General features: G+C 60.5%; 41 protein-coding genes, 2 tRNA genes, 4 pseudogenes and 1 riboswitch. Of the genes and pseudogenes, 21 read left to right on the top strand and 26 right to left on the bottom strand.

The features are described 5' to 3' along the window. The first annotated feature begins 222 nt into the window (after window positions 1–222). Window positions 223–495 (top strand): heavy-metal-associated domain-containing protein, encoded by a 273-nt coding sequence (locus HYI44_RS28225; RefSeq protein ID WP_225571100.1) that lies wholly within the window; start codon window positions 223–225, stop codon window positions 493–495. A gap of 249 nt (window positions 496–744) precedes the next feature. Here HYI44_RS28225 and HYI44_RS28220 read toward each other — a convergent pair. Further along, window positions 745–1,894: pseudogene (locus HYI44_RS28220) on the bottom strand (IS3 family transposase). 286 nt (window positions 1,895–2,180) lie between these two features. Between HYI44_RS28220 and HYI44_RS28215 the strand changes: the two are divergent. Beyond that, the gene (locus HYI44_RS28215) at window positions 2,181–2,429 is read left to right on the top strand and encodes a hypothetical protein (protein WP_225571099.1); all 249 of its coding nucleotides are present in this window, start codon (window positions 2,181–2,183) and stop codon (window positions 2,427–2,429) included. Between the two features lie 523 nt (window positions 2,430–2,952). On the opposite strand, the gene HYI44_RS28210 is transcribed toward HYI44_RS28215, so the two are convergent. From HYI44_RS28210 to HYI44_RS28155, 12 genes are all read right to left on the bottom strand, one after another. After that, a tRNA-Gly gene (locus HYI44_RS28210) sits at window positions 2,953–3,026 on the bottom strand. 261 nt (window positions 3,027–3,287) lie between these two features. Beyond that, window positions 3,288–4,172 carry an alpha/beta fold hydrolase gene (locus tag HYI44_RS28205; RefSeq protein ID WP_045058799.1) on the bottom strand — a complete coding sequence of 295 codons (885 nt, stop codon included), beginning with the start codon at window positions 4,170–4,172 and terminating at the stop codon, window positions 3,288–3,290. A gap of 314 nt (window positions 4,173–4,486) precedes the next feature. Continuing rightward, a complete protein-coding gene (locus tag HYI44_RS28200) occupies window positions 4,487–5,179 on the bottom strand; it encodes a pseudouridine synthase (protein ID WP_225571098.1) in 693 nt (230 codons plus the stop codon). Window positions 5,180–5,210: 31 nt separating this feature from the next. Continuing rightward, window positions 5,211–5,429 carry a cysteine-rich CWC family protein gene (locus HYI44_RS28195; protein ID WP_122837797.1) on the bottom strand — a complete coding sequence of 73 codons (219 nt, stop codon included), beginning with the start codon at window positions 5,427–5,429 and terminating at the stop codon, window positions 5,211–5,213. Further along, entirely contained in the window at window positions 5,422–6,921 is a 1,500-nt protein-coding gene (locus HYI44_RS28190) for a sensor domain-containing diguanylate cyclase (protein ID WP_201149736.1), read from the bottom strand. The genes HYI44_RS28195 and HYI44_RS28190 overlap by 8 nt, the downstream gene beginning before the upstream one ends. Before the next feature lie 172 nt (window positions 6,922–7,093). Then, complete coding sequence (atzF, locus tag HYI44_RS28185) at window positions 7,094–8,866, bottom strand: allophanate hydrolase (RefSeq protein WP_225571097.1); 1,773 nt, start codon at window positions 8,864–8,866, stop codon at window positions 7,094–7,096. A 26-nt stretch (window positions 8,867–8,892) separates the two neighbouring features. Beyond that, complete coding sequence (gene uca / locus HYI44_RS28180) at window positions 8,893–12,525, bottom strand: urea carboxylase (RefSeq protein WP_225571096.1); 3,633 nt, start codon at window positions 12,523–12,525, stop codon at window positions 8,893–8,895. A gap of 278 nt (window positions 12,526–12,803) precedes the next feature. Beyond that, complete coding sequence (locus HYI44_RS28175; protein ID WP_225571095.1) at window positions 12,804–13,445, bottom strand: urea amidolyase associated protein UAAP2; 642 nt, start codon at window positions 13,443–13,445, stop codon at window positions 12,804–12,806. 11 nt (window positions 13,446–13,456) lie between these two features. Next, window positions 13,457–14,182 (bottom strand): urea amidolyase associated protein UAAP1, encoded by a 726-nt coding sequence (locus tag HYI44_RS28170; protein ID WP_225571094.1) that lies wholly within the window; start codon window positions 14,180–14,182, stop codon window positions 13,457–13,459. 12 nt (window positions 14,183–14,194) lie between these two features. Then, entirely contained in the window at window positions 14,195–14,983 is a 789-nt protein-coding gene (locus HYI44_RS28165) for an ABC transporter ATP-binding protein (RefSeq protein ID WP_225571093.1), read from the bottom strand. Further along, window positions 14,980–15,795 (bottom strand): ABC transporter permease, encoded by an 816-nt coding sequence (locus tag HYI44_RS28160; RefSeq protein ID WP_122837804.1) that lies wholly within the window; start codon window positions 15,793–15,795, stop codon window positions 14,980–14,982. The genes HYI44_RS28165 and HYI44_RS28160 overlap by 4 nt, the downstream gene beginning before the upstream one ends. Window positions 15,796–15,810: 15 nt before the next feature. Continuing rightward, window positions 15,811–16,878, bottom strand: a complete 1,068-nt coding sequence (locus HYI44_RS28155; protein ID WP_122837805.1) for a putative urea ABC transporter substrate-binding protein — start codon at window positions 16,876–16,878, stop codon at window positions 15,811–15,813. A 61-nt stretch (window positions 16,879–16,939) separates the two neighbouring features. Next, window positions 16,940–17,040, bottom strand: a riboswitch (guanidine-I (ykkC/yxkD leader). A 348-nt stretch (window positions 17,041–17,388) separates the two neighbouring features. On the opposite strand from HYI44_RS28155, the gene HYI44_RS28150 reads away from it, so the two are divergent. Beyond that, complete coding sequence (locus tag HYI44_RS28150) at window positions 17,389–17,832, top strand: hypothetical protein (protein WP_201149744.1); 444 nt, start codon at window positions 17,389–17,391, stop codon at window positions 17,830–17,832. A gap of 142 nt (window positions 17,833–17,974) precedes the next feature. Here HYI44_RS28150 and HYI44_RS28145 read toward each other — a convergent pair. After that, window positions 17,975–19,087: pseudogene (locus tag HYI44_RS28145) on the bottom strand (enoyl-CoA hydratase/isomerase family protein). Window positions 19,088–19,219: 132 nt separating this feature from the next. Between HYI44_RS28145 and ung the strand changes: the two are divergent. Beyond that, complete coding sequence (gene ung / locus HYI44_RS28140; RefSeq protein WP_045058786.1) at window positions 19,220–19,912, top strand: uracil-DNA glycosylase; 693 nt, start codon at window positions 19,220–19,222, stop codon at window positions 19,910–19,912. Here the strand turns inward: ung and HYI44_RS28135 are convergent. The 4 genes from HYI44_RS28135 to HYI44_RS28120 are packed head-to-tail and all read right to left on the bottom strand — an operon-like array spanning window position 19,909 to window position 23,944. Beyond that, window positions 19,909–20,943 (bottom strand): AbrB family transcriptional regulator, encoded by a 1,035-nt coding sequence (locus tag HYI44_RS28135; RefSeq protein ID WP_225571092.1) that lies wholly within the window; start codon window positions 20,941–20,943, stop codon window positions 19,909–19,911. The genes ung and HYI44_RS28135 overlap by 4 nt on opposite strands. Then, window positions 20,936–22,450 carry a tripartite tricarboxylate transporter permease gene (locus HYI44_RS28130; RefSeq protein WP_122837809.1) on the bottom strand — a complete coding sequence of 505 codons (1,515 nt, stop codon included), beginning with the start codon at window positions 22,448–22,450 and terminating at the stop codon, window positions 20,936–20,938. Before HYI44_RS28130 ends, HYI44_RS28135 begins: the two co-directional genes overlap by 8 nt. Before the next feature lies 1 nt (window position 22,451). Beyond that, window positions 22,452–22,910: a tripartite tricarboxylate transporter TctB family protein gene (locus tag HYI44_RS28125; RefSeq protein ID WP_122837810.1), complete on the bottom strand. Its 459-nt coding sequence runs from the start codon at window positions 22,908–22,910 to the stop codon at window positions 22,452–22,454. Between the two features lie 56 nt (window positions 22,911–22,966). Further along, window positions 22,967–23,944, bottom strand: a complete 978-nt coding sequence (locus HYI44_RS28120; protein ID WP_122837811.1) for a Bug family tripartite tricarboxylate transporter substrate binding protein — start codon at window positions 23,942–23,944, stop codon at window positions 22,967–22,969. 377 nt (window positions 23,945–24,321) lie between these two features. On the opposite strand from HYI44_RS28120, the gene HYI44_RS28115 reads away from it, so the two are divergent. Further along, window positions 24,322–24,993, top strand: a complete 672-nt coding sequence (locus HYI44_RS28115) for a response regulator (RefSeq protein WP_045058781.1) — start codon at window positions 24,322–24,324, stop codon at window positions 24,991–24,993. Then, a complete protein-coding gene (locus HYI44_RS28110) occupies window positions 24,986–26,371 on the top strand; it encodes a sensor histidine kinase (RefSeq protein WP_205891853.1) in 1,386 nt (461 codons plus the stop codon). The genes HYI44_RS28115 and HYI44_RS28110 overlap by 8 nt, the downstream gene beginning before the upstream one ends. A 38-nt stretch (window positions 26,372–26,409) precedes the next feature. Here HYI44_RS28110 and HYI44_RS28105 read toward each other — a convergent pair whose 3' ends face one another. After that, window positions 26,410–27,231, bottom strand: coding sequence for an HDOD domain-containing protein (locus tag HYI44_RS28105; RefSeq protein ID WP_122837814.1), 822 nt, complete (start codon window positions 27,229–27,231; stop codon window positions 26,410–26,412). 38 nt (window positions 27,232–27,269) lie between these two features. Continuing rightward, complete coding sequence (locus HYI44_RS28100; RefSeq protein ID WP_225571091.1) at window positions 27,270–28,211, bottom strand: YgfZ/GcvT domain-containing protein; 942 nt, start codon at window positions 28,209–28,211, stop codon at window positions 27,270–27,272. Window positions 28,212–28,360: 149 nt separating this feature from the next. On the opposite strand from HYI44_RS28100, the gene HYI44_RS28095 reads away from it, so the two are divergent. Further along, window positions 28,361–28,615: a succinate dehydrogenase assembly factor 2 gene (locus tag HYI44_RS28095; protein ID WP_045058777.1), complete on the top strand. Its 255-nt coding sequence runs from the start codon at window positions 28,361–28,363 to the stop codon at window positions 28,613–28,615. Then, window positions 28,599–29,051, top strand: a complete 453-nt coding sequence (locus HYI44_RS28090) for a protein YgfX (RefSeq protein ID WP_122837816.1) — start codon at window positions 28,599–28,601, stop codon at window positions 29,049–29,051. Before HYI44_RS28095 ends, HYI44_RS28090 begins: the two co-directional genes overlap by 17 nt. Here the strand turns inward: HYI44_RS28090 and nadB are convergent. Further along, a complete protein-coding gene (gene nadB, locus HYI44_RS28085) occupies window positions 29,020–30,636 on the bottom strand; it encodes an L-aspartate oxidase (RefSeq protein ID WP_122837817.1) in 1,617 nt (538 codons plus the stop codon). The two genes, HYI44_RS28090 and nadB, sit on opposite strands and share 32 nt — an antisense overlap. Window positions 30,637–31,195: 559 nt before the next feature. Between nadB and rpoE the strand changes: the two genes are divergently transcribed. The 4 genes from rpoE to HYI44_RS28065 all read left to right on the top strand — a co-directional run bounded on the left by rpoE (window position 31,196) and on the right by HYI44_RS28065 (window position 34,976). Then, on the top strand, window positions 31,196–31,777 hold the full coding sequence (gene rpoE, locus HYI44_RS28080; protein ID WP_007944079.1) for an RNA polymerase sigma factor RpoE: 582 nt from the start codon (window positions 31,196–31,198) through the stop codon (window positions 31,775–31,777). A gap of 31 nt (window positions 31,778–31,808) precedes the next feature. Beyond that, the gene (locus HYI44_RS28075) at window positions 31,809–32,396 is read left to right on the top strand and encodes a sigma-E factor negative regulatory protein (RefSeq protein WP_122837818.1); all 588 of its coding nucleotides are present in this window, start codon (window positions 31,809–31,811) and stop codon (window positions 32,394–32,396) included. An 8-nt stretch (window positions 32,397–32,404) separates the two neighbouring features. Further along, window positions 32,405–33,361 carry a MucB/RseB C-terminal domain-containing protein gene (locus HYI44_RS28070; RefSeq protein WP_225571090.1) on the top strand — a complete coding sequence of 319 codons (957 nt, stop codon included), beginning with the start codon at window positions 32,405–32,407 and terminating at the stop codon, window positions 33,359–33,361. Window positions 33,362–33,542: 181 nt separating this feature from the next. Continuing rightward, complete coding sequence (locus HYI44_RS28065) at window positions 33,543–34,976, top strand: DegQ family serine endoprotease (protein ID WP_122837820.1); 1,434 nt, start codon at window positions 33,543–33,545, stop codon at window positions 34,974–34,976. A 77-nt stretch (window positions 34,977–35,053) separates the two neighbouring features. Here the strand turns inward: HYI44_RS28065 and HYI44_RS28060 are convergent, their stop codons facing one another. Next, window positions 35,054–36,487: a M48 family metalloprotease gene (locus HYI44_RS28060; protein ID WP_225571089.1), complete on the bottom strand. Its 1,434-nt coding sequence runs from the start codon at window positions 36,485–36,487 to the stop codon at window positions 35,054–35,056. 98 nt (window positions 36,488–36,585) lie between these two features. Between HYI44_RS28060 and HYI44_RS28055 the strand changes: the two genes are divergently transcribed. Together HYI44_RS28055 and HYI44_RS28050 are read left to right on the top strand one after the other, a co-directional pair. Further along, complete coding sequence (locus tag HYI44_RS28055) at window positions 36,586–36,825, top strand: sulfurtransferase TusA family protein (RefSeq protein WP_122837822.1); 240 nt, start codon at window positions 36,586–36,588, stop codon at window positions 36,823–36,825. Window positions 36,826–36,857: 32 nt separating this feature from the next. Next, window positions 36,858–37,928 (top strand): AI-2E family transporter, encoded by a 1,071-nt coding sequence (locus HYI44_RS28050; RefSeq protein ID WP_225571088.1) that lies wholly within the window; start codon window positions 36,858–36,860, stop codon window positions 37,926–37,928. Window positions 37,929–38,016: 88 nt separating this feature from the next. Here the strand turns inward: HYI44_RS28050 and HYI44_RS28045 are convergent, their stop codons facing one another. Then, a complete protein-coding gene (locus tag HYI44_RS28045; RefSeq protein WP_045058769.1) occupies window positions 38,017–38,490 on the bottom strand; it encodes a peroxiredoxin in 474 nt (157 codons plus the stop codon). 11 nt (window positions 38,491–38,501) lie between these two features. After that, window positions 38,502–39,062 carry a glycine cleavage system protein R gene (locus HYI44_RS28040; RefSeq protein ID WP_045058768.1) on the bottom strand — a complete coding sequence of 187 codons (561 nt, stop codon included), beginning with the start codon at window positions 39,060–39,062 and terminating at the stop codon, window positions 38,502–38,504. A 327-nt stretch (window positions 39,063–39,389) separates the two neighbouring features. Here HYI44_RS28040 and dapA point away from each other — a divergent pair, with 327 nt between their 5' ends. The 5 genes from dapA (at window position 39,390) to HYI44_RS28015 (ending at window position 43,079) form a co-directional block, all read left to right on the top strand. Beyond that, window positions 39,390–40,268, top strand: a complete 879-nt coding sequence (gene dapA, locus HYI44_RS28035) for a 4-hydroxy-tetrahydrodipicolinate synthase (protein WP_045058767.1) — start codon at window positions 39,390–39,392, stop codon at window positions 40,266–40,268. Window positions 40,269–40,285: 17 nt separating this feature from the next. Next, window positions 40,286–41,401: an outer membrane protein assembly factor BamC gene (gene bamC / locus HYI44_RS28030; protein WP_045058766.1), complete on the top strand. Its 1,116-nt coding sequence runs from the start codon at window positions 40,286–40,288 to the stop codon at window positions 41,399–41,401. A gap of 4 nt (window positions 41,402–41,405) precedes the next feature. Beyond that, window positions 41,406–42,164 (top strand): MBL fold metallo-hydrolase, encoded by a 759-nt coding sequence (locus HYI44_RS28025; protein WP_045058765.1) that lies wholly within the window; start codon window positions 41,406–41,408, stop codon window positions 42,162–42,164. Between the two features lie 28 nt (window positions 42,165–42,192). Then, entirely contained in the window at window positions 42,193–42,906 is a 714-nt protein-coding gene (gene purC, locus HYI44_RS28020; RefSeq protein ID WP_008034929.1) for a phosphoribosylaminoimidazolesuccinocarboxamide synthase, read from the top strand. A gap of 83 nt (window positions 42,907–42,989) precedes the next feature. Next, a tRNA-Ser gene (locus HYI44_RS28015) sits at window positions 42,990–43,079 on the top strand. Between the two features lie 95 nt (window positions 43,080–43,174). Here HYI44_RS28015 and HYI44_RS28010 read toward each other — a convergent pair. Further along, window positions 43,175–43,459 (bottom strand): DUF3077 domain-containing protein, encoded by a 285-nt coding sequence (locus tag HYI44_RS28010; protein ID WP_225571087.1) that lies wholly within the window; start codon window positions 43,457–43,459, stop codon window positions 43,175–43,177. Between the two features lie 322 nt (window positions 43,460–43,781). Here HYI44_RS28010 and HYI44_RS28005 point away from each other — a divergent pair, with 322 nt between their 5' ends. Beyond that, window positions 43,782–44,006: a type II toxin-antitoxin system HicA family toxin gene (locus HYI44_RS28005; protein WP_225571086.1), complete on the top strand. Its 225-nt coding sequence runs from the start codon at window positions 43,782–43,784 to the stop codon at window positions 44,004–44,006. Next, window positions 44,003–44,334: pseudogene (locus HYI44_RS28000) on the top strand (type II toxin-antitoxin system HicB family antitoxin). The gene HYI44_RS28005 and the pseudogene HYI44_RS28000 overlap by 4 nt, the downstream one beginning before the upstream one ends. A gap of 104 nt (window positions 44,335–44,438) precedes the next feature. Here the strand turns inward: HYI44_RS28000 and HYI44_RS27995 are convergent. Beyond that, window positions 44,439–44,803 (bottom strand): annotated as a pseudogene (locus HYI44_RS27995) (hypothetical protein); the annotation flags it as partial.

Genomic DNA, 44,803 nt, shown 5'->3' with positions numbered 1-44,803 from the left:
CTTACCGGTCACCTTCTGTCACCGCTCATTGCCGCACTGGCTATGAGCGTGAGCTCGGCGTCGGTAGTATTCAACGCCTTGCGTCTGCGCCAGGCTTCCATTGATTGAGTGAAAACGACCGCTTGACCTTGCCATGGCAGCAAGGTTGAGGATAAGCCAACGCCGCAGAAAAGCCTCATGCGTCAGTCTTTCCATGATCAATTTTGTTGTGAGGAGTCACCAATGAAAACTATTGAACTGCAAGTCCAAGGCATGAGCTGTGGTTCATGCGTCAAACATGTCACCGAAGCGCTGCGCCCAGTTGAAGGCGTGAGTGACGTAGCGGTGGATTTACAAGCCGGACGGGTGAAGGTCAGCGGCGATTCGGACAGCCATGCGCTGCTTGCAGCCCTGGAGAACGCGGGCTATCCAGCACAGCTGGCGACAGTGGAAAGCGTAGCGAGTAAGAAAACCTCAGGTTGTGGCAGGAACGGCGGCGGTTGCTGCTGCCGGTAAGCATTATTTTTAAACTGGAGAACTCCCATGAAAACCAGTCTGCGTATCGCTGCGTTCACGAACTACTCATGACCGGAGCGGCACAAGCAGCTGAAGTCATCGACGTTTACCGCGATCCTAACTACGGCTGTTGCAGGATGCAGCCATCAATTTCAACATACATGAGGCCATGATAGATCTCTCTTTGACTGCCAGTAGGCCTGCGCTATGGTGTATGCCAAGCGCGACTTCTGAATCGCCCCGGATTTTCTAGACACCTTGCAAGCTCATTGCGTAACGCTTTTCAAACTCTACCGGTGACAGCTGATTGTTGAAACCATGGCGGCGTTTACGTTGTAGAACATCTCGATGTAATCGAACACATCACTCCGAGCATCTTCCCGCGTGGTGTAGATTTTTCGCTTGATCCGTTCCCGTTTCAGAAGCTGGAAAAAACTCTCGGCCACGGCGTTGTCATGACAGTTGCCTCGGCGACTCATGCTGGCAACCAAATTGTTTGCCTTCAAAAAGCTGCGCCAATCGGAGCTGCTGTACTGGCTGCCTTGATCGGAATGAACCATCACCTCTTGCTTCGGTTTACGCCTCCAAACCGCCATCAACAACGCATCAATAGCCAAATCACTGGTCATCTGCGACTTCATTGACCAGCCAACGACCTGCCGAGAAAACAGATCCAGTACCACCGCCAAATACAACCAGCCTTCATACGTACGAATGTACGTGATGTCGGTTACCCAAACCTTGTTGGGTTCCACGACATCGAACTGGCGCTTCAGCAAATTGGGTGAGACGACCGCCGGCTTACCGCCGTACTTTCCAGGGCGGCGTCGATAACCTGTCTGAGAACGCAGACCTTCAAGACGCATCAGCCTCGCCACACGATGACGACCACAATCCTCACCGACCTCACGCAGATCGTCGTGGATTTTGCGATAGCCATAAACGCCGCCGCTCTCCAGCCAGGAATGCTTGATCAAACCCAGCAGTCGCTGGTCGTCTTTGGCGCGTACAGATTGCGGCTCAGACAGCCAGGCGTAATAACCGCTGGGATGGACTTTCAGCGTCAGGCAAAGCCGTCGAATCGAATAGTCGCCCGCGCGCTGCTTGATAAAGGCGTACTTCAGCCGCACTCCTTGGCAAAGTACGCGGCGGCCTTTTTTAAGATGTCTCGCTCTTCAGTGACGCGCTTGAGTTCCGCTCGCAGACGACGCAGCTCAGCGGGCTGATCATCATCCTGTTGCCGTTCTTCTTGAGGTTTGCTGTAGCGCTTTATCCAGGCATAGAGGCTATGCGTCGACACGCCGAGACGGGCCGCTACCTCAGCGACAGGCAGCTTCTTTTCGGTCACTTGATTGACTGCTTGGATTTTGAATTCTTCGGGGTAACGCGGGTTGCTCATGGCACCTCCTAATTGGCCTCAGTTTAAGGCAAAGAGGTGTCTACGAAACCCGGGGCGATTCAGTCAAGGGCATACGATCATCTCGGACGATTTCGATATCATCGCGCAGATCAATTCAAGCCAAAAAGTCTCCGGCCCGCCAAAGCTTGTCACTCCAGATGGTACCTACCACAAGCATCAACCAGTTCTATTCGAACCTGCCGGCCCGCGAGATTTCGACTCGTTCATCGGAGTCATCATTTCAACAACAGACAAAGGTTTGTTGGTGAGCGCTAAAGGAGTGGTCATGCACTTCACCAACGACTTTGTCCGCAACTGCAGGACATCAGCGGCTTATGCAATCGACGTCGCGCAGGCGGCCAAGATCGGTTTGAGTCGCGGCGTTCTGGTCACCATTCGTGATCATGAGGTGGAGAAGTATTTGCGCGATGTCGGCGTTGAGATTCTCCAGCAATATGCTTTGCCGGAGTCTTCCGTACCGGCCAATAGCCCAACGGGGCAGCGCATAACACCATCAGTCGAAGGACACGGATGAGGTTGTCGTGTGGCCCAGTTGGCGTATGTATCTCAATGTCTTCGAATACGCTGCAGGAGCATCCCTTAGCCAGAGTCAGAAAATTGCGGGCTCGATGCAACACCATGACTCAATTAGAAGGCCTTGGATGGAGTCTTACTGGGCGTCAGCTGATCCGGAATCTGACGATGGCCCCGGTACTGAATCGTTTAGCGATCATGTCGGCAGAGCAAAGTCAGAGCTGCGGAAGCTTTACGGTAGGACTCGAACCATGATGGTCTTTGGTCGCGGGCAATTCATGCAGGTCATTCGCTGGGGCGGCTTTACTGGATTGTCGAGGAGGGGAGCATGGTGTTTGTATGGGGGGCTGCTTCACGCTGCCGTTCTCGCTCCTTTACTCACCATGGTGGTCGGTGGCTGGATGGAGATGTTCAGCTGTCATGGTTTGAGGAGGGCTGGTGCGTAGAAGGCGGAGTCGGAGGGGATCTAATTGTTGGAATTGCCCTGTAGGGCGCGGAATACTAGGGGTTGAGGCTGGGAGGGGTGGAGCGGGTAGAGGGAATCGAACCCTCAACTAAAGCTTGGGAAGCTTTCGTTTTGCCACTAAACTATACCCGCATTACGATACTTCTTTACTCACCAAAGCGGGCAGTCCAATAAGAACCCTCGTTATCAGCTTGGGAAGCTGGAGTAATGCCATTATACGACACCCGCTCAGAGCGGCTGACTTTGTACCAGATGTGCGCGCGGAAATGAAGTTTTTCTTTAAGTGCAAAGCTTTAGTACAGGTGAAACGGTTCAAAAAAACCATACGGCGGTCAATCGCGGGCAAGCCTTGCTCCTGCACAGCGGGAGGGGCTTGCTCGCGATGACTCTGTTTCAGATTGCCAGTGCATGGTGATCCTGGACGTAGTGGTAACGGGTTCGGCTTTCATGTTGCGCGGGTTTGAGGAAGCCGAGCAGGGCGTTGCGGCTGTCGCGGCAGGCAGCCTTGTGTTCCATGTCGAGGAAGTGGCCGGTCGCCTCCAGCGTGGTAAAGGTGCTGTGCTGCACGTGGTTGGCGAACAGTTGCGCGCCGTCGGCGGCGGTGTATTCGTCCCATTCGCCATTCATGAACAGCACCGGCACCTTGATCTTCTCTGACGCTTTGAGGAAGCACTGGCGGTCGCTGTTGAGCAGGTCGCTGATGTGGAAGTGCATTTGCCCGTACTCGTGCTCGGCCAGGCTGCTGACGTGGCGGTAGTTGAAGCGCTTGAACAGCGTTGGCAGGTGCTTGCCGATGGTGCTGTTGACCAGGTTGCCGACGCGGTCGCCGTCACGGCTGCCGAGGTAGTCGATGCCGCGCTCGAGGTAGTCGAGCATGTGCGCATTGATCTCCGGGGAGAACGAACTGATCACGGCTTTTTCGATGCGCCGTGGCTGCTGCGCGAGCGCCACCAGGGTGGCGGCGCCGCCCCAGGAGAACGACAGCACGTGTTCGGCGGCGAAGTGATCGATCAGCTCCAGCAGGATCTGCCCTTCGACTTCCTTGGTCAGCAATTTCTCGTGCAGGTTGTGGGCCTTCGACTTGCCCGCGTAGGGCTGGTCATAGCAGACCACGTTGAACTGCGGATGCAGGTTTTTCACGGTTTGTGCAAACGACGCAGTCGTGGCCATCGAGCCGTTGACCAAGATGATGGTCTTCTCTGCGGCGTCTGCGCGATAGAACTCCGTGTAAACCCGATACTGACCTTGTATATCCAGCACAGCGATTTCTGGCCTCATGTCATAAGACTCCTGGCAAGCGGGTATGCGCGCAAATGAGATTGCACGAGCTTTGTGACAGGTAGGCATATGCCTGGAATTTTGCGAGGCCCATGTCGATCCGGTAAGGCAGGTCGACGGGTATTATTATTGGCGGGCAGTTTGCTGGTCTGAGGCGGAACCTGAGGGTTCACTAACCGGCAAAAAGTTTCTTAGAAGTATGTTGTGACTCGTCAGTCACATTTCGGCTGACGACCTGATTCAAGCAGGGGCGAAGGCATCGCGCAAGTGCCTTTGGTAAATTGTTCGACAACTTCTGCTCAGCGGTAGCCCGCTTAGATCATTTCGATCTCTTGGGCGGTCAGCGGGCGGTATTCCCCCGGGTTCAACGAGCTGTCGAGCACCAGCGGACCCATGCGCTCGCGGTGCAGGCGCAGCACTTTGTTGTCGAAGTGGCCGAACATGCGCTTCACCTGGTGATAACGACCTTCGACAATGCTCAGGCGTGCCGACCTGGGGCCAAGCACCTCCAGGTTGGCGGGCAGGGTGGTCAGGTCTTCGAACGCGAAGTACAGGCCCTCGGCAAACTTGCGCGCATATTCGGGGCCGATCAGTTGCTCGGTTTCGACGTAATAGACCTTGGGCAGTTTGGTCTGGGGCTGTGTCAGGCGCCGCGACCAGCTGCCGTCGTTGGTGATGAGCATCAGGCCGGTGGTGTTGAAGTCCAGGCGACCGGCGATGTGCAGGTCCTCCTTGTCCGGCTCGTGGATCAGGTCGAGGACGGTCGGGTGCCCCGGGTCGCGGGTGGCGCTGACGCAGCCAGGGGGTTTGTGCAGCATGTAGTGACGCACGGGCTTGCCAGGCTGCAACACCTCGCCATCGACTTCGACCCGGCTGAACTCGCGGACTTCGGCGTGCGGGTCGCTGACGATACTGCCATCGATGCGCACGCGTTTTTCCACCAGCAACAGGCGCACCTGCTTGCGGTTGAAGCACGGCAGATTGCTGAGAAAACGGTCTACACGCATGAGGGGCGTCGGCAGGAAAAGGCCGCGTATCTTACGTGATCGGCCGGGCGCCCGCTTGCAGTTGCGCCTCGACGCCGGCGCAGCGTGGGCACAGGCAGGTGGCGTTGCGCAGTTCGGCGGGCAAGGCTTCAAGCACTGCCGGGTCGATGCTGACGCCGTAGCACCAGCAGGCCCGAGCGGCGGTGAGCGGGTCGGCCAGGGTGCAGTCGTTGGGCGCACCGCAGGCCGGGCAGGTATCTGGTTTATTCATGAACGGTGTGTGGACTGCTTGAGTGGGACAGCATGCAGGTGCGGTTGCGGCCGGTTTGCTTGGCCCGATACATCGCATGATCCGCCCGGGACAGCAATGTGTGCAAGGTGTCGTCAGGTTGCAGGGTGGTAAGGCCGATGCTCACGGTCAGCTTCAGCGAATGACCGTTATAGGCATAGTCCTGCTGCTCGACGTGCCGGCGGATTTTCTCGGCGATCATCTGGCCAGTCTCGCCATCGGTGTCTTTGAGCAACACAATGAACTCTTCGCCGCCCCAGCGGCAGACGATGTCGGAATGGCGCAGGCAGCTTTCCAGGTCCCGGGCAAAGCCGATCAGCACCTGGTCGCCGGCGAGGTGGCCATAGGTGTCGTTCAATGCCTTGAAGTGGTCCAGGTCGAGCAGTAACGCGGTCAGGGGTTTCGGCTCGCGCTGCGCTTCATGCATGGCTTGCGCGGCCAGCAGATCGAAGCCGCGGCGGTTGGGCAGGTCGGTCAGGCTGTCGAGGGTGGCCTGGGCGTGGATGCGGCTCTGGTAGCGCTTGATCACACGGTTCAGCAGGGCCAGCACGATGAGGGTGACGAGCAGGCAGATCAGCAAATTGAGGTACAGCGAATGGCGAATTTCGCTCAGTGCGCCGTCTTCGCGCTTGTCGACGAACAGGTACCAGTTGAGCTCCGGAATAAACCGCACGTTGAGGAAATGGCCCTCGCCCTGGACCGAGTACTCGTAGCTGCCGCTGTTGGGTTTGGGCAGTTGGCTGACGAGACTCTTCATGCTGTCGAGTTCGCTCAGGGTCTGCCCAATGTGCGCGCCTTGGGGCCCGCCTTCTGCGCCGGTCAGCACCAGGCGGCCAAAGGTGTCGACGAAGTACACGCTGCGTTGATAGCGCTGCTGGTAGCGGTCGATCAGCTTGATCACCGCATCGACGGTCAGGCCGACGCCTGCCGCGCCGATGAACCGGTTGTTGTAGTCATAGACCTTGTAGTTGATGAAGAAGGTCAGATTGTCCTTGTTGGCCAGGTCCGGATCGACGTTGATCTCGTAGGGCTCGGCCATGTCGCGCACGCGAAAGTACCAGGCATCGCGGGGCTCGGTGACCTTGATCTGCTTGAGCACGCCCTTGGCATGGTAGTAGGTGAGGCTGGCGTTGGAGACGAAAAACGCGGTGTAGGCACCGTAGTGCGTCATCACTTCATTGAGGTAGCGGGTCATCTGCTCGGGGTTCTGCTCGCCGTCCACCACCCAGTCTCGCATGAAGGTGTCGCGGGACATCATCGAGGAAATCAGGATCGGCCGGACCAGGTCTTTCTGGATTTCCGAATAGACGGTGTCCGATGTCAGCGGCAGCTCGGTGTTGACGATGCTGTCGCGGATCGACGCGCGCGAGGCGTAATAGCTGAGCAAGGACGTGGCCAGGAAGCCGGCGCCGAGCAAGGCGATCAGGGTGAGCACCAATGAACGTTGCGAATACAGCGGCGAGCGAAGCGGCATGACAATTCCGTTGGCAATGATCCGGTGCAAAACATTCTAAAGGCACTGCGGAGAAATAACTGTGGGATTTGCAGGGTGAATTGGTAAGGATCAGGACGGGTGGTGGCAGGGAGGGTGTCATCGCGGGCAAGCCTGGCTCCTGCAAGAGCGGGCTTGCTCGCGAAGCGTGAGGTCACTGCCGATCGGTCAGATACGCACGCCATCCGCCAAAATGGCTGATGTCGACTGCGCCTTCCAGGCCATAATTTTCACAGATAAATCCGCTCTCCCAACGGCCATCTGCCAACTGCACTTTACCCAGGCCCAAAGGGGCCGGGATGCCGGTGAGGAACGAGCCCAGTTCGCTGCTCGGCAACTCCCAGACCTCCACTGCGATGGCCGCGCCGCCGTCCTTTACCCGCACCATGCCCGGGCGAAACGGTGGGCCACCGGCCAATGCGTACAGGCGATAGTCCGCTGAACTGAAAGTGGTCTCGACCAGCGTCGCTCCCCGGCGCTTGAGCTGCCAGTTGAGCGCCAGCCCGTCCAGGTGGGCACCGCACACCACCAGCCTGGCGCGATCATTGCGGGCGACCGGGGCGGGCGTGGAGGCCTCGTCGGGATGCTGGAAACCCTCGGCCACGCTTAGCAGGTATTGATCGGTAAACGCCCGGCCAAACAGCGTCACGCCCCACGGCAGGCCATTGCCCATGAAGGCGCTGGGCACGGCCACGGCGGCGTAGTCGAGCAGGTTCATGAAGTTGGTGTAGTACCCCAGCTCCGAATTGCGCTGTACCGGTTCGGCATGCAGTTCGGCCAACGTCACAGGACGGCCGATGGTCGGGGTAAGAACGCAGTCGAGGTTTTCCAGCGCCTTGTCGCAAAGTGCTTTCAAGGCTTGCAGGCGGTACTGCGCGCGGAAGGTTTGCACGCCATCTACCGCAGGCGCCTTGGCCAACACCGCGCGGATGACCGGCAGCACCGCCTCTGGATTGCGCTCCATCAATTCCCCGGCCACGCTGTAGCGCTCGGCGACCCAGGGGCCTTCATAGAGCAGGCGCGCCGCTTCGAGAAAGGGCGACAGATCCAGCTCGACCGCCTCGCCACCCAGCGCCTTGAGGCGGTCGATGGCATCACCGAACAGCAGCGGCCCTTCAGGACAACCGAACAACTGCAGATCCTGCGCTCGCGGCACGCCGAAGCGGAACGGGCCCGCAGTACCGAATGCCGAGCCGTCATTCCACAGCGGATTGCTGCGGCTGTACGCGTCCAGTGGGTCCAGCTGCGCGGTCAGCGCCAAAAGCTGGCTGGCTTCCCGGGCGGTAGCAGTGAAAGTGGTGACGCAATCGAGGGTGCGACAGGCCGGGACTACGCCTGCGGTGGAGATCAAGCCTTTGGTGGCTTTCATCCCCACCAGATTGTTCAGTGCGGCCGGCACGCGTCCGGAGCCCGCCGTGTCGGTACCCAACGCGAAACTCGCCACACCCAGGGCGACCGCCAGCGAAGACCCGGCACTGGAACCGCCCGATGGATACTCCGGCAACACGCTGTTGGGGCAGGCGCCGTAGGGCGAGCGACTGCCATTGAGGCCGGTGGCGAACTGATCGAGATTGGTCTTGCCCAGGGGAATCGCGCCCAGCGCCAGCAACTGTTCGACAATGGTCGCCGAGCGCTCCGGCACATAGGCAAACGCCGGGCACGCAGCGGTGGTCGGGATGCCTGCCAGGTCGATGTTGTCTTTGATCGCGAACGGCACGCCGTACAGCGGCAGGCTCTCGACGTCGCGACCGTCGAGTGCGGCAAGGTAAGGTTCGAGCTCGTCGGCGCTTAGCAAATGGATGAACAGGTGATAATCCGGGTTCAGCGCTGCGGCCTTGTCGCGCAGACCCGCAAGCAGTTGACGAGGGGTGAGGCTGCCGTCGCGGTAGGCCGTGCGCAGGGCGTCGAGTTGCAGGTTAATGTTCATGCTGTCAGTCCTTTTGCAAAATGGATTCAGTCGAGTTCCAGTACCACCACGCGTTGTCCGGCGCGCACCGGCGAACCCGGTTGCACGCGGACCTCGCGGACGATGCCGGCCATCGGCGCGAGCAGCGGGATTTCCATCTTCATCGACTCCAGGATCACCAGCACATCACCGGCCTGAACCCGGCTGCCGGCCTCGACCTGAACCTGCCAGAGGTTGCCGGCGATATGGCTGTCGACGCTCATTTCGCCGCTGGCCAGCGCCGCGTCCTCGGTCACTGGCGGGGCCGGCTCGTCGCTGTCGAAATGCGCCTGGCCGCTGGCTATCCAGCGTTCGCGCTCGGCGCTGAATGCGCCTTGCTGCTGAGCGCGAAACGCCGCGATGGTCTGTGCTTCCTTCGCGAGGAAATCCTGATAATCAGCAAGGTTCAACTGGCTGTGCTCGATGTTCAGCTCGAAGCGACCCAAGGGAAAATCCCGCCGGATGCCCAGCAGTTCTTCGGCGCTGACCGGGTAGAAGCGGATCTGGTCGAAGAAGCGCAGCAACCAGGGTTTGCCATCGAATGCGGCGACTTCGCGATAGCGGTTCCACATCTGCAACGTGCGGCCGACGAACTGGTAGCCGCCAGGGCCCTCCATGCCGTAGACACACATGTAGGCGCCGCCGATACCGACGGAATTTTCCGCGGTCCAGGTGCGCGCAGGGTTGTACTTGGTGGTCACCAGGCGATGGCGGGGGTCCAGCGGGGTGGCCACGGGAGCGCCCAGGTACACGTCGCCCAGGCCCATCACCAGGTAGCTGGCGTCGAACACCGTGCGCTGCACTTCGTCGAGGTTTGGCAGGTCGTTGATGCGGCGGATGAACTCCAGGTTGCTCGGGCACCATGGGGCATCCTTGCGCACGGTGGTCATGTATTTCTCGATCGCCAACTGGCACGCTGGATCGTCCCAGGACAAGGGCAGGTGGACAATGCGCGAGGGCACTTGCAGGTCCTTGGCGGCGCACACGGCGTCCCATTCGCCGGCAACGATGCCCAGCAGATCGGCGAGGGGCAATTGCTCGGGTTGGTAGTGCACTTGCAGCGAGCGGATGCCGGGCGTCAGGTCGATCACGCCATGCAGGTGTTTGCTTTCCAGGGCTTGCATGAGGGCGTGGCCGCGGAAGCGCAGCACCAGGTCGAGCTCGGGCGCGCCGATTTCCAGTAGCAGATGCGTATCCCCCGACAACCTTGCAACCAACCGCGTATCCCCCTGGCCCAACTCCAACACCACAGGCGACATAAGGCCCTGTGGGAGCTGGCTTGCCAGCGATGAAGTTGATGCGGTGTCTGGTCGGGCCCCATCGCGGGCGAGCCAGCTCCCACAGGTATCCCATTTGCAGGCAAGATAGCGGGCGGTCTGGACATCGACGGGGTGGAACTGCACTTTGTCTCCGGCCTTGAGCTGCCCAAGCTGCCACAGGTCTGCCTCGATCACGGTCACCGGGCAAACGAAGCCGCCCAGACTCGGCCCGTCCGGCCCGAGGATGACCGGCATGTCGCCGGTGAAATCCACCGCGCCAATGGCGTACGGATTGTCATGGATGTTCGAGGGGTGCAGGCCCGCCTCGCCACCGTCGGCACGTACCCATTCAGGCTTGGGCCCGATCAGGCGCACACCGGTGCGGCTGGAGTTGAAGTGCACTTCCCACTGAGTCGCGAAGAACGTGCCGATGTATTGCTCGGTGAAATATTCCGGGGCGCCGTGGGGCCCGTAGATCACCCGAATTTGCCGCACGGCGGGCAACTCGCCGAGCTGTGCTTCGGGCAGCGTAATGCCAGTGCTGCGCTCCTGCAGCGTCGGTACGTGCAGCACATCGCCTGCGCGTAATGCGCGACCGCCGTGGCCGCCAAACTGGCCGAGGGTGAAGGTGCTTTTGCTGCCCAGGTAGTCCGGAACCTGCAGCCCGCCCCGCAGGCACAGATAGCTGCGAGCACCTGCGCCGGCTATTGTGCCGAGGCTCAGGGTGGATCCGGCCGGGATCAGCAGCGTGGTGTTCATCGCCACCGCTTCTGCGTTCAAGGTCATTGGAATTGCCGCCCCGGTGACCGCCACCACGGCATCGCAATTAAAGCGCAGCAGCGGCCCGCTCATGGTGATTTCCAGGGCCGCGGCACCTTCGTCGTTACCCAGCAAGCAGTTGCCCAGGCGCAGTGCGCGACTGTCCATCGGCCCTGAAGGCGGCACGCCCACCGCCCAGTAGCCAAGACGTCCGGGATAGTCCTGCACGCTGGTTTGGGTCCCGGCGTTAAGCACCTCGAAGGTGTCGGCCTGATACACCAGGTTTTCAAGGCAACGGGTCCACGGCTGACCGCTGGCGAACGGCGCGTCGAGCAGGATCTGGCGCAGGTAATCGCGGTTGGTTTCCACGCCGTAGAGCTGGCTGTCGCCCAGGACTCGATGCAGATCGCCGGCCGCTTCTTCGCGGCTCGGCGCCCAGCAGATGACCTTGGCGATCATCGGGTCGAAGTAGGGTGGAATCTCGCAACCGGCTTCGACCCAAGTGTCGATACGCAGGTGTTTGCCGTCGGCGACCGGGAAGTTCACGGTGGTGAGCAAGCCAGGGCTCGGTTGAAAGTCCCGGCCGGGATCTTCGGCATACAGCCGCGCCTGAATCGCGTGACCCTGAGGCTGCAAGCTGCGGCTCAACTCGCTCAGCGGCGGCAGATCACCGGCCGCCAGTTCGATCATCCAGCGCACCAGATCGACGCCCCACACCTGTTCGGTGACGCCATGTTCCACCTGGAGGCGGGTGTTCACTTCGAGAAAATAGAAGCGCTGGTCTGCGCTGTCGAAGACGAACTCCACCGTGCCGGCACTGCGATAGTTGACCGCCTTCGCCAGCTTGATAGCCGCTGCGCAGAGCTCGTCAGCCATGCCTTCAGGCAGGTTGGGTGCAGGGGTTTCTTCGAGGACTTTCTGGTTGCGGCGCTGCACCGAGCAGTCGCGTACACCCAGTGCCAGCACTTCACCGCGACCATCGCCAAACACCTGGACTTCGAGATGTCGGGCGCGCTGGATGTACTTCTCGATGAAGACCCCGGCGTCGCTGAAGTTGTTCTGGCCCAGGCGTTTGACCGCTTCAAAGGATTCGCTCAACTCGGCGGCGCTGCGGCAGACACGCATGCCGATGCCACCGCCACCGGCCGTGCTTTTGAGCATTACCGGGTAGCCTACCTGTTCGCCGGCAAGCAGGGCATCGTCGAGGCTGTCGAGCAACTCGGTGCCTTCGAGCATCGGCACACCTTGCTTGCGGGCCAGTGCCCGCGCCGTGTGCTTGAGGCCGAACACCCGCAGTTGCTCGGGCGTGGGGCCGATGAATGCGATGTGCGCGGCTTCACAGGCCTCGGCGAATGCGGCGTTTTCCGAAAGGAAGCCGTATCCGGGATGGATTGCCGTGGCGCCGCTGGCCTTGGCGATGGCGAGGATTTTCTCGACGACGAGGTAGGTGCCGGCGGCAGCGCCTTCACCCAGGCTGTACGCTTCGTCGGCCTGCAGGATGTGCAGGCTGGCGGCATCGGCTTCGGAGTAAACGGCCGCGCCCTTGACCTTCAGCTCGCGCAGGGTGCGCAGGATTCGGCAGGCAATGGCGCCACGGTTGGCAATCAGGACTTTTTCGAACATGGCAAACCCCTGGAGGGGATGCGGGCCGTCCCGCAGTTTTTCGACAGGCGCCGGGGTCGTCCCCGACTGCAGATTCAATTTTCTTCAGAACACCATCGTTCACTGTGGGAGCGGGCTTGCCCGCGATGAGGCCGGCACTCCAACATCGATGCCGACTGACCCACCGCTATCGCGGGCAAGCCCGCTCCCTCAGGGGCTATGGCGTTCTCACTTTTTCAGGCACTGGCCTGAACGGGCCTGGCACAGGGCGAACAGCCATTTGCGCAACTGCTTCATTTTCAGTTCCATACCAGCACCTGCGCCGCAGTCGGGTTGTAGGCATTGCACGGGTTGTTCAGTTGCGGGCAGTTGGAGATCAGCATGATCACGTCCATCTCTGCGCGCAGTTCAACGTACTTGCCCGGCGCTGAAATGCCGTCCTCAAACGTCAAGCCGCCGTCCGCCGTCACCGGCACATTCATGAAAAAATTGATGTTTGGCCCGATATCACCCTTGCTCAAGCGGCCGTCGTGAGCGCAGGCCCGCAGGTAGTTATCGCGGCAGCTGTGCATGTAGCGTTTCTCCAGGGCGTAGCGCACGGTGTTGCTCTCTTGCGCGCAGGCGCCGCCGAGGGTGTCGTGACGGCCGCAGGTGTCGGCGACTATGGTCAGCATCGGCCTGCCGAGGTTGGAATACAGCACGCTCCCGGTGCCCAGGTAGACGCTGTTCTGCCGGCGCAGAGTGCGCTGTACGTCGTATCGCTCCCTGGGGTTGGCGAGGCTGTAGAACAAGGTGTCGACCGCCTGGTTACCCTCAAGGTCAAGGATGCGCAGGGTCTGGCCGGCCTTGACCTCCAGCAGGAAAGGTTCGCCTGCCGGGATGGTGGCGCGGTAGACCGCCGTTTCAGGGAGCTGTTGCGGGGTGGCGATAGCGAGTGACATGGCAGCGATCCTCAGGCGAACAGGCGGTCGGTGTTGATGAAGCCGCGCTCGTTTTCCGGGCGCGAAGTGCGGCAGTGTTCGGCGACGCTGGCGTCGGCGTTCATCCAGCTGAGCTTCAGGGGTTGGGGCGCATAATCGGGTGCCGGGTCCATCGGATGTTGCAGGGCGGTCAGCACCACCAGCGTGTCCATCGGCGCATACAGCTCGATGTAGTCCCCCGCTTTGGAGTTGCCGGCCACGAAGTGAAAAGCCCCGGCCTCGTCAACGTTCACCCGGCTGAACAGGTTGAGGGTCATCAGCAGGTCGGACAGGCCCAGCCCCCATTTGCCCAGCTCCACCAGCAGGTTGTCGGTGCCGTTGCGGAAGAAACCATTGCGCAGTTCCTGGTAGCGGCCTGCACCGTATTTTTGCGCGACTTCTTCAGCGCACAGCACGCCGCCGAGGCTGTCGCTCCAGCCACAGGTGTCGGCCGTGATGGCCGCGAGTACGCGGCCCATGTCCGAGTACAGGCAATGGCCCTTGGTGAGCTTGGCGGTGTGCTGGCATTTGAGGCTGTCGGGCAGGCTCAGGCGTTCGCTTTTCTCGTTGGCGTTGAGCAGCGTCAGGCTGACGTTGGCGCCGCCGCGCAGGTCGGTCAGGCGAAGCAGTTGGCCGCGCTTGAGGATGAACGAACGGTGGCCGCCGCCTGGCAGGGTTTCTTCGGCGAATATGGGGAACAGTTGAGTCGAGTCAGTCATGTGCTAATTCCTCTAAGCGATTCCAAGCGTGCCTGCCAGCGATGCCGGCAAAGCGTCGACGGCGGCGCGATGGACGCGGCGGTCGCTGTTCAAAGGGATGTCGTAGGTAATGCGTGCGCCATAGGCGCCGGGGGCGTGCGGGTCGACGCGAACCTTGTCGAATACCAGCAGGCGGGTGCCCAGGCTGAAACCTTCGGACAGGTCGTGGGTGACCATGAACACCGTCAGTTGCGTCTCGCGCCACAGTTCCAGCAGCAAGGCGTGCATGTCCTTGCGGATGCCCGGGTCGAGGGCGCCGAACGGTTCGTCGAGCAGCAACACGCGGGGTTTCATGATCAGCGCCTGGGCGATGGCCAGCCGTTGTTGCATGCCGCCGGACAGCTGCGCCGGGTACTTGTCCAGCGAATGCCCGAGGCCCACCTTGTGCAGGAGCACCGAGGCGTGTTCGCGGGCTTCTTTTTTTGCGCTGCCGAACAATCGCCCGAACAACGGCGAATGCGGCAGTTCAAGGCCGAGTGCGACGTTGTCCAGCACCGTCAGGTGGGGGAATACCGAGTACCGCTGGAATACCACTCCACGACTCGAATCCGGTTCGCCGGCCAGGGCCTGGCCATCGAGCAGGATTTCGCCGCGACTGGCGCGTTCCTGGCCCAGCAGCAGGCGCAGGAAGGTCGACTTGCCGCAGCCTGAAGCGCCTACCAGGGTGCAGAATTCACCTTCGTTGACCCTGAGGTTCAGGCCTTCGAGCACCACCTGGTCGGCGTATTGCTGCCAGACGTTTTTTACGCTGATAAAGCTCATGCCCGTGCCCCTTCATACCAGGGGAATGCGCGCCGGGTCAGGTGCTTGAGACCCCAGTCCATCAACCAGGCGAGCAGGGTGATCCACACCACATACGGCAGGATCACGTCCATCGCCAGGTAGCGGCGTACCAGGAAGATGCGGTAACCGAGGCCATCGGTCGAGGCGATGGCTTCGGCGGCGATCAGGAACAACCAGGCTGAGCCAAGCATCAGTCGCAAGGAAATCAGCAGGCGCGGCAGCAATTGCGGCAGCACCACCCGCAGCATCAGGGTCCAGGTTGAAGCGCCGAGAGTCTGGGCCTTGATCAGCAGCTCCTGCGGAATTTCCCGGGCGCGCTGTTCCAGGTCACGGGCCAGGCAGGGGGTGATGCCGATGACGATCAGCATCACCTTGGACAGTTCTCCGAGCCCGAACACGATGAACAGAATGGGCAGTATCGCCAGCGGTGGCACCATCGACAGCACCGTCAGCAGTGGGGATAACGGCGCGCCGAACAGCGGCAGGGTCCCGGCTGCAATTCCCAGGCACAGGCCGGCCAGCGCGCTGATGCCAAGGCCGATGGCCAGGCGGCGCAGGCTCGATGCAGTGTCCTGCCACAGCAGGTAGTCCCCGGTGCGGGCGTCGGCGTTGAACGCCAGGCGTTTTACCGCGTCGGTCATCTGCACGGCGCTGGGCAGCAGCTTGTCGTTGGGGTTTTCCGCCAGTCGCTCGGCCGAGCCCATGAAGTAGGCAAACAGCACCAGGGCGAACGGCAGGATCACCAGCAAAAGGCGACTCGGGCGGTCCGGGTGACGATTGATCAGGCGCATGGCCAGTCCTCCTGGTTACAGCTTGGCGTCGGCGGCCAGCTGTACATAGGTCGGGTCGAAACGCAGCTTGAGGTTGGCCTTGTCACCGCTGGTCACGCCATTGGCGAAGGCCATGCCGACGGCGCTGGTGTCCTTGGCGCCTTCGCCGAGCAAGCCGTGCTGGAAGGAAAACTCAGCGACCTTGCGCATGGTTTCCGGCAGTTGTTTGCTGGTGGCAAAGTCGAGTGCTTCCCGGGGTGTGGCGAACAGTTTGGTGGTGTCCAGTTGCGCCTGGAAACCGGCCAGGTCAGTGCCGGACGATTTGGCCATATGTTCGAGCGCGGTTTTGCCTGCGGCGTTTTTCTGGTTCATCAACTCGACGACTTCGAACCAGGCGCCGGTCAGGGCCTTGCCCAGGGCCGGGTTGTCTTTGAGGGTGGCGCTGTTGACGACCATCATGTCCATGATTTCGCCGGGGATCTGGCTGGAGTTGAAGACCTCGCTCACGCCGGGTTTTGCCTTGATGTCCGAGAGCATCGGGTTCCAGGTGGTCACTGCATTGACTTGATCGGTGTTGAATGCGGCCGAGATGTCGGCGTCGGAGGTGTTGACCACTTTCAGGTCCTTCTCGGTGAGGTCCACCGAGTCCAGCGCGCGGGCCAGCAGGTAGTGGGATACCGACAGCTCTACCAGGTTGACGTCCATGCCCTTGAGGTCGGAGACTTTCTTGCCATCGCCCTTGAGCACGATGCCGTCGTTGCCGTTGGAGAAGTCGCTGACGATCAGCGCGGTGCTGTCGACGCCGCCGGCTGCCGGGATGGTCAGCGCGTCCATGTTGGTCATGGTGCAGCCGTCGAACTGGCCGGCGGTGTATTGGTTGATGGATTCGACGTAGTCGTTGAGCTGTACCACATCGATCTTGATGCCGTACTTTTTCGCCCATTTATCGACGATGCCCTGGCTGCCTGCGTATTCCCAGGGCATCCAGCCGGCGTAGATGGTCCAGCAGACGCTGAAGTGGTCTTTTTGCGCGGCCTGGGAAGAGAAACTCACGATGGCTGCGAAGGCAGCGGCGAACAGAACGGGTAAACGAGGCTGGGACATGGTGGTTCTCCAGTTGATCATGGGCGGACAGGAGGCAACGCGGCACCGCGAACGGTGGCTTGTCTCCCGGGCTTTTGTCCCGCCGTGTAACCTCAACTGGAGGTCGCCAACTCTCGGACCAGCCACTCGCCTTAGCGAGCCGGAACCCTAGTCAGCCATTGCAAATTGTGGTGCCGCGAACCTGTGATGACTCCTGCACGAGGTTGTTAAAGCGAGAGCCGTGCCAAGTCGGCCCGACCGCTCTGGGCCGGGGTTCTGCCGGATTTCATGCAGGGGAGGGGATAGGTGTGCGCATTGTGATGGTGCGGCGGTGCACTGCAATGGATCGTGGTGGTGCCGGTTAAAGGGCAGGAGATAGATGAAGAACCTTTCATCGGCGAGATGTTTCAACGTATTGCAAGACCGCACCAGATTCCGGAATCGATGTCTGATCTATCGACAGTCACCGAATAATTGACTGTCGCCTGCCAGCGTCGCTGGTGTGGCTCACTCGCGGTCCAGGAGGCCGCCATGCTCTCTCGAATAAAACTGCGAATTCTTCTGATTGCTGCGTTGGGATTATCAGTGGGCGCCTGCGTGCCCTATTCCGATGGAGGAGGCAGCTACTACAGTTCCGAGGTCTATACCTCGCCCGCGCCTGCCTACTATTCCGGCGGCACTTACTACTCGGGAGGCGGCGGTTATTACACCCAGCCGCGCCGCTACTACGCACCGCCTGCGCGGTATTACCAGCCGACTCCGCGGCATTATTACCAGCCACGGGTCTACCAGCCGGCACCGCGTTATTACCACTCATCACCAAGGGCCGATTATCGGGCTCAGCAGCGGCACGGCTGGGATGGATCTAATCGTGGCGGCGGCAACAATGACTATCGCGGCGGCGGACGCCACGGTGGGCGTGGCGACCATAATGGTCGCGGTGATCACGATGGCCGGGGTGGCCGCAACCGCTGAAGCCGCTGAAACCGTGTAGGAGCGAATTGCCGGCGACGGATTGCCGGCCATCTACGATGTATCTGATACATCGCGCCCTACGGGTTAAACAGGCATGCCAGCGTCGCTGGCATCGCCAGCAAGCCGGCTCCTGCAAATGTTTTCAGTACGCCGAGAGATCCGCCAGCGGATGGCGCCCTTCCCAAACCTTCTGGAAATGCGCATCGACTACCGCCTCCGGCACATGATTGATATCAGGCCAGTGCCAATGCGGCTTCTGGTCCTTGTCGATCAATCGCGCCCGCACCCCCTCACTGAATTCCGGATGACGGCAGCAGTTCAGGCTCAGGGTGTATTCCATCTGGAATACCTCCGCCAGCGACATGTGCCGTGCGCGGGCAATCTGCTCCCACACCAGGTGCGCAGTCAGTGGTGAGCCTTCGCTCATGGTCTTGGCGGCCCGGCTGAGCAGCGGGTCGCTGTGGTCGCTCTGTTGGCTGATGGCTTTCCAGGCACAGCGCACGTCACTGACATCCAGCAGCTCATCGATCTGCTGTCGGCGCGGTAACCATTGCGCCTCGGGCATCTGCGCCAGGGCTTGCTGTTGCAAGGCCTAGAGCAGGCTGTTGAGCTGCATGGCGGTCTGTTCCTGCCAGTTGATCTGCAACAGGCCTTCCAGTAACGCTTCCTGTTGCTCATCGAGCAGGAAGCGGTCAGCCAGGTCGAGGTCGATCGCATCGCGAGCATTCATGTGCGCGCCTGTCAGCCCGAGAAACAGGCCGAGCTTGCCCGGCAGGCGCGACAGGAACCAGCTGGCGCCAACGTCCGGATACAGGCCGATGCTGATTTCCGGCATTGCCAGGCGGCTGCTCGGCGTAACAATGCGCAGGCTTGCGCCTTGCAACAGGCCCATGCCACCACCGAGCACGTAACCATGGCCCCAGCAGATCAGTGGCTTGGGATAAGTATGCAGGTTGAAATCGAGGCGATATTCCGCCGCGAAAAAATGCGCGGCCAGGGGCGGTACTTCGCCTGGGTGTTCACGACAGGCTTGCACCAGGCTGCGCACCTCGCCACCGGCACAGAACGCCTTCGCACCGTTGCCGCGCAACAGTACGCAGACGATTTGCGGTTCCTTGGCCCAGGCGTCCAGTTGATCACTCAGTGCGCTGATCATTGGCAGGGACAGGGCATTCAGGGATTTCTCGGCATCCAGGGTGGCCACGCCGATGCGTGCGCCGTCGGTGCCGGTGAGTTCTTCGAAGTGCAGATTCATCGTGACCTCGATCAGGAATTTGAGCGTTCAGTATGATCGCTGTGCAGGAAAGTGCCGGATCTGCGTCAGATCAATTGACAAGTGTGAGCGGCCTTCTTAGGGTTCCCCCCATTGTTTTTGCCGGGTGTAACCATGACTGCTGACGACCGTATCAAACTCGAACCGAGCTGGAAGGAGGCACTGCGTGCTGAGTTCGACCAGCCTTACATGGCAGAGTTGCGCAATTTCCTGCAGCAGGAGCGGGCGGCGGGCAAGGAAATCTATCCGCCTGGCCCGATGATTTTCAATGCGCTCAATTCGACGCCCCTGGATAAAGTCAAAGTCGTGATCCTCGGGCAGGATCCATACCACGGCCCGGGTCAGGCCCATGGCCTGTGTTTCTCGGTGCAACCAGGCGTGCCCGCGCCGCCATCGCTGGTCAACATCTACAAAGAGCTCAAGCGCGACCTGAATATTGATATCCCCAACCACGGCTACTTGCAGAGCTGGGCCGATCAAGGCGTGCTGATGCTCAACACCACCATGACGGTTGAGCGCGCCAACGCCAATGCGCACAAGGACAAGGGCTGGCAGTTTTTCACCGACCGGATCATTGAACTGGTCAGTCTCCACCAGCCGCACCTGGTGTTCATGCTCTGGGGCGCCCATGCCCAGAGCAAGCAGAAGCTTATTGATGCCACCAAGCACCTGGTGCTGACGTCGGTGCACCCGTCGCCTTTGTCGGCCTATCGCGGGTTTCTCGGTTGCGGGCACTTCAGCCGCACCAACAAGTTTCTGGAGCAGAACGGCGAAGCGCCCATCGAGTGGCGGTTGCCGCCGGTCTAATCCGGAGTGCGATTCCAGTACTTGAACAATGGCTCTGCCAGAAACAGCACAAACAACAACCGCATCACCTGCATCGCCGTCACCAGTGGCACCGACAGCTGCAGGGTCTCGGCAGTCAGGCTCATCTCGGCGATCCCGCCGGGCATCATCCCGAGGGTCAGCGAACGCAAGTCCAGATGGGTCACGGCACTTAACCCCAGTGCTGCCAGTGTCGCGATCAGCATGGTCAGCACAGTGGCTATCAAGGTGCGGCCCATGAACGAAGGTGCCCGGCGGAAAAACTGCCGGTTGAAGTGGCAGCCCAATCCGCTGCCGATCAGCCATTGGCCGATCTGACTGCCACCATCGGGCAAACCGATGTGCAGGTCCCAGCCGATGCTCACTGCCGTAGTGACCAGCAATGGGCCGAACAGCCATGGGTTGGGTTGGCGCAGAAACTCCCAGACCCAGGCGGCCAAGGCGCCTGCCGGAAAGAGCAGGGCCAGCCACCACCAGCTGACAGCCGCCGGATGGAAAACCGGTGCGCCGTCACCCAGCAGGTACTTGAACGCCGCGGGCACACACAGCACCACCACCAGCACGCGTAGACTCTGCCCTGCAGCGACACGGCTCAACACTGCGCCATTGCGCGCACCGAGGTTGACCATTTCGCCGGAGCCGCCGGGCATGCTGGAAAAGAACGCGGTGGCGCGATCTTCGCCCGTCCGGCGCATCAGCCAGACGCCGACCACGGCGGACAGACTGGTGACCAGTGCGCCAAAAAAAATCAGGCCGAAGTGGCTCAGCACCTGCTCCATCACCACCGGGGTGAAGTGCAGGCCGATACCGATGCCGATGATCCACTGGCCGCATTTACGCCCGCCAGGGATCTCTGCCAACTGCCACGGCGTCAGGCAGCGCACCAGGATGATCGCCAGCAGCGAGCCGACCATCCACGGCAGCGGCCAGCCCACCAGACTGGCGAGGTAACCGCCCAGCGCGCCGACCAGCGGCGTACCCCACCAGGCGTTGAAGGGTGCTCGATCAGACATCGGCGACTGCGCGACGAGCGACCGAACGTTTGCGCCAGATCCGCAGCAACGGCATCAACAGCATCAGCGCCGTCAGTATCCACACCCCGAAGGTGATCGGGCTGGACCAGAGGATTTCCAGCGCTCCGTTGGAGATCGACAGGGCGCGACGCAGGTTCTGCTCCATCAAACCGCCGAGGATGAACCCCAGCAGTACCGGTGACAGCGGGAAGTCCAGCTTGCGCAGGATGTAGCCGAAGATACCGATGCCGATCATCAGGAACAGGTCGAAGGTGGTGGCGTGCACCGCGTAGACGCCGATCCCGGTGATGATGGCGATCACCGGCACCAGTGCCCAGTTCGGCACGGCAAGGATGCGGGTGAATATGCGGATCATCGGGATGTTGAGGATCACCAGCATGATGTTGGCGACGAACAGTGACGCGATCAGCCCCCAGACGATGTCTGGCTGTTGCTGGAACAGCAGCGGACCTGGGGTGATGTTGTACAGCGACAGGGCGCCGATCATCACGGCCGTGGTGCCTGATCCGGGAACACCCAGGGTCAGCATCGGCACCAGCGCGCCGCAGGCCGAAGCACCGATGGCCGTTTCCGGTGCCGCCAGGCCGCGCATGTCGCCCTGGCCGAAGGTACCTTTGGCCCCGGCGATGCGTTTTTCGGTCATGTAGGCCACGGCGCTGGCGAGGGTGGCGCCGGCGCCCGGCAGCACGCCCATGATGAAGCCAAGCAGGCCGCAACGGATGTTCACCACGAACACCGCCGACGCTTCCTTGAAGTTGAACATCATGCGCCCGGTGGCTTTTACCGCTTCCTGGCCGCGGTGGGTTTTTTCCAACAGCAGCAGGATCTCGCTGATGGAGAACAGGCCCAGCACCAGCACCACGAACTGAATGCCATCGGTCAGGTGGATGTTATCCCCGGTGAACCGGTACACACCGCTGTTGGCATCGATGCCGACGGTCGACAGGAACAGGCCGATCAGTGCCGCAATAAACGTCTTCAACGGTCGGTCGCCAGCCATGCCGCCAAGGCAGACAATCGCGAACACCATCAGGACGAAGTATTCCGCCGGGCCGAAGGCAATCGCCCATTTCGCCAGCAGCGGCGCGAACAGCACCATGCCGCAGGTGGCGATGAACGCGCCGATGAACGAACTCCATGCCGATAGCGACAGTGCCACGCCGGCCATGCCCTTGCGCGCCATCGGGTAACCGTCGAGGGTGGTCATCACGGTGGAGGCTTCCCCCGGAATGTTCAGCAGGATCGAGCTGATCCGGCCGCCGTATTCGCAACCCAGATATACCGCCGCGAGCAGGATCAGCGCCGACTCTGGTGGCAGGCCGAGGGCGAACGCGATCGGGATCAGCAAGGCCACGCCGTTGATCGGACCCAGGCCCGGCAACAGGCCGACCACGGTGCCTATCAGCGTGCCACACAGCGCAGTCACCAGGTTGTATGGGCTCAGCGCGACGCCGAACCCCTGGCCCAAATAGCCAAAAGTATCCATGTCAGTTCTCCAGAACGTCGAGCAGGCCCAGGGGCAACGGCACGTCCATCAACTTGTCGAACAGCAGGTAGAGACCAACGCTCATCAGCGTCGTCACCACGATGCTCGGCCACCAGCGACCGCCGTACAGGCGAGCCATCGGAATACCGATCAGGATGCTGCTGAGGATGAAGCCCAGCGGTTCGAACAGGCCGGCGAAGATCAGCAGCAGCACGATGCAGATGCCGATCTTGTTCAGGGTTTCGCGATCGAGCTTGGGGTCATCGTCGCTGTGCACGATCGGCGTCGGACGGAACAGCATGTACAGCAGGCCCAGGCCCATCAGCCCGAGCATCAGCAGGGGAAAGGCCCGTGGGCCGACCGGCTCGTAGGAAAAAGCGGCCTGGTATGGCCACGCCATCAGTGCCAGGCCGACGCAGGCCAGCAACAGCACCGAAGCGAAAATGCGTTGTAAGAGCATGGAAAACTCCTGGGCCACGACCCGGGGCAAGGGTCGCAGCCGCTAGACAGGGACGATCACTGGATCAGGCCGAACTCTTTGGCCAGCACTTTGTAGTCCGCAACCTGCTTCTTCACGTAGGTGTCCAGCTCGGGGCCGGTCATGGCGAAGGGGAAGAGTTCTCGCTGATCACGCAGCTTGGCGAACTCATCGGACGCCAGCAGTTTGTCGAAGGAGTCTTTCCACCAGGCGTAGTCCTCGTCACTGACCTTCGGCCCGAGGTAGAACCCGCGAACCACTGGCCAGACGATGTCGTAGCCTTGCTCCTTGGCGGTCGGAATGTCTTTCATTTCCGGCTCGTCCAGGCGCTTCTCGGAGAACACCGCCAACAGGCGCATGTCGCCGCTCTGGATGTGCGGCATGGAGTCGGAGATGTCGGTGCTGCCGACCTGGATATGCCCGCCCAGCAATGCCGTGGCGATTTCACCGCCACCTTCGAGTGCCACGTAACGCAGGTCGCGCGGGTTGATCCCGGCGGCCTTGGCAATCAGCGCGGTCTGCATCCAGTCCTGGCTGCCCACGGTGCCGCCGGAGCCGATCACTACCTTGCTCGGGTCTTTTTTCAGCGCCTGGACCAGATCGTCGAGGGTCTTGTAGGGCGAATCGCTTTTCACTGCGATCGCGCCATAGCTGGTACCGACCGCCGCCAGCCAGCGCACCGCGTTCTCGTCGAAACGACCAAACTTGCCCTGGGCCAGGTTCAGCAGGGAACCACTTGACCACGCCACCAGCGTGCCGGCATCAGCCGGGCGCTGGGCAACCACCGCGTTGTACGCCACGGCGCCGACTCCGCCGGGCATGTAGGTCACGCGCATCGGTTTGCTCAGCAGTTTCTGGTTCACCAGGGCGCTCTGTACCAGCTTGCACGTCAGGTCAAAACCGCCGCCGGGCGAGGCGGGGGCGATGCATTCCGGGCGCTTGGGCTCGGCCATGAGTTGGCCAGCGAAGAGCATGCAGCTGGCGGCGAGGGCGAAACGGCGCAGTGATCGATTCATGGTGTCTCCAGGGGAGTTATTGTTTTTGGAATGATTCAGGCGAAGCAATTTCGCACCATGCCAATGGCGTCGATAAGCGTTGGGGAGCGGAAGATGGGCGAGACAGGTCAGCCTGGCGGCGTGTGGACGGCATGGTGCAGTACCTCGTTTATTGTTCTTATTGGCGAAAACGCTTCAAGGCGTTTTTCGGGAGCTACATTTCAAAGCAAGGGGTGATGGCTTGCAGTCGAAACCGTCCGTCGGCCGACTGTAACGGGCCAACCTTTCGCCAACCTTTCAGCGTGCTTTCACGGTTTTGCTGCTTCACAGCGCCGGATCGGGCTGTAAACTTCGCGCCAAAGAATGGCGTCGACCATCCCTGAATGAGGTAAAGATCCATGCGTGTTCTGCTCGTCGAAGACCATTTGCAGCTGGCCGAAAGTGTCGCCCAGGCGCTGAAAAGCACGGGGCTGACCGTGGACGTGCTACACGATGGCGTGGCGGCGGACCTGGCACTGAGCAGCGAGGATTACGCCATGGCGATCCTCGACGTCGGGTTGCCACGCATGGATGGCTTCGAGGTGCTGGCGCGGCTGCGCTCCCGGGGCAAGAACCTGCCGGTGCTGATGTTGACGGCCCGCAGCGACGTCAAGGATCGGGTGCACGGCCTCAACCTGGGCGCTGATGATTATCTGGCCAAGCCCTTTGAGCTGACCGAGCTCGAGGCACGGGTCAAGGCCCTGCTGCGCCGCAGCGTGCTGGGTGGCGAGCGCCAGCAGACTTGCGGTGTGCTGTCCTACGACCTGGACACCCGACGCTTCACCCTTGCAGAGGAGTTGCTCACCCTGACCTCTCGCGAACAAGCGGTGCTCGAGGCGCTGATCGCCCGACCGGGGCGGGTGATGAGCAAGGAACAACTAGCCTCCCAGGTGTTCGGCCTGGACGAGGAAGCCAGCCCCGACGCGATCGAAATCTACGTGCACCGCCTGCGCAAGAAACTCGACGGCCAGTCGGTCGCCATCGTGACGTTCCGCGGCCTCGGGTACTTGCTGGAAAGCCGCGATGCATAAGCCCAGCAGCCTGCGCTGGCGGTTGTTGTGGAACCTGGCGCTGTTGCTGGTGGTATTGATGCTGGCCAGTGGATTAAGCGCTTACTGGAATGGTCGCGAGGCCGCCGATACGGCCTACGACCGCACCTTGCTGGCCTCGGCGCGAACCATCGCGGCGGGGGTCTCCCAGGTCGACGGCACCCTCAGCGCCGACGTGCCCTATGTGGCGCTCGATACCTTCGCCTACGACAGCGCCGGGCGAATCTTCTACCTGGTCAACGACATCAACCAGAAACTGATCTCCGGCTACGAAAACCTCCCTCCACCGCCCCCGGGTACCCCGCGCACCGACGATTACCCGGCGCTTGCGCGGTTCTACAACGCCAAGTATCAGGGCCAGAATGTTCGCGTGGTCAGCCTGCTCAAGCCGGTCAGCGAGCCGAACATGAACGGCATGGCGGAGATTCGGGTCGCGGAAACCGATGAAGCCAGGGTCGACATGGCCCGCAGCCTCGCGGCGGACACCCTGCTGCGCCTGGGCATGCTGGCGATCGGAGCGCTGTTGATGGTGTGGTTTGCCGTCAGCGCTGCGCTGCGGCCCCTGGAACGCTTGCGCACTGCCGTGGAAGAGCGTCAGCCGGACGATTTGCGGCCACTGCCATTGGTGGAGGTTCAGCACGAATTATGGCCGCTGGTGCGCGCGCTCAACCATTTCACCGAGCGCCTGCGGGGGCAGTTCGAGCGCCAGGCGCAATTTATCGCCGATGCCGCGCACGAGTTGCGCACTCCGCTGGCGGCGCTCAAGGCTCGTCTGGAACTGGGCTTGCGGGCAACCGAACCGCAAACCTGGCGCAGCACCCTGGAAACCGCAGCCCAGGGCACCGACCGCCTGACCCATCTGGCGAACCAGTTGCTGTCACTGGCCAGGGTGGAGAACGGCGCCCGGGCGATCGCCGAGGGCGGTGCGCAGTTGCTCGATCTCAGCCAACTGGCCCGTGAACTGGGCATGGCCATGGCACCTCTGGCCCATGCTCGCGGGGTGGCGCTGGCCCTGGAAGCAGACGAACCGGTGTGGTTGCGCGGCGAACCCACGCTGTTGAACGAGCTGCTGAGTAATCTGGTGGACAACGCGCTGGCCCACACGCCATCGGGCGGCAATGTGATTCTGCGGGTCACTGCGCCGGCGGTGCTGGAGGTCGAGGACGATGGACCTGGGATTCCCCTTGAAGAGCGTGAGCGGGTATTCGAGCGGTTTTACCGACGCAATCAGCAGGTCGCCGGGTCGGGACTGGGCCTGGCGATTGTCGGTGAGATCTGCCGTGCGCACCTGGCACAAATCAGTCTGCACGATGGCGAGCACGCGGGCTTGAAGGTTCGGGTGAGTTTTGTCGCGGGGTAAAGGTTGCGCAGTGGCCCCGGGTTTACTGAGCACAAGGCTCAGTAAAACATCGACCGCGACTCTTCCAGATCCCTGCACAGCGTTTCGTTCTGCGGGTCAATTCCCATCTTCCTGAACGCGGGCACTTCAAGGGCGTCGACTCGCGACAGCGGGTGATTGCTGTTCTTGTGGCAGTACAAGCTGGCGACCTGCACCAGGTCGACATAGTCCAGGCGTTCGGAATCGCGCTGCAGATCCAGATACAGCCGGGGAATCTGCACCAGTTTCTCGGGAAAATCCCAGACCCTAAGCAACTTTTCGCCGATCAGCGGATGGATCTGGTCGATGACGTGATTGAGGCTCACCGCGTCGGCCAGCAACTCATTGTGATCTTCGGCATACGTCAGGATAGGCAGCACGCCGATCTGGTGCACCAGCCCGCCAAGGGCGGCCTGGTCCGGCTTGAGTTGGGTGTAGCGACGGCACAGTGCATAGCTGACGCCGGCGATTTCCAGGCTCTTGTGCCAGACTTCGCGCATTTTCTGCTCGACCACCTCGGAACGGGCGTTGAAGATCTGCTCCATGACCAGGCCAATCGCCAGGTTGCTGCTGTAGTTGACGCCCAGGCGGGTGATCGCCGTGTGCAGGTCAGTGACCTCCTGGGTGGCGCGCAGCAACGGGCTGTTGACTACCTTGATCAGGCGCGCCGACAACGCCGTATCGCGGCCAATCACCTTGCCGAGGGCACTGACACTGATTTCCGGGTCTTCGGCAGCCTTGCGAATCTGCAAGGCCACTTCGGGCAACGTAGGCAGAACCAGGTCATCGTTGTCGATGGCCGCAACCAAATCCTGTTGGACCTTTTCCGCCAGCTTGCTCATTTCGTCTATCCAGGAGGGTATTGCGACAGGTGCTGCCTTCAGCGCTGGATTTCGCGGTCGCGATCCAGCTCATAAGGCAGGTCAAGCAAGGTCAGGGCAGGCCCTTCGAGGCTGCCCAGGTGAACATCACCACCTTCCGCTGCTTCGGCCTGCAATACTGCCAGTAGTTCAATGTTTTGGCCTGCCTGTGCCGCGATCACCACTTCGCCAATGGCGCTGGCATGGCTGGGGGCAAACAGCGGCGCGCCGGGCTCCGGCAATGCATCGCCAGTCAGTTGCAGGCGATACAGGCGGCGCTTCAGCTTGCCCAGGTACTGCATGCGCGCGACGATTTCCTGGCCGGTGTAGCAACCTTTCTTGAAACTCACCCCACCGATGGCTTGCAGGTTCAGCATCTGCGGGATGAACAGCTCGCGGGTGCCCGCCATGACCTGGCCAATCCCTGCGCGAATCTGGCCCAGCAGCCATTGATTGAGTTCGCCTTCAGCCAGTGTGGCAGCCAGCTGTTGCTTCACGGCAGCGGCCTGATCGGCAGCCACCCACAGTTCGGCGCGGTCAGGCGAAACCCTGATGGCGACGAGACCGCCTTGGCGCGCGACACTGTCGGTGACTGCCGGCAGGTCGAGACCCAGGGCGTTCAGTGCAGCGTCGCCATGCTCCAGGCCAAAGCGGACCCAGGCGGCGCTTTCGTCGGTCAATTTTGATTTGGAAAACACGGCGTATTTTTTAAGGTCCGCCAACTGCGGCTCCAGCAGTTCGCTCGCCATGGCCATGAGCACGCCGTCACCTTCCAGCAGGATGCGGAAACTCGATTGCATCCGGCCTTTTTGCGTGCAACGCGCGCCCAGGCTGGCCTGGGTATCACTCAGGTAGTTGAGGTTGCAGGTCAGTTGGCCTTGCAGGAATTTACTGGCGTCCGCGCCTCGGACCGCGAGTACGCCTTCGTGAGACAGGGTGCAGAAAAAAGCAGAATCGGCCATGGGTCATCGCAGGGTAAAGAGTCTGGAGGACATCATAAGGGTGTGCCCTCGAAATGGGTAGTTTACAAAAGCCTGGTCGCGCCCGACCAAAGCCGAGTGTCCCGCCGGGCACGGGGCTGTATACTTGCGGCCTATTTGAGGAGCGCTCCATGGTCGAAAATGTTGAACTCAATCGCCTCTACTGGCACAGCCGCCGCGGCATGCTTGAACTTGACGTGTTGCTGGTGCCCTTCGTCAAAGAGGTTTATCCGCATCTGAACCAGGTCGACCGCGACTGCTACGTCCGGTTGCTCGAGTGTGAAGACCAGGACATGTTCGGCTGGTTCATGGAACGCGCTGAATCGGAAGACCCGGAGCTGCAGCGCATGGTCCGGATGATCCTGGATCGTGTCCAGCCCAAGTAAGCTGTTTGAATGCCGCTGGCACGCCTCACGGCAGTTGCTGGCGGCCTATCTGCTGGCGCAACTGCTCGCGCTGGTTTCGTTGTTCCTGCTCTCCATTCCACTCTGGGCCACTGCGCTTGGGGTGCTGCTGTGCCTGGCCCACGGTACGTGGGTCTTGCCGAGGCAGATTCTGTTGAGTCATCCCCAGGCCTTTCGCGGGCTGCGTCGGGATGCCGATGGCTGGCAGTTGTGGAATGAGGCCAGGGGCTGGCAGCCAGTGCAGTTGCGCCCCGACAGCCTGGCGCTGCCACTGATCGTGGTGTTGCGCTTTCGCCTGCGAGGCGGGCGAAGGGTCCGATCAGTGTGCGTACCCCGGGATTCGCAGGCGGTAGATGTGCACCGCCGCCTGCGGGTGCGGTTGAGGTTCAGTCGGCGTAGGTGGGCGGCACCAGAATAGTGTCCAGCGCCACCGGCAACAGGTTCGGGTAATCGAGCGTGTAGTGCAGGCCGCGGCTTTCCTTGCGTTCCATGGCCGAGCGGATCATCAGCTCGGCCACCTGGGCCAGGTTGCGCAACTCGATCAGGTCCCGGCTGACTTTATAGTTGCTGTAGAACTCGTCGATTTCATCAAGCAGCAAACGTACCCGATGCTGGGCGCGCTGCAGACGCTTGTTGGTGCGCACGATGCCGACGTAGTCCCACATGAAACGGCGCAGTTCATCCCAGTTGTGCGCAATGATCACGTCCTCGTCCGAATCGGTGACCTGGCTGGCATCCCAGACCGGCAGGTCGATCGGGATCGACACTGCAGGTAGCTGTTCGAGAATGTCCGCCGCCGCTGACCGTGCGTATACAAAGCATTCCAGCAGCGAGTTGCTGGCCATGCGGTTGGCGCCGTGCAGCCCGGTGAAGCTGGTTTCGCCGATGGCATACAGGCCCGGAACATCGGTGCGACCGTGCTGGTCGACCATCACCCCGCCGCACGTGTAGTGCGCAGCCGGTACCACGGGGATCGGCTGTTTGGTGATGTCGATGGAGAATTCGAGGCAGCGTTCGTAGACCGTCGGGAAGTGGCTCTTGATGAACGCTTCCGGCTTGTGGCTGATGTCCAGGTAGACGCAGTCCACCCCCAGGCGCTTCATTTCATGGTCGATGGCCCGTGCCACGATGTCCCGGGGCGCGAGTTCGGCACGCGGGTCGAAACGCTGCATGAAACGTTCGCCGTTGGGCAGTTTCAGGTGCGCACCTTCGCCGCGCAGGGCTTCGGTCACCAGAAAGCTCTTGGCTTGCGGGTGATACAGGCAAGTCGGATGGAACTGGTTGAACTCCAGGTTGGCCACCCGGCAGCCCGAGCGCCACGCCATGGCGATCCCGTCACCGCAGGCGCCATCGGGATTGCTGGTGTAGAGGTAGACTTTGGCGGCACCGCCAGACGCGAGGATCACAAACCGCGCACCGTAGGTGTCGACTTCCCCGGTGCCGCGGTTGAGCACGTAGGCACCCAGGCAGCGATCGCCGGCCAGGCCCAGGCGTTTTTCGGTGATCAGGTCGACCGCCACCCGCTGTTCCAGCAGTTCAATGTTCGGTCTTTGCCGGGCCTGGGCGAGCAGGGTGCGGAAGATTGCAGCGCCGGTTGCATCGGCGGCGTGGATGATGCGCCGATGGCTGTGACCGCCTTCGCGGGTCAAATGGAATTCAAATCCGCCATCTTCAGTGCCGGACTGCTCGTCACGGGTAAAGGGCACGCCCTGGTCGATCAGCCATTGAATGGCTTCCCTGCTGTGCTCGACGGTGAAACGCACGGCATCTTCATGGCACAACCCGCCGCCGGCGTTGAGGGTGTCATCAACGTGGGATTCGACAGTATCGGTATCGTCCAGCACTGCAGCGACCCCGCCCTGGGCCCAGAATGTCGAGCCGTTGGCGAGGTCGCCCTTGCTCAAGACGGCGATGCGCAAATCACCAGGCAAGGTCAGCGCCAGGCTCAAGCCTGCAGCGCCACTGCCTATTACCAGAACATCGTGTTGAAACTGTTGGCTCATTTCAGAATTCCGCACAAAGCGACCCGAGTCGGGGTTGGCGCAAGACTCCGCAACGGCAAGTCAAGGCAGCCACACAGCCCACTAGTATATAGAGGGGGGGAGCGGCACAATAGCCGAGGCGGCATGGCATTGTGAAACTACGATGACAGGAAAAGTCGGACGCTTCGTCGGATGGTTTTTTCACCGGTTCGGCGACAGCATGACTGTATCGTGGATTTAACAGTCGTTTTCTGCTCGAATTCGCCCATTGCTGCTGGTGCAAGGCTATAAATAATTGGAACTTTTGCCAAAGTGCCAAGATCAATAGACCGTTGCCCGAATCAAGGGACAGTGTCGGCTTCAGTGCAGGATCTGTGTTCAGAGGCCTGCCACGTGAATCCGGCGACAAGATTATTCGCGCAGCCGGGTTGACCCGCGCTGCGCTTTTCGTGCGTGCCAAATCAGAGCCCGCAGGAAACTTGCTTGGAGGGGGAGAACTTTTGCGAAAAGCCCGAGTCTATGTTTGCAAGTCTGGTCGTTTAGTTATGCAAGCCTCCTTCGAGCTTATCGAGGAGTGTTCATGCTAACCCAGGAAGAGGATCAGCAGCTGGTCGAGCGCGTTCAGCGTGGCGACAAGCGAGCTTTCGATCTGCTGGTGCTGAAGTATCAGCACAAAATTCTCGGGTTGATCGTGCGTTTCGTGCACGACACCCATGAAGCCCAGGATGTGGCACAGGAAGCCTTTATCAAGGCGTACCGTGCACTTGGTAATTTTCGCGGAGACAGCGCGTTTTACACGTGGCTTTACCGCATCGCCATTAACACGGCGAAGAACTATCTGGTTTCACGCGGCCGCCGGCCGCCGGATAGCGATGTCAGTTCCGAAGATGCAGAGTTCTACGATGGCGATCATGGCCTGAAGGATCTCGAGTCCCCAGAACGCGCATTGCTGCGGGATGAGATCGAAGGCACCGTCCATCGGACCATCCAGCAACTGCCAGAAGATTTGCGTACGGCCTTAACTTTACGTGAATTCGATGGTCTGAGTTACGAGGACATTGCAGCAGTCATGCAGTGTCCGGTGGGTACCGTGCGCTCCCGGATTTTTCGCGCTCGGGAAGCCATCGATAAAGCCCTGCAGCCGTTGTTGCAGGAAAACTAAAGACAGCGGCGACAGCCAAGAGAGGAACGCCATGAGTCGTGAAGCCCTGCAGGAATCGCTGTCCGCAGTGATGGATAACGAAGCGGACGAACTGGAATTGCGTCGGGTGTTGAATGCCTTCGACGATGTTGAAACCCGTGAAACCTGGGCTCGTTATCAAATCGCTCGGGCAGTCATGCACAAGGATCTGCTGCTTCCACGCCTGGATATTGCGGCGGCCGTCTCGGCAGCCTTGGCTGACGAAACCGTACCGGCAAAAGCCACCCGTGGTCCATGGCGTAGCCTGGGTCGCCTGGCAGTAGCTGCCTCCGTGACCGTGGCCGTGCTGGCCGGTGTTCGCCTGTACAACCAGGACGAGATTGCCGGTGTCGAATTGGCACAGCAGTCCAACCAGCCTGGCTTGGCCGTTCCTCAGGTCAAAGGCCCAGCGGTATTGGCAGGCTATAGTGAAAGTTCCGAAGCGACTGGCCCTATGGCCAATGGCGTTCTGCAAGGTCAGCCAGGCTGGCACGACCAGCGTCTGCCGACCTACCTGCGCCAACACGCTCAGGAAGCTGCGTTAAAAGGTACTGAAAGCGCACTGCCATACGCTCGTGCAGCAAGCCTGGAAAACCGTTAAGGAGGATCATGCGCGCCATACCTCTACTTTCGCTTCTGCTCAGTGGCTGGTTCGTTGTTCCAGCCCACGCGGATGAAGCCCAGGACTGGTTGACCCGGCTGGGCCATGCCGAGCAGACGCAAAGCTTTAACGGTACTTTTGTCTACGAGCGTAATGGTAGCTTTTCTACCCACAACATCTGGCATCGTGTCCAGGATGGCAAGATCCGTGAGCGTCTACTGCAGCTCGACGGCTCGGCTCAGGAAGTCGTACGTGTCGATGGGCGTACTCAATGCGTCAGCGGCACCCTGATTGCAGGGCTTGGGGAATCCTCCAAGTCTGCTGCTCGTGCACTTGATCCACAAAAGCTCAAGAACTGGTATGAAATTGCCGTGATCGGCAAATCGCGTGTGGCCGGGCGTCCAGCAGTGATTGTTGCGCTGACGCCGCGGGATCAGCATCGCTACGGTTTCGAGCTGCATCTTGATAAGGAAACCGGCCTGCCACTCAAATCATTGTTGTTGAATGATAAGGGGCAGTTGCTTGAACGCTTCCAGTTCACCCAGCTCAATATTTCCGACGTACCTTCCGAAAGTGATTTGCAAGCGGGCGCCGACTGCAAGATGATTGTCGCCGATGGCGACAAGGCTTCTGCTGCAAACGTTGCGCAAGCCTGGCGCTCGGATTGGTTGCCGCCTGGGTTTGAATTGGTCAGCAGCTCCGCACACAAGGATCTCCAGACGAAGACTCAGGTCAGCAGCCTGATGTATGGCGACGGCCTGGCTCGATTCTCGGTATTCCTTGAACCCCTGAACGGCGCAGCGGTGACTGACACCCGCACGCAGTTGGGACCCACCGTTGCGGTTTCGCGGCGCTTGACCACGCCTCAAGGCGAGATCATGGTAACGGTCGTCGGTGAGATTCCGATTGGCACCGCTGAGAGAATCGCGCTGTCCATGCGCACCGATGCCACTGCAGCCAAGTAGTGAGTCGATATCGAAATGTTTGGTGAGCATTTCAGTTTGCAAAACAATCCAGAATTTTTTATAGGTCACAGCCTCTCGGCTCTGGCCTTGTTTGTTGTTCCCGGAACAAAAATACCGGCGTATCTTTCCCGGTGTTCCTTGCTCCATATCGCTTAATCATGCTCGTTGTAACGGGAGCCGTATGTCGATACCACGCTTGAAGTCTTACCTTTCCATTGTCGCCACTGTGCTGGTGCTCGGGCAGGCCGTCGCCGTACAGGCGGTAGAGTTGCCTGACTTTACCCAACTGGTCGAGCAAGCCTCGCCCGCTGTGGTCAACATCAGTACCACGCAAAAATTGCCGGACCGTAAAGTATCTGCCGAGGACATGCCCGACCTCGAAGGCTTGCCGCCCATGCTGCGCGAGTTTTTCGAACGCGGCATGCCGCAGCCACGCTCGCCGCGCTCGCCAAGGGGCGATCGCCAGCAGGCGCAATCCCTGGGCTCGGGGTTCATCATCTCGTCTGACGGCTACATCCTCACCAATAACCACGTGATCGCCGATGCCGATGAGATTCTCGTGCGTCTTGCCGATCGTAGCGAATTGAAAGCCAAGCTGGTCGGCACCGATCCACGTTCCGACGTGGCCCTGCTGAAAATCGAAGGCAAGGACCTGCCGGTTCTGAAACTGGGCAAGTCCCAGGACCTGAAGGCGGGCCAGTGGGTGGTTGCCATCGGTTCGCCGTTCGGCTTTGACCACACCGTGACCCAAGGCATCGTCAGCGCCATTGGTCGCAGCCTGCCGAACGAAAACTATGTGCCATTCATCCAGACCGACGTGCCGATCAACCCGGGTAACTCCGGTGGTCCGCTGTTCAACCTGAACGGTGAAGTGGTGGGGATCAATTCGCAGATCTACACCCGCTCCGGTGGCTTCATGGGCGTTTCGTTCGCCATCCCGATCGATGTGGCCATGGATGTGTCCAACCAGCTGAAAAGCGGTGGCAAGGTCAGCCGCGGCTGGCTGGGCGTCGTTATTCAGGAAGTGAACAAGGATCTGGCCGAGTCGTTTGGCCTGGAGAAGCCGGCCGGAGCCCTGGTTGCGCAGATCCAGGATGACGGCCCTGCTGCCAAGGGTGACCTGCGGGTCGGCGACGTGATCCTCACCATGAACGGCCAGCCGATCGTCATGTCTGCGGACCTGCCGCACCTGGTGGGCGCGCTGAAGGCCGGTTCCAAGGCCAACCTCGAAGTGATCCGTGACGGCAAACGCCAGAATGTGGAACTGATCGTTGGCGCGATCCCGGAAGAAGGCAAAGAGCTGGAAACCCTGGCTAAATCCGGCGTCGAGCGCAGCAGCAATCGCCTGGGTGTCTCGGTGGCCGAGCTGACCGCCGAGCAGAAGAAAACCTACGACCTCAAGGGTGGCGTGATCATCAAGGAAGTCCAGGACGGTCCTGCTTCGCTGATCGGCTTGCAGCCCAATGATGTGATCACTCACCTGAACAACCAGGCGATCGGTTCCACCAAGGAGTTCACAGAGATCGCCAAGGCGCTGCCGAAAAACCGTTCCGTGTCGATGCGAGTCCTGCGTCAGGGGCGTGCCAGCTTCATCACCTTCAAGCTGGCGGAATAACACCGGTTGTTGGCTGAATGAAAAACCGCCTCGAGAGAGGCGGTTTTTTTATGTGCGCAGATTGATGCTCGGGCCGCTTAGCCCATCATGTCCTTGACCATCCGTTCCTGTTCCATCAGCTCACGCTGACGCGCATCGATGCGCGACGACAGCGGGAAGTTGCTGCCTGCCTTGCGCTTGGCGAAATCCAGTTGCTGGATGGCCTGGCGATAGTCGCCCACCAGTGCAAAGTACTCGGCACGCGCCTGGTGCAGGCCGATGATGTTGCCCGACAGGCCGCGGGTTTCTGCCACCTGGTACCACACGTCCGGATCATCAGGGCGGGACTTGAGCAGGCCTTCCAGCGCCTTCTCGGCGTCGGCTGCGCGGTTCTGTTTGAGCAGCAGGTCAACGCGCACCTGGTTCAGCGGGTAGTTGCCGGGGTACTGGGTAAGCATCCGGTCAACACGCGTCTGGGCATCCGCCAGGCGATTGTTGGTGATGTCCAGGTCCACTTGCGCCAGGTTGTAGATGATCTCGTTGGGCGACTTGGCCAGCAGCAGCTTGAGGTTCTCCCGCGCTTCGTTCAGCTGGCCGCCCTTGATCTGGGCGATCGCCAGGCCATAACGGGCTACGTCGCTTTTCGGATTCTCTTCCAGCTGAGCCCGAAAACGCTTGGCGCCCAGGCCCGGGGTTTCTTCGTAAACCAGTTGCACGCGGGCACGAATCAGCTGGTAGCGCAGCGTATCTTCTATGCCGCCGGCTTTGGCCTGCTCGGCGCGGTTACGGGTATCGGCGATGCGCGATTCGGTGACCGGGTGAGTCAGGAGGAATTCCGGGGGCTTGGCGTCGAAGCGATACTGGCGCCCCAGGCGCTCGAACATGCTGGGCATCGAGCGCGGGTCGTAACCGGCTTTTTCCAGATTGAGAATGCCGATGCGGTCGGCTTCCTGTTCGTTCTGGCGAGAAAACCGGCGCTGTTCCTGGATCGCCGCCGCCTGGCTGCCAGCAATTGCGGCGATCCCGGCATCGCCGGCACCGGCTGCAGCGATCACGATCCCGGCCAGCAGCGCGGCCATCATGGGCACCTGCATGCGCTGTTGCGCTTCAACGCCACGGGCGAAATGGCGCTGCGACAAGTGAGCCAATTCGTGCGCGAGGACCGAGGCGTACTCGCCTTCGGTCTGGGCATTGAGGAACAGGCCACCGTTGACCCCGACAATCCCGCCGGGCGCCGCAAAGGCGTTGAGCTGCGGGCTGTTGATCAGGATGAACTCCAGGCGCCGGTCATTCACCTGGCTGGTTTCCACCAGGCGATAAACGCTGGATTCGACGTAATCCTTGAGCTGCGGGTCGTTGAGTTGCGAGACCTGGCTGCGCAACAGGGCGAGCCAGGCGCGGCCCAGCTGGTATTCCTGTTGCGGCGAGACGATGGCAGAACTGGCGTCGCCGAGTGACGGCAGGTCGTCGGCGAAGCCCGGTGAGGCGAGCAGGCAAGCGAGCGTCAGCAGGGTAGGGCGCAGAAAGGTCATGCACAAAGCCTTAGTCGACAAAGACCTTACTGTAGCCGGACACTTGCCTTCGGACCAGATATTCTAAGCCGTTCAACCGCCTGACCCGGAGTGATGCAATGACTGAAGCTGTAGCCCATGATGCCGAGCTGGACGCCAGCGGCCTGAATTGTCCGTTGCCGCTGCTCAAGGCCAAGCTCGAACTTAATCGCCTGGCCAGCGGCGCAGTACTCAAGGTCATCGCCACGGATGCGGGTTCGCAGCGCGACTTTCGCACCTTTGCCCGATTGGCCGGTCATACGCTGCTTCGCGAAGAAGATGAAGCAGGCGTGTACCGCTACTGGTTGAAAAAAGCCTGAATGGCGTTGGGTTCGTTTCCTAAGGATTTTTGATGTTCAAGGTGTTACGCGACTGGATTCAGCGTTATTTCTCCGACGAAGAAGCCGTGGTGCTGGCGGTGCTGCTGTTCCTGGCATTTACCGCAGTCCTGACCCTGGGCGGGATGCTCGCGCCTGTGCTTGCAGGCATGGTGCTGGCTTATTTGATGCAGGGCCTGGTGGTGACGCTCGAACGGCTGCGCGTACCCGGTGGCGCTGCGGTGGGCCTGGTGTTCGCGCTGTTCATGGGTGTGTTACTGGTGTTTATCATCGTCGTGGTGCCGTTGCTCTGGCACCAGCTGATCACCCTGTTCAACGAGCTGCCCGGCATGCTCGCCAAATGGCAGTCGTTGCTGTTGCTGCTGCCGGAACGTTATCCGCATCTGGTATCGGACGAGCAGGTGTTACGGGCAATTGAAGTGGCACGGGGCGAGATCGGCAATTTCGGCCAGTGGGCGCTGACGTTCTCGCTGTCGAGCCTGCCGCTGCTGGTGAACATCATGATCTACCTGGTCCTGGTGCCGATCCTGGTGTTCTTTTTCCTCAAGGACCGGGAAATGATCGGCGAATGGGTCCGCGGCTATCTTCCTCGTGAGCGGGCGCTGATCACCCGCGTGGCCCATGAAATGAACCGGCAGATTGCCAATTACATCCGCGGCAAGGTCATCGAGATTTTCATTTGCGGCGGCGCGACCTACATCGGCTTCGTGGTGCTGGGCCTCAACTACGCTGCGCTACTGGCGTTGCTGGTCGGCATCTCGGTGGTTGTGCCCTACGTCGGCGCCGTGGTGGTGACGGTGCCGGTCTTGCTGATTGCGCTGTTCCAGTGGGGCTGGAGCGATCAGTTCATCTACCTGATGGCAGTCTACGGCATCATCCAGGTGCTGGACGGCAACGTGCTGGTGCCGCTGCTGTTCTCGGAAGCGGTGAACCTGCATCCGGTAGCGATCATCTGCGCAGTGTTGTTGTTTGGCGGGTTGTGGGGCTTCTGGGGGGTATTCTTTGCAATCCCCCTGGCGACGCTGTTCAAGGCCGTGCTGGATGCGTGGCCGCGCAAGGAGCCGGTGGTGGCGCCGCTGCTTTAGGCTGTAAAAGATCGCAGCCTTCGGCAGCTCTTGCAGGATCTCGCAAATGTCTCTGTAGGAGCTGCCGAAGGCTGCGATCTTTAAAGGGTCACGCTTTATTCAAGGCCTGCGCCGCCGCCAACACCGCATCCACATGCCCCGGCACCTTGACCCCACGCCACTCCTGGCGCAGCACACCGTCCTTATCAATCAGGAAAGTGCTGCGATCTACCCCCATGTACTCCTTGCCATACAGCTTCTTCAGCTTGATCACATCAAACAGCTGGCACAGCGCTTCTTCCTTGTCGCTGATCAGCTCGAAGTTGAAAGCCTGCTTGGCCTTGAAGTTCTCATGGGACTTGAGGCTGTCGCGGGACACACCGAACACTTCGGTGTTAGCCGCCTTGAACGCCTCGAGCTGATCACGGAAGCCCTGGCCCTGGGTCGTGCAGCCTGGCGTGCTGTCCTTGGGGTAGAAGTAGATCACCACCTGCTTGCCCTTGAGACTGGCGAGGTTGACGGTTTGCCCGCTGGTGGCGGGTGCTTCGAAGTCGGCAACCGGTTGGTCGATGGCAACGGCCATGAAAAGCTTCCTTACATTGGGTTCTGTGGGCGCCACGGTTCGATCAGTGCGTCCAGGTTCAGCGCATCGGCAAAATCCAGGAACTGATCGCGCAACCAGCTGATCTGCACGCCGGCAGGCAGGGTCACGGTAAATGTGGCGTTGAGCATGGTGCCGCCGGTCTGAGGCGCCTGATAGGTGTCGCAGGTCAGGTTTTCCAGCTCGACGTTATGGTCCATGAAGAACTGGCACAGCTCGTTGATGATGTCCGAGCGATAGGCGGAGCTGACGTAGGCGACGTAAGGCAGGGCCTGAGGACGATTCTCCAGGGCGGCGCTGCGCACTACGTTGACGGTGAAGGCGTGCTTCTTGGCAAGGCCGGAGAGGCTGCCTTCGAGGCGAGCCAGGGCGTCCCAGCTGCCGGAGATCTCGAGGACCAACGCACTGCACTCGCCATGACGGGTCAGGCGGGAGGTGACCACGGCGCAGCGATTTTCATGGCTGGCGCGGCACAGGACGTTAGTCAGCTCCATAGGGTTGGCGCCGAGGGCACTGATGACAAGGAATTGTTCGCGAACTGTGGGGGTGGACATGCAGCATTCCTAAAGCGATGAGCGGTCGATACCTCAACGGGCTTTTTTTACCGTGCACGAGCCTGCGGATGCGAATTCAGAAAACCCGATGGCAGGTTGCAACGTGCTCTATTGAGGCAAGAGCGAAGGGTGGCAACGCTGGATCGGGGCTTATGATGCCGAAAATGGAGGCTGGAACCCGGCGTACGAGCTTATCAGTACCGATCAAAGTCTGAAGGGTAGCGAAAAGCGGCGCCAAGGGGAATGGCGGCAGCGCAGTACTTCGCTTGTACAAGCATCTTGGCGCCAGTACCATTACCGCTCTCTTTTTCCGGCAGGAGCGGTTGCATGATTGCGGGCAGTATGGTGGCACTGGTCACACCCATGGATGCACAGGGTCGTCTCGACTGGGACAGCCTGAGCAAACTGGTGGACTTTCACCTGCAAAACGGCACCCACGCCATCGTGGCGGTCGGCACTACAGGTGAATCGGCCACCCTTGACGTGAACGAGCACATCGAAGTGATTCGTTTCGTGGTGAAGCAGGTTGCGGGGCGCATTCCGGTGATCGCCGGTACGGGCGCCAACTCGACGCGCGAAGCCATCGAGCTGACCACCAACGCGAAGACTGCGGGTGCCGATGCCTGCCTGCTGGTGACGCCGTATTACAACAAGCCGACCCAGGAAGGCCTGTACCAGCACTTCAAGGCCATCGCCGAAGCTGTCGACATCCCGCAGATCCTCTACAACGTGCCTGGCCGCACCGCGTGCGACATGCAGGCCGACACGGTGATTCGCCTGTCGACCGTGAAGAACATCATCGGCATCAAGGAGGCCACCGGCGACCTGTCTCGTGCCAAGGCCATCCTCGATGGCGTGAGCGAAGACTTCCTGGTGATCTCGGGTGATGATCCGACTGCCGTCGAACTGATCCTGATGGGCGGCAAGGGCAACATTTCGGTGACCGCCAACGTGGCCCCGCGCGCCATGGCCGACCTGTGCAATGCCGCTCTGAAAGGCGACGCCGTCACGGCCCGCGCCATTCACGAAAAGCTGATGCCACTCAATAAAACCCTGTTCATCGAATCCAACCCTATTCCCGTGAAATGGGCGCTGCATGAAATGGGCTTGATGCCGGACGGTATCCGTCTGCCGCTCACCTGGCTCAGCACTGCCTGTCACGAACCGCTGCGGCAGGCCATGCGCCAGTCCGGCGTCCTGGTTTAATTGAGGAAGTACTACGCATGAAGCGATTGGCCGGACTTTCCGCACTAGCCGTGATCATCTCCAGCACCAGTGGCTGTGGATGGGTCTGGGGCCCGGAAGGTTATTTCCGTGACCGTGGTAGCGATTACCTGGAAGCGCAACAGACTGCACCGATGCAACTGCCACCGGATGTCACCACCGCCAAGCGCCTGGACCCGTTGCTGCCGATCCCGCGCAACGTGGCCGATGACTCCGTCAAGGGCGAGTACGTCGTGCCTCGTCCGCAACCGCTGACCGCGGCGGCTGACGCCAGTGCCTACTCGTTGCAGAAGAGTGGTGATACCCGCTGGATCGTCGCGCAGAACCCACCGGCAGAAGCCTGGCCAGTGGCCGTGCAATTCTTCCAGGACAACGGCTTCCGCCTGGACGAACAGCGCCCGCAAACCGGCGAATTCACCACCACCTGGCAGCATTCCGACGAACTGTCCGCCGCCATGGCCAAGCGCCTGAGCGCGGCCGGTGTCGGCAGCGACAGCGAAACCCGCGTGCGGGTGCGCATCGAGCCGGGCGTGCAGCGCAATACCAGTGAAATCTACGTGGTCAGCGCCGAACGTCCTGCGGGCAGCACTGCCGATGTCGAGTTCACCAACCGTTCGGTCAACACCGGCCTGGACGCGGCACTGGTCGACGACATGCTCGCGAGCATGAGCCGTATTTCCGAGAAGGGCGGTTCGGTCTCCATGCTGGCTTCGCGTGATTTCGATACGCCAAGCCGCGTCAGCCTGAGCGAAGACGGCAGCGGCAACCCGGTCCTGAACATCGGCAACGACCTGGACCGCGCCTGGTCGAGTGTCGGTCGTGCGCTGGAACAGGGCGAATGGCGAGTGGAAGACATCAACCGCAGCCTGGGCCTGTACTACATCAACCTGGCTGAAAAGGCCGAGAAGAAAGACGACAAGCCTGGTTTCTTCAGCAGCCTGTTCGGCAGCGCGCCGAACAAGGAAGAAGTTGAAGCCCGCGCCGAGCGTTATCAGGTTCGCCTGAGCAAGGTGGGTGAAAACGTCCAGGTCACCGTCGAGAAGAACATCAACACCGTGGCGCCAGCTGATGTGGCGCGCAAAGTGTTGAGCGTGATTCAGGACAACCTGGGCTGATCTCATGCGTTTTGCCGTTCTCGGCAGCGGTAGCCAAGGGAACGGCACGCTGATAGCCAGCGCTGATACGTATGTGCTGGTGGATTGTGGTTTCTCCCTGCGGGAAACCGAAAAACGCCTGTTGCGCCTGGGTGTGAACCCGGCGCAGCTGAGCGCGATACTCGTGACCCATGAACATGCCGACCACGTGCATGGCGTGGGTTTGCTGTCTCGGCGCTACAATCTGCCGGTCTACCTCAGTCGCGGTACCCTGCGCGGGATGCGCAAACCCATTGAACCTGCTGGCCTGCTGGCCGGCGGCGAGCAACTGCAGATCGGCGCACTGAGCATCGGCGTCATTGCCGTGGCCCATGATGCACAGGAACCGACGCAGTACGTGTTCAGCGATGGTGAGCGGCGCTTCGGCCTGCTGACCGACCTGGGGTCGTACTGCAACAGGGTGCTGGATGGCTACAAGGACCTCGATGCGTTGATGATCGAGTCCAACCATTGCCGTGACATGCTGGCTCGCGGTCACTACCCGTACTTTCTCAAGCAGCGGGTGGGCGGCGAACTGGGACATTTGAATAACCACCAGGCGGCATTCCTGGTGTCCGAGTTGGGCTGGCAAGGCCTGCAACACCTGGTCCTGGCCCATCTGAGCAGCAAGAACAACCTGCCGCAGCTGGCCCGGCAATGTTTTGTCGACACCCTCGGGTGCGACCCGGACTGGCTGCAACTGGCCGATCAAGATTCAGGGCTCGACTGGCGACACATCGCCTAGCCCACCTACTTAGCAAGCGGAGCCCATCATGGAAAAACGTGAAGAACTCTACCGCGGCAAAGCCAAATCGGTTTTCAAGACCGACGACGCTGACCGCTTGATCCTGCTGTTTCGCAACGACACTTCGGCGTTCGACGGCAAGCGCATCGAACAGCTCGACCGCAAGGGCATGGTGAACAACAAGTTCAACGCCTTCATCATGCAAAAACTCGAAGCCGCCGGCGTGCCGACCCAGTTCGACAAGCTGCTGGGCGACAACGAGTGCCTGGTGAAGAAGCTCGACATGATCCCGGTCGAGTGCGTCGTGCGTAACTACGCCGCCGGCAGCCTGGTCAAGCGCCTGGGCGTCGAAGAGGGCATGAAGCTCAACCCGTACACCTTCGAACTGTTCCTGAAGGACGACGCCAAGGGCGACCCGTTCATCAACGAATCCCACGTGGTGGCTTTCGGTTGGGGCACTGCCGAGCAACTGGTTCGCATGAAAGAACTGTCGCTCAAGGTCAACGAAGTCCTGAGCAAACTGTTCGACGACGCCGGCCTGCTGCTGGTCGACTTCAAACTGGAATTCGGCGTATTCAGCGACGGCTCCATCGTCCTGGGCGACGAGTTCAGCCCGGACGGCTGCCGCCTGTGGGACAAGGCCACCGGCAAGAAAATGGACAAGGACCGCTTCCGCCAGGGCCTCGGTGACGTCATCGAAGCCTACGAAGAAGTCGCCAACCGTCTGGGCGTACCGCTTTAATCGACGCAAGCATCTGATACCACAGAAATATTTCGCTTAGGGGCTTCGCATCCGGCGAAAGTGTTGTTATGATGCGCGCCGTTGGAGAGATGCCAGAGTGGCCGAATGGGACGGATTCGAAATCCGTTGTACCTTCACCGGTACCTAGGGTTCGAATCCCTATCTCTCCGCCATTACATAGAAAAAGCCCCGTAGCTGAGAAGTTACGGGGCTTTTTCGTTTCTGCAGGTTCCTCTCGGGCGTTAGTAGGCGCGCCTACTAACGAGGGTTAACAATCGGTATTCACCGGCGGCCACCTCCGCAACACCTTGTGTACATCATCTACTACTGCCTTGCTCATCGCGGTCAGGTAGTGCGCTGCCCAGGCGTTTCTATCTGCGTCCTTGTCGTCAGCAGCGTTAGCAGTCAACAGCTTGGCCAGACCCAAAAGATCAGAGGCTTGCGCCAGAGCATTCCCGATAGGCACGCCAGGGTTCACGCGAAACAGCGGCTGGTTGGCGCAATAGTGGAACGGGGTGAGGCCAATGGTCGTCAGTTCGGGTTTGTCGCTCATCTGCCACCCCCTTCAATGAAGCAGGTGAGATCGAGCCTTGGCGCTTGATCAGATTCGGAACTAGGTTGAGGGGAACGACCTCGTTTGTTCGGATTTACAGTTTCCATGTCTAGCTCCACGACTTGGGGAGCGCAACTCGTCGGGTTACCAAGCCCGATCGCTGGATTTCCAGCGACCTCATGAGGGTATACCGACGCAACTCACGCCATCAAGGCGCTAGCCTGCTCAAACACACAGCAAAGCAGATTCGTACGCAACTCTCGGAATTTGCCTACAACTACGCCGAGAGTCATCCCGATATTCTTAGCTCAGTACGCTCAGAGTGGTCTTCTCAAGACCTACGCCCACCACTCTGGAGTGGGTCCGGGTCGAATCCTTGCTGGTCGCAGCTGGCGCCAGGATCGTTGAGGGCAGCGGGTCGCGGGTACGTTTTGAGCTCAACGGTGTGGTCGCGACTTTTCATCGCCCGCACCCAGGCAACGAAGCAAGGCCCTACCCGGTGCAGGACGTTGGGGCTTTTCTTGAACAAGCAGGACTTAACCCGTGAACATTATGAATTATCAGGGCTACGCTGCCCGGATCGAATACAGCGATGAAGACGGCCTTTTGTAGGTCACATTGCTGGCATCAGGGATGTCGTTGGGTTTCACGGCGAATCGGTCGGCGAGCTTCGCTCAGCATTTGAAGAGGCAGTCACAGACTATCTGGAAACGTGCGCCAAGCTCGGCCGCGCACCGCAGAAACCCTATTCGGGAAACCTGAGTTTGCGTCTTGCTCCAGCGCTGCACGCGACAGTTGCTGTAAAAGCACAGCTTGCTAAAAAGAGTATCAATCAGTGGGTAGCTGATGTTCTTGATCGTGAAGCACGTGTCTGACGGGTCTTCTTCCCAGTGGTGAGCCGCAACGCTAGCTCCATCTCGCAATCGGGGTGGCGCAACTCGCTGATACATGCGAATTGCTGAAAGAGCGGACTTCCGAATCATTGGGGCTTGCGCAAAGAGATCACGTAGTAGTTCTCCAGCACATTTCCCTTCCCCAATAACGCATCGACACAACTAGGCTTGACGGAAACGCCGATAGTGTCGATTCGATAGAACTCCTGAATACAACTCGCAAATTCTTTATCGCCAGGCCGGTGCTGGATAAACAGCCTAGGGGCCAAACTATGCCCCGTGATAGAGAGCGCAATTGGGACCTTTTTACGTAATTCAATTGACGCAGTAGTAGCGAAAATACTTTGTAGTGGGGATGAGGCGTGGTGCGCAACTTCTTGCGCACTACTGCGCAAGAAGTTGCGCACTTTTCCGAAAAGTTGCGCAAGAAGTTGCGCACTAAAAAATGAGC

Source organism: Pseudomonas sp. Y24-6 (genome assembly GCF_020295325.1).
In the GTDB taxonomy this organism is placed as follows: domain Bacteria; phylum Pseudomonadota; class Gammaproteobacteria; order Pseudomonadales; family Pseudomonadaceae; genus Aquipseudomonas; species Aquipseudomonas gregormendelii.
Note: the sequence above shows the minus strand (reverse complement) of the source record. Positions and strands in the feature narration are given on the sequence as shown.

Bases quoted from the DNA above. Each gene is read 5' to 3' on its own strand.
- HYI44_RS28225 (WP_225571100.1), top strand. From the start codon at position 223: ATGAAAACTATTGAACTGCAAGTCCAAGGCATGAGCTGTGGTTCATGC.
- HYI44_RS28215 (WP_225571099.1), top strand. From the start codon at position 2,181: ATGCACTTCACCAACGACTTTGTCCGCAACTGCAGGACATCAGCGGCT.
- HYI44_RS28205 (WP_045058799.1), bottom strand. From the start codon at position 4,172: ATGAGGCCAGAAATCGCTGTGCTGGATATACAAGGTCAGTATCGGGTT.
- HYI44_RS28200 (WP_225571098.1), bottom strand. From the start codon at position 5,179: ATGCGTGTAGACCGTTTTCTCAGCAATCTGCCGTGCTTCAACCGCAAG.
- HYI44_RS28195 (WP_122837797.1), bottom strand. From the start codon at position 5,429: ATGAATAAACCAGATACCTGCCCGGCCTGCGGTGCGCCCAACGACTGC.
- HYI44_RS28190 (WP_201149736.1), bottom strand. From the start codon at position 6,921: ATGCCGCTTCGCTCGCCGCTGTATTCGCAACGTTCATTGGTGCTCACC.
- atzF (WP_225571097.1), bottom strand. From the start codon at position 8,866: ATGAACATTAACCTGCAACTCGACGCCCTGCGCACGGCCTACCGCGAC.
- uca (WP_225571096.1), bottom strand. From the start codon at position 12,525: ATGTTCGAAAAAGTCCTGATTGCCAACCGTGGCGCCATTGCCTGCCGA.
- HYI44_RS28175 (WP_225571095.1), bottom strand. From the start codon at position 13,445: ATGTCACTCGCTATCGCCACCCCGCAACAGCTCCCTGAAACGGCGGTC.
- HYI44_RS28170 (WP_225571094.1), bottom strand. From the start codon at position 14,182: ATGACTGACTCGACTCAACTGTTCCCCATATTCGCCGAAGAAACCCTG.
- HYI44_RS28165 (WP_225571093.1), bottom strand. From the start codon at position 14,983: ATGAGCTTTATCAGCGTAAAAAACGTCTGGCAGCAATACGCCGACCAG.
- HYI44_RS28160 (WP_122837804.1), bottom strand. From the start codon at position 15,795: ATGCGCCTGATCAATCGTCACCCGGACCGCCCGAGTCGCCTTTTGCTG.
- HYI44_RS28155 (WP_122837805.1), bottom strand. From the start codon at position 16,878: ATGTCCCAGCCTCGTTTACCCGTTCTGTTCGCCGCTGCCTTCGCAGCC.
- HYI44_RS28150 (WP_201149744.1), top strand. From the start codon at position 17,389: ATGCTCTCTCGAATAAAACTGCGAATTCTTCTGATTGCTGCGTTGGGA.
- ung (WP_045058786.1), top strand. From the start codon at position 19,220: ATGACTGCTGACGACCGTATCAAACTCGAACCGAGCTGGAAGGAGGCA.
- HYI44_RS28135 (WP_225571092.1), bottom strand. From the start codon at position 20,943: ATGTCTGATCGAGCACCCTTCAACGCCTGGTGGGGTACGCCGCTGGTC.
- HYI44_RS28130 (WP_122837809.1), bottom strand. From the start codon at position 22,450: ATGGATACTTTTGGCTATTTGGGCCAGGGGTTCGGCGTCGCGCTGAGC.
- HYI44_RS28125 (WP_122837810.1), bottom strand. From the start codon at position 22,910: ATGCTCTTACAACGCATTTTCGCTTCGGTGCTGTTGCTGGCCTGCGTC.
- HYI44_RS28120 (WP_122837811.1), bottom strand. From the start codon at position 23,944: ATGAATCGATCACTGCGCCGTTTCGCCCTCGCCGCCAGCTGCATGCTC.
- HYI44_RS28115 (WP_045058781.1), top strand. From the start codon at position 24,322: ATGCGTGTTCTGCTCGTCGAAGACCATTTGCAGCTGGCCGAAAGTGTC.
- HYI44_RS28110 (WP_205891853.1), top strand. From the start codon at position 24,986: ATGCATAAGCCCAGCAGCCTGCGCTGGCGGTTGTTGTGGAACCTGGCG.
- HYI44_RS28105 (WP_122837814.1), bottom strand. From the start codon at position 27,231: ATGAGCAAGCTGGCGGAAAAGGTCCAACAGGATTTGGTTGCGGCCATC.
- HYI44_RS28100 (WP_225571091.1), bottom strand. From the start codon at position 28,211: ATGGCCGATTCTGCTTTTTTCTGCACCCTGTCTCACGAAGGCGTACTC.
- HYI44_RS28095 (WP_045058777.1), top strand. From the start codon at position 28,361: ATGGTCGAAAATGTTGAACTCAATCGCCTCTACTGGCACAGCCGCCGC.
- nadB (WP_122837817.1), bottom strand. From the start codon at position 30,636: ATGAGCCAACAGTTTCAACACGATGTTCTGGTAATAGGCAGTGGCGCT.
- rpoE (WP_007944079.1), top strand. From the start codon at position 31,196: ATGCTAACCCAGGAAGAGGATCAGCAGCTGGTCGAGCGCGTTCAGCGT.
- HYI44_RS28075 (WP_122837818.1), top strand. From the start codon at position 31,809: ATGAGTCGTGAAGCCCTGCAGGAATCGCTGTCCGCAGTGATGGATAAC.
- HYI44_RS28070 (WP_225571090.1), top strand. From the start codon at position 32,405: ATGCGCGCCATACCTCTACTTTCGCTTCTGCTCAGTGGCTGGTTCGTT.
- HYI44_RS28065 (WP_122837820.1), top strand. From the start codon at position 33,543: ATGTCGATACCACGCTTGAAGTCTTACCTTTCCATTGTCGCCACTGTG.
- HYI44_RS28060 (WP_225571089.1), bottom strand. From the start codon at position 36,487: ATGACCTTTCTGCGCCCTACCCTGCTGACGCTCGCTTGCCTGCTCGCC.
- HYI44_RS28055 (WP_122837822.1), top strand. From the start codon at position 36,586: ATGACTGAAGCTGTAGCCCATGATGCCGAGCTGGACGCCAGCGGCCTG.
- HYI44_RS28050 (WP_225571088.1), top strand. From the start codon at position 36,858: ATGTTCAAGGTGTTACGCGACTGGATTCAGCGTTATTTCTCCGACGAA.
- HYI44_RS28045 (WP_045058769.1), bottom strand. From the start codon at position 38,490: ATGGCCGTTGCCATCGACCAACCGGTTGCCGACTTCGAAGCACCCGCC.
- HYI44_RS28040 (WP_045058768.1), bottom strand. From the start codon at position 39,062: ATGTCCACCCCCACAGTTCGCGAACAATTCCTTGTCATCAGTGCCCTC.
- dapA (WP_045058767.1), top strand. From the start codon at position 39,390: ATGATTGCGGGCAGTATGGTGGCACTGGTCACACCCATGGATGCACAG.
- bamC (WP_045058766.1), top strand. From the start codon at position 40,286: ATGAAGCGATTGGCCGGACTTTCCGCACTAGCCGTGATCATCTCCAGC.
- HYI44_RS28025 (WP_045058765.1), top strand. From the start codon at position 41,406: ATGCGTTTTGCCGTTCTCGGCAGCGGTAGCCAAGGGAACGGCACGCTG.
- purC (WP_008034929.1), top strand. From the start codon at position 42,193: ATGGAAAAACGTGAAGAACTCTACCGCGGCAAAGCCAAATCGGTTTTC.
- HYI44_RS28010 (WP_225571087.1), bottom strand. From the start codon at position 43,459: ATGAGCGACAAACCCGAACTGACGACCATTGGCCTCACCCCGTTCCAC.